This is a genomic window from Georgenia sp. EYE_87, from assembly GCF_023148685.1.
GTDB lineage: Bacteria > Actinomycetota > Actinomycetes > Actinomycetales > Actinomycetaceae > Georgenia.
In genome coordinates this window covers 330,977-388,647 of sequence record NZ_JAHXNL010000003.1, presented here as the reverse complement: position 1 = coordinate 388,647, position 57,671 = coordinate 330,977, and the positions used below count along the sequence as shown (strand labels likewise).

The window sequence follows — 57,671 nt, the reverse complement described above, 5'->3', positions numbered from 1 at the left end:
TGAGTGCTATCCGCGTCGCGATCGTCGGCGTCGGGAACTGCGCGTCCTCGCTGGTCCAGGGCGTGCACTTCTACGCCGACGCCGACCCCGAGAGCACCGTCCCCGGACTGATGCACGTCAAGTTCGGCGACTACCACGTGCGTGACCTCGAGTTCGTGGCCGCGTTCGACGTCGACGGCAAGAAGGTCGGCCAGGACCTGTCCGAGGCGATCAGCGCCTCCGAGAACAACACCATCAAGATCTGCGACGTCCCGCCGCTCGGCGTGCCGGTCCAGCGCGGCCACACCCTCGACGGCCTGGGCAAGTACTACCGGGAGACCATCGAGGAGTCGACGGCGGAGCCCGTGGACGTCGTCGCCGCCCTGCGCGAGGCGCGGGTCGATGTGATGGTCTGCTACCTGCCGGTGGGCTCGGAGGACGCCGCGAAGTTCTACGCCCAGTGCGCCATCGACGCGGGCGTGGCGTTCGTCAACGCCCTCCCGGTGTTCATCGCCGGCACCAAGGAGTGGGCCGACAAGTTCACCGAGGCCGGCGTGCCGATCATCGGTGACGACATCAAGTCCCAGGTGGGCGCGACGATCACGCACCGCGTGCTCGCCAAGCTCTTCGAGGACCGCGGTGTGGTGCTGGACCGGACGTACCAGCTCAACGTCGGCGGGAACATGGACTTCAAGAACATGCTGGAGCGCGACCGGCTGGAGTCGAAGAAGATCTCCAAGACGCAGGCCGTGACCTCCAACCTGCAGCACGACCTCGGCGCGAAGAACGTGCACATCGGGCCGTCGGACTACGTGCAGTGGCTCGACGACCGCAAGTGGGCGTACGTGCGCCTCGAGGGCCGCGCCTTCGGCGAGGTGCCGCTGAACCTCGAGTACAAGCTCGAGGTCTGGGACTCCCCGAACTCCGCGGGCATCATCATCGACGCCGTGCGCGCCGCGAAGATCGCGCTCGACCGTGGCATCGGCGGCCCGCTGCTATCCCCGGCGAGCTACTTCATGAAGTCCCCGCCGGAGCAGCGCCCGGACGACCTGGCCCGCGAGACCGTCGAGGCGTTCATCCGGGGTGACATGGAGCGCTGAGGCTGCTTGTCGGGCCGGGCGGCGGCTCCGGCCGGCTGAACGCCGACACTGGTTGCCGACCTTGGCGCCGGACTGGTCGCCCTCGCATCGGCCCCGTCACCTCCAGGCATCGGTCTCACCTCCGGGCCCCGTCACCTTCGGGTGGCGGGGCCCGCTGCGTTCCCGGCAGCTCCACCGCGCACGCTCCGGCGCGGCGCCCCGAGTCGCGGCGGCGGCGAGGCGGCCGGTTCGCGTTCCCCGCAACGATCACCGGGGAAGATCAGTGCCACGGAGCGACAGCAATCTTCCCCGTTGGGGCTCCGAGTCGCGGCGGCGGCGAGGCGGCCGGTTCGCGTTCCCCGCAACGATCACCGGGGAAGATCAGTGCCACGAAGCGACAGCAATCTTCCCTGTTGGGGCTGGTTGTCGGTCGATGTCGTGACGAGGTCACATGGCCGGGACGCCGTCGTGACCCTAGGGGGCGCGCGTCGGCGTCACGCCGTCTTCGCCCCAGAAGGTGCGCGCGTCGGCGTCGGCCGGCCCGACGCTGGCTCCCGCGGCGTCCGCCCGGGGTCGGCTGGGGCCTCACAGGGCCTCCGAGCTGCCTGCACCTCTCCACAGACTTTTCCACAGCATGTGATCGCCGCCGGTGGGCGCGAGGCTCGACGAGCACGCTACGAGGATGCAGCCCGTCCCTCCCGAACTCGCACGGCTGGCCGACCGGCAGTACGGCGTCGTAGCCCGAACCCAGGTGATGCGCCTCTGCGGCGACCCGGCCTTCCTGCGCAGTCAGCTTCGTGCGGGCCGCTGGGTCCGTCGTGTGCCGGGCGTGTACCTGACGTTCACAGGTACGCCGTCCTGGAACTCGCGCGCGATGGAGGCGCTGCTGTATGCCGGGCCCGGCGCGGCGCTCAGTCACCGCTCGGCCGCATACCGCCACGAGATGATCAGCCGTCCGCCGTCGCTGATCGAGGTGAGCGTCCCGCACACCCGTCGACGTGCGCGGCAGCAGGGCATCGAGGTGCTGCGCCGCCGTCACATGCCGATCTCGCAGGGCCGTCTTCGCACCGTCGTGGCACCTGCGACCTTCGTCGACCTGGCGTCCGGCACCAACGACATCGACACCATCGTCGGCCTGGCGTCGGCGGCGCTGCGCCGTACCCACCTGAGCCACCTCCGTGATGAGATCGACCGACGAAGCCGCATCCCGAACAGAGCACTGCTGCTCGAGATCCTCGGCGAGGTCGAGGACGGCGTCGAGTCGCCGCTCGAGTACCGCTACCACCGCGACGTCGAGCGCAGGCACGGGCTGCCGCGGTCCCAGCTCCAGGCGCGCCAGGTGCTCGACGGCCTGTGGGTCCGCGCGGACTGCCTCTACCTCTCGCTCGGCGTGCGCGTCGAGCTGGATGGCCAGCTGGCGCACCCGAACGGCCGCACCGACTCGGATGTCTGGCGCGACAACGCCGCGCTTGTGATCGCCAAGGACCTCACCCTCCGCTACCGCTGGGTCCACGTCGCCGTGACGCCCTGCGCGACCGCCCGGCAGGTCGCCCACGCGCTCCGGTCACGGGGCTGGCGTGGTCGGGCGGTGCCGTGCGGGCCGGGCTGCGCAGTCGCGCGCTGATCTCGGGACGCGTACCGACCGCAGAGACCGACCACCAAGGATCGGGGAAGGTCAGTGTCGCGCAGAGACACCAGAGTTCCCCAATGACGTCGGGCGACGGTCAGGACGGCGCGACGGTCAGGACGGCACGACGGGCACGACGGCGCGACGACACGACGGCGGGCCGCCGCCCTCAGGCCACCTCGCCGCGGTGCCGCGCGCGCCAGACCAGCTTGCGCAGCTCGTCGAACCACAGCACCACCGACGCCATCGCGAACGACACCGCCCAGTGCGCCAGGTCCATGGAGGCCGTGCCGAACGCGGTCTGCAGGAAGGGCACCTCGACGATGGCGATCTGCAGCACGAACGCCAGCGCCACCGCACCCCAGAGCCACTTGTTCACGAACAGCCGGTGGAAGGCGCTGGACGTCTCCGAGCGGGAGTTGAACGCGTTGAACAGCTGGGCGATCACGAGCGTCGTGAAGCCGGCGGTCCGGGCGACCTCGAGGGAGTCGTCGCCATCCACGAGCCCGCCGGGAAGGAAGATGTCGATCGTCAGCAGCGTGGCGGCGGCCATCACCAGCCCGATGGACAGGATCCCCGTCCACATGTGCCTGTCGATGATGCGGTCGGTCAGCTTCCGCGGCCGGCGCGCCATCACGTCGTCGATCTCGGGGTCGACGCCCATCGCGAGCGCCGGCCCGGAATCGGTGACGAGGTTGATCCACAGGATCTGGGTGGCGAGCAGCGGCACCACCACCGCCTCGCCGGACGCGCCCGCCAGCCCGATGACGCCGGCGAGCACCACCCCGAAGAACACCGTGAAGACCTCGCCCATGTTGGACGAGAGCAGGTAGCGCAGGAACTTCTTGATGTTGTCGAAGATGACGCGGCCCTGACGCACGGCCGCGACGATCGTGGCGAAGTTGTCGTCGCCGAGGATCATCTTCGAGGCTTCCTTGGTCACCTCGGTGCCGGTGATGCCCATCGCGACGCCGATGTCCGCCGACTTCAGCGCGGGGGCGTCGTTGACGCCGTCGCCGGTCATGGCGACGACGTGGCCGTCGGCCTGCAGGGCGTCGACGATGCGCAGCTTGTGCTCCGGCGCCACCCGCGCGTAGACCGACGACTCGCGCGTGACCTCGCGCAGCCCCGCCGCGTCGAGCCGGTCCAGGTCCGTGCCGCTGACCGCCCTCGCGCCGGGCTCGACGATCCCCAGATCGGCGGCGATGCGCGCGGCGGTGGTGGGGTGGTCGCCGGTGATCATCATGACGCGCACGCCGGCCCGGTGGGCCTCGGCGACGGCGGCCGCGGCCTCCGCGCGCGGCGGGTCGATGATGCCGACGACGCCGACGTAGACCAGGTCCCGCTCGGCGGACTCGTCCAGGAGGGGCGCACCCGAGCCGGCACCGCCCGCGGCGCCGTCGCCGCCCGCCGCGCCGTCGCCGTCCGAGCCGGGGCCCGTGCCCGCGCCCGAGCCCGTCAGCGCGGCCATCTCCTCCGAGGGCCGGTACGCCACGCCCAGCGTGCGGAACGCCTGCTCCGAGAGCTCCTCGACGTCCGCGAGCGCGCGGGTGCGCCGCTCCTCGTCCAGCGGGACGACGTCGTCCCCCACCTGCACCCGCGTGCAGCGGTCGAGCAGGACGTCGGGTGCACCCTTGACCATCAGGACGAGGTTGCCGTCGGACGTCTTCTCCTCCAGCGCCGACATCATCTTCCGCTCGGAGGTGAACGGGACCTCGGCGCGGCGCTCGAAGCGTTCGGTCTCGGCGTGGGCCGGCGGCAGCTTGCGCGCGGCGACCAGGAAGGCGGCCTCGGTGGGGTCGCCCTGGATCTCCCACTCGCCGTCGCGCTCGGTGAGCTGGGCGTTGTTGGCGAGCGCGCCCCCGGCCAGGGCGAGCCGGACCTCGGTGGCCAGCGGGCCGTCCGCGTGCCGGCTGCCGGCGAGCGGCTGCCCGTCCACGAGGGCCTCGCCGTCGGGCCGGTAGCCGACGCCGGTGAGGTCGACCTCGCCGGACGCTGTGAGCACCCGCTCGATGGTCATCTCGTTCCTGGTCAGCGTGCCGGTCTTGTCCGAGGCGATGACGGACGCCGACCCCAGGGTCTCGACCGAGTGGAGCTTCTTGACGACGGCGTTGCGCCTCGCCATCTTCTGCACGCCGATCGCCAGGACCACGGAGAGGATGGCGGGCAGGCCCTCCGGGACGGCGGCGACGGCGAGGGAGACCCCCAGCAGCAGCACCGTGACGAGGTCGCTGACCGAGCTCACCTGGTTCACGAGCGCCGTGACCACCATGACGACCACGGCGATCGCCACCACCGTGATGCCGAGCAGCTTGCTCACCCCGGCGATCTCGCGCTGGAGCGGGCTGGGGTCCTCCTCGGTGGCGTCGAGCATCTCGGCGATGGAGCCCATCTCGGTGTCCATGCCGGTGCTGGTGATCACGGCGCGGCCCACGCCCTGGGCGACGGCGGTCCCCTTGAACACCATGTTCCTCCGGTCGCCGAGGGGTGCCGGCCCGGGCAGCGGTGCGGGGTCCTTCGTCACGGCCTCGCTCTCGCCGGTCAGGGACGCCTCGGCGATCCGCAGCTGCGTGGCGCTGAGCAGCCGGGCGTCGGCACCGACGGCGTCGCCCTCGGAGAGGACCAGCACGTCGCCACGGACCAGCTGGCTCGAGGGCACGCTGCGCAGCTCGCCGTGCCGCAGCACGGTGGAGCTCGCGGCGGTCATGGACTGCAGCGCGGCGACGGCGTCCTCCGCCTTGTTCTCCTGGACGAACCCGAGCACCGCGTTGAGGAGGACGACGGCGGTGATGACGATCGCGTCGACCGGCGCCCCGGTGGCCCCCTCCGCGATCCACGCCCCGAGCGAGATGACGATCGCGACGAGGAGCAGGTAGATCAGCGGGTCCTGGAACTGCGAGACGATCTTGCGCCACAGCGGCACCGGCGGCTTGGAGCGCAGCTCGTTGGGGCCGTCCGCCGCGAGGCGGCGGGCGGCCTCGTCCGAGGTCAGGCCGGTGGCCGGGTCGGTGCCGACGGCGGCCGCGACCTCGTCCGCCCCCAGCAGGGACGGGTCCGGCTCTCCCCGGGACGCAGCCGGCTTCCCCGGGGACGGGTCCGCGGCTCCGCCGTCCTGCCCGACGGCGACCGTCGCGCCCGGTGTGGAACGTTCATCAGCAAAGTTTGATCTATCCACCTATCTATCGTCTCGCATCGGACCCCCACTTGCCAGAGGCCAAGGGGCCGGGTGCCGTGGTGAGATGCGGCACCCGCGGCGGCGGTCTTTTCGCCCGCGCGCCGGCGGCGGCTAGCCTTCGACGGTGCCGACACCTGCCGCCCGACCGTCCGGCGACCGATGAGCGTCCTGTCCGACCTGCGCACCGTCGCGGTCAACGACGGCTTCCGCAGACTCTTCGCAGTCCGCCTGGTCTCCCAGTGCGGCGACGGCGCGTTCCAGATCGGCCTGGCGACGCTGTTCTTCTTCAACCCGACGAACATGGCGACGGCCGGCTCGGTGGCGGCCGCCTTCGCCGTGCTGCTGCTGCCGTTCACCGTGGTCGGCCCCTTCGCCGGCCCGCTGCTGGACCGCTGGCGCCGCCGCCAGGTCCTCCTCCACGGCAACGCGATCCGGGTGGTCCTCGCGCTCGTCCTGGCCGTCCTCATGGCGACGGTCGGGGTGGGGCTGCCCGTCTACGTCCTCGCCCTGGTCACCCTGGGCATCAACCGGTTCCTGCTCGCCGCGCTGTCGGCGGGCCTGCCGCGCGTGGTCCCGCGCGAGCACCTGCTGATGGCCAACGCCATCACCCCGACCCTCGGGGCGGTCTCCGCCGTCGTCGGGGCCGGCATCGGGCTGCTCCTCGGACTGGCCGCACCCGCAGGGCCGGTCAAGAACGGCATCGCCCTCGCCATCGCGGCCCTGCTGTTCGCGGCCGCCTCGGCGCTCGCGCTGCGGCTGGGCCGCGACCAGCTCGGCCCCGTCGACCCGGCCCCGGCCGACCAGCTCTGGGACGACGTCCGCGCCACCGTGAGGGAGATGGCCGACGGCGCCCGCTACCTGGTCGCGCGCCGGACCCCGGGCATGGCGCTCGGCGTCATGGCGGCGCACCGGTTCCTCTACGGCCTGAACTTCATCGCCCTGCTCCTCATCTCCCGCAACCTGCTCTCGGACCCGGCCGACGCCGAGGCCGGCCTGAAGATGTTCGGCACCCTCTCGGGGATCTCGTTCGCGGGCAACGGCCTGGGGATCCTGCTGACCCCGATCGCACACGAGCGGGTGCGGCCCTCGGCCTGGATCGTCGTGTGCCTCGGCATCGCCGGGGTGAGCCAGGCGCTCCTGGCGACGACGCCAGGCTTCTGGGTGATTGCCGCCGCGGCCGTGCTCATGGGGCTGGGGGTCCAGGGGGCCAAGATCGCCGTCGACACGATCGTCCAGCGCGACACCGACGACACCTACCGCGGCCGCGCCTTCTCCCTGTACGACACCCTCTACAACGCCGCGTTCGTCGGCGCCGCGGCGCTGGCGGCGGTGGCGCTGCCGGACACGGGGTGGTCGCGCGGGGTGTTCCTGGCCCTCACGGCCGTCTACGTGCTGGTGGCCCTGGCGTACGGGGTGGGCGTGCGGCGCGTGGACGACACGCCCCTGCCGGTGCTGACCTCCGAGCGCAGCTGACCCGTCCGGCGTCGGCAGGAGGCCCCCGCGGGCCTCACCTCCGCGCGGCCCACCAGGCGAGCAGCGCCTCGCGCGCCGCGTCCTCGCCGATCGGCCCGCGCTCCATGCGCAGGTCGAGGAGGAACTTGTACGCCTGCCCGACCACCGGCCCGGCGGGGACGTCGAGGGCCTCCATGATCTGCTTGCCGTCGAGGTCGGGCCGGATGGCCTTGAGCTCCTCCTGCTCGCGCAGCTGCGCGATGCGCTCCTCGAGGTCGTCGTAGGCCGCGGAGAGCCGCATGGCCTTGCGCTGGTTCCGGGTGGTGCTGTCCGCCCGGGTGAGCCGGTGCAGCCGCTCGAGCAGCGGGCCGGCGTCCGTGACGTAGCGGCGCACCGCGGAGTCGGTCCACGCGCCGTCGCCGTAGCCGTGGAAGCGCAGGTGCAGCTCCACCAGGCGGCTGACGTCCTTGACCGTCTGCTTGTCGAACCGCAGCGCCTTGAGCCGCCTCGCGGTGAGCTTCGCGCCGACGAGCTCGTGGTGGTGGAAGCTCACCCCGCCGCCCGGCTCGAACCGGCGCGTGGCCGGCTTCCCGACGTCGTGCATCACCGCCGCCAGCCGCAGGACGAGGTCCGGCCCGGGGACCGGCCCGTCGGGCCCCGTCTCCAGGGCGATGGCCTGGTCGAGCACGGTGAGGGTGTGCTCGTAGACGTCCTTGTGCCGCTTGTGCTCGTCGACGGTCTGCTGGAGCTCGGCGAGCTCGGGCAGGACCACGTCGGCGACCCCGGTGTAGACCATGATCTCCAGCCCGCGGCGGGGGTACCGCGAGACCATCAGCCGCTCCAGCTCGGCGCGCACCCGCTCCGCGGAGACGATCGTGAGCCGGTCCGCCATGGCGGACATCGCGGACATGACGTCGGGGTCGACGTCGAAACCGAGCTGGGCGGTGAAGCGCGCGGCCCGCATGATGCGCAGCGGGTCGTCGTCGAAGGACTGGGTGGCGCTCACGGGGGTGCGCAGGACGTGCCGGGCGAGGTCGCCGAGGCCGTCGTGCGGGTCGACGAAGGTCAGCTCCGGGAGCCGGACGGCCATGGCGTTGACGGTGAAGTCGCGGCGGGAGAGGTCGCCCTCGAGGGTGTCGCCGTACTCGACGACGGGCTTGCGAGAGCCGACCTCGTAGGCCTCCGTGCGGTACGTCGTCACCTCGACGACGTCGTCGCCACGGCGGGCGCCGATCGTGCCGTACTCCTTGCCGATGTCCCAGGAGGCGTCGCCCCAGGCGGCCAGCAGGCGCTCGGTCTCCTCGGGGCGGGCGGAGGTGGCGAAGTCGAGGTCGTGGGAGACCTCCTCGAGGAACGCGTCACGCACGGGGCCCCCGACGAGCGCCAGCTCGTGCCCGGCGGCGGCGAACCGCTGTCCCAGCTCGAAGATCGAGGCGGGGAGGCCGGCCAGCGCGGACAGCGCCCGGCGCTGCAGCTCGAGACGACGGTCGGGGCGGGAGGTGGTCGGGCTGGGCACCGACCAAGGGTGCCACGCCGAGCCGGTGGCGCCCACAACGCCCCCGCGCCCAGATCATTACAGTGTCCACATGCCTGCCGCCTTCCCCGTGCCGCGCCCTCAGGTGCCGCGGCCGCCCCGGAGCCGGCTGGTGAACGCACGCACCTCTGCGCTCCCGGTGGTGGACGAGACCTCGGCCGGCGGCCTGGTTGTGGACGTGGTGGAGGGGCGTGCGTTCACCGCCGTCATCGCCCGCCGCAACCGCGCCGGGCGCCTGGAGTGGTGCCTGCCGAAGGGGCACCTCGAGGGCGAGGAGACCCCCGAGGAGGCCGCCGTGCGGGAGATCGCGGAGGAGACGGGGATCACCGGCCAGATCCTGCGGCACCTCGCCACCATCGACTACTGGTTCGCCGGCACCGACCGGCGGGTGCACAAGGTCGTCCACCACTTCCTGCTCGAGGCGACGGGCGGGGAGCTGACCATCGAGAACGACCCCGACCATGAGGCCGAGGACGTCGCCTGGGTCGAGCTGACCGAGGTGGCCACCCGGCTCGCCTACCCCAACGAGCGGCGCGTCGTGTCCACGGCGCGGGACGTGCTGGCCGGGCGCGCATGACACTGCGTCGGGCCGGGCGACGCCCGGTCGCGGCCCTGGCCGCCGCGCTCGGCGCTGCGCTGCTGGCCGTGCCGGCGGCGGCGGCACCACCCCAGGCCGCCGGTGCCGCGGCCGGTGCCGTGGCCGGGGCGGCCGCCGCCACGCCCGCGGTTGCCGGCGCCGTTCCCGCCACGACGGCGGAGCCGGAGCCCGAGCTGGAGGTCGAGATCACGGACCTCGGCCCGCCGGTGCTCCGCCCCGGCCAGACGCTCACCGTGCGCGGCACGGTGGAGAACGCGTCGGCGGAGGACGCCGCCGACCCGGTGCTGCGCCTGCGCCTGCAGCGCTACACCCCCGTCTCCCGCACGGCGCTGCAGCGCTGGATGGAGCCCGGCAGCTTCTCGACGACGGCCGTGCTCGCCCGCGAGGAGCTCGACGAGCTACCGGCCGGGGCGAGCGCGACCTTCTCGGTCGAGATCGCGCCGGAGGAGCTGGGCCTGTCCGAGTCGTCCGCCGCCTGGGGGCCGCACGGGGTGGAGGTCGCCGTCGACGACACCTCGGGCGCCGACCTGGCCGGCGCCGACCGCAGCGTCATGCTGTGGTACCCCGACGTCGAGGTCCAGCCCACTCCGGTCAGCGTGCTCGTCCCGCTGACCCCGACCGCGGCCGAGCGCACCGACGCCTCGCTGGCGGGCACCGCGGTGGGCGACGCCGCGGCGCCCCGGCTCCTGGAGCTCCTGCGCGCCGTCGACCGCCCCGGCGTGACCGCTGCGGTGGACGGTTCGCTGCTCGCCGTGCCGGCCGGCGAGGCGGGGACCGCCCTCGGGTCCGGGGCGGCCGCCGGCGGCGCCTTCGCCGAGGGACCCGACGACGCGGCGGACGCCGACCCGGGCACCGACCCGACGACGGAGGCCCCGTCGCCCGCACCGCCGTCGGAGGACCGGGCCGGTGCGACCGGCTGGTCCGCCCTCCTCGACGCCGTCGCGGCGATGGGGGCGGGCGAGGGCCGTGAGGTGGCGGTGCTGCCGTGGGCCGACGCCGACGTCGCCGCGCTCGCGCACACCGGCGCGCACGCCCAGCTGGAGGAGAGCACCGCCCGGGCCGCCGAGGCCGCCCGGGCGGCCGGGCTCCGCAACGCCCCGACCCTCACCTGGCCCGCCACGGTCTACCCCGACCTGGACACCGTGGCCGCCGGGGACGCCGCCGGAACCGACGCCGCCGTCCTGCCCGTGACCGCCGCGACGCCACTGGACGAGCTGACCTACACCCCGGAGGGCCGCGCCGACCTCGTCATCGCCGACGGCCCCGAGGAGAGTCACACCGTGCCCGCCGTGCTGGTGGACGACCGCGCCTCGGCGGTGCTGGAGGGGAGCCTGCTGCCCCGCGCCGGCGCCGTGGACGACACCGCGGTGGACCTCGACCCCCTCGACGCCCGCCAGCTGCTCCTCGCGGACACGGCGGTCATCTCCCGCGAACGCCCGTCCGACCCCCGCGCCGTCGTCCTCGCCCTGCCCCGCGACCACGCCGGCGACGTCGACGCCCTCGCCGACAACCTCGAGACGCTGCTCGGGGCGCCGTGGGTGGAGCCGACGGCGCTGTCCGAGGTCGTCGCGCGCGAGGCCCCCGAGCTCGAGCGCGGCACGCTGCCCGAGACCGAGGTCGACCCCGACGAGATCCGGTCGGGGCAGCTGGCGGCCATGGACGCCACGGTGGAGCGAGCCCGCTCGTTCGCGTCCGTCACCGCCTCTCCCGAGCAGGTGGTCCAGCCCGTCGTCAACGCGCTCGAGCCCGCGCTGTCGTCCGCGTGGCGCGAGGACCCCGCGGGGCGGGCCGCGCTGCTGGACCGCGTGGCCGCGGACGTGACGGCGCTCGACGCGCAGGTCAGGGCCCTGGAGTCCTCGACCCTGAACGTCATCAACTCCTCGGCGGAGCTGCCGGTGCACGTGCGCAACGACCTGACCACGGACGTGACGGTCCAGGTGGCGCTGGAGCCGAGCGACCAGCGCCTCGAGGTGCCCGGGCCGGTGACGCTCACGGTGCCGGCCACCTCGCAGGCCACGGCCACGGTGCCGGTGCGGGCGCTGGGCAGCGGCGACGTCAACGTCGCGGTCGAGCTGCTCACCGCGGAGGGCCGCCCGGTCGGCACCCCGGCGGACCTGCGGGTGCGGGCGCGACCCGACTGGGAGAACGTGGGCACCGCCGTGGTCGCCGGGGTGCTCGCCGTGATGCTCGTCATCGGGCTGGTGCGCACGGTGCGCCGCGGCCGCCGGATGGACCCGGACACCCCGCTGCCGGAGGAGGAGACCGCATGAGCGCCGCCCGTCGCGGGGTCGCCGGATCCTCGGCCGTGATGTTCGCCGGCACGCTCGTCTCGCGGGTGCTCGGGATGGTCAAGTCCCCGCTCCTGCTCGGCGCGGTGATCGGCATCAACACCGGCGCCGGCAACGCGTTCTCGGTGGCGAACAAGCTGCCGAACCTCATCTACATGCTCATCGCCGGTGGCGTGCTCAACGCGGTCCTCGTGCCCCAGATCGTGCGCGCGGTGCGCGGCCACGCCGACGGCGGCCAGGCGTACGTCAACCGGCTCCTCACGCTGGCGATGGTGGGTCTCGGCGGGATCACGCTGCTGCTCACCCTCGCGGCGCCGCTGCTCGTGTCGCTGTACGCCGTGAACCTGCCCTCCCAGTGGTACGACGTCGCCGTCACGTTCGGGTACTGGTGCATCCCGCAGCTGTTCTTCTACGGGATGTACACGCTGCTGGGGCAGGTGCTCAACGCCCGCTCGGTCTTCGGCCCGTACATGTGGGCGCCCGCGGCCAACAACGTCGTCGCGATCGGCGGGCTGCTGGCCTACCTGGCGATCTACGGCGGCACCACCGCCGCCGACGCCGACAACGCGGGGCTGTGGGGCACCGAGCGGGTGGCGCTGCTGGCGGGGACGGCCACGCTCGGCATCGTCGTCCAGGCCCTCGTGCTCCTCGTGCCGCTGTACCGCTCCGGGTTCCGCTACCGCCCCCAGTGGGGGCTGCGCGGGTCCGGCCTGGGGACCGCCAGCCGCATGGCGATGTGGGTCTTCGCCGCGCTCGCCGCGAACCAGGCCGCGTACGTCGTCGTCTCCAACGCCGCCGCGTACGCGTTCCGGGCCGGCGGCGGCGCCCGGGACGTCGCCGGCAACGGCGCGTACGACACCGCGTTCCTCATCTACACGCTGCCCACCTCCCTGGTGACGGTCTCGCTCGTGACCGCGCTGTTCACCCGGATGTCCGCCAACGCCGCGGCGGAGGACCTGTCGCGGGTGCGCGCCGACCTCTCCGTCGGGCTGCGGACCGTCTCCGTGTTCACCGTCTTCGCCACCGGTGCGGTCATGGTCCTCGCGCTCCCGGTGGTGCGGGTCATCGCGGCGACCGTGACGTACGCGGAGGTCCAGTCCATCGCGCGCGTGGTCGTGGCGATGGTGGCGGGCCTGGCCGCCGTCGGCGTGTTCACCATGTGCCAACGCGTCTACTACGCCTTCGAGGACGCGCGCGGGCTCTTCCGCCTGCAGGTGCCGATGATCCTCGTCCTCGCCGTCGGCGCCGCGGCGTCGATGCTGCTGCCGCCCCCGTGGATCGTGGTCGGCATCGGTGTGGCGATGACCCTGTCCAACTGGACCGGCGCGACCATCACCTACCTGGGTCTGCGCCGCCACCTGCGCACCCTCGACGGCTCGCGCGTCCTGCGCACGCACGTGCGTCTGGTCCTCGCCGCGGTCCCGGTCTCGCTGATCGGCTGGGGCCTGCTGCACCTCACCGGCACGGACTCGGACCTCAGCGTGCTGGGCGCGCTCTGGCGGATCGTCGTCGTCGGTCTCGTCATGGGCGTGCTGTACGTCGTGGCGCTGCGCCGCCTCGGGGTCGACGAGCTCGACGCCCTCGCCCGCCCGGTCGGCAAGGTCCTGGCCGCCGTCGGGCGCCGTGTGCCGGGCCGCGTGGGACGGGTGCTGGCGCGCACCGGGGCGGCCCTGGCGCCGCGGGCGGCGGGGAGCCGCGGACCGGGTGACGGTCCCGGCGACGGCGGACCCGACGGTCCCGGCGACGGCGGACCCGACGGTCCCGGGAGCGGACCGGACGACGACGGGCCCGACGGCCCCGGGAGCGGACCCAGGGGCGGACCCGGGAACGACGGACCGGACGACGACGGACCCGCGGGCCCGGGGAGCGGTCCCGGGAGCCGGAACGGCGCCGCCGACGGCGCACCGCCGCCCAGCGCTGCGCCGGGCACGCCGGTGCGTACACTCGGCCCCAACGCCCGATCCGGGGCAGGGGGTCACGCGGACAAGGGGAGCACGGCACTGGAAGCGCGCACGGACGAAGCCGGCCGGGGGACCCGCCACGTCCTCGACGAGCGCTACGAGCTCGGGGCCTCCCTCGCCACGACGGTGGGCGGGGTGGACCGTCGGCGGGCGCACGACACGATCCTCGACCGCCGCGTCGAGGCTCTCGTCCTGCCGCCGGCCGGCTCCGGCGTCGCCGAGGTGCTGGACGCCGCTCGCCGCGCCGCGCTGGTGGACGACCACCGCCTCGTGCAGGTGCTCGACGTCGGCACGGACGGCACGGCGTCCTACGTGGTCACGGACCCGGTCTCGGGCCCGGACCTCGCCGAGCTGACGGCGGACGGCCCGCTGCCTCCCGAGCAGGCCCGCGCCATCGTCGGCGAGGCGACCAGCGCCCTGGAGTCGGCCCGCCGCCACGGCGTCCGTCACCTGGCGCTGCGGCCCGGCTCGGTGCACGTCACCCCCGACGGCGAGGTCCTCGTGACCGGTCTGGGCACCGACGCCGTGCTGCTCGGCACCGCGGACCCCGACGGGTCGCCCCTCACCGCGACCCGCCGCGACGCCACGGACCTCGTGCGCCTCCTGTACCTGGCGCTCACCGGCGTGTGGCCGGCCACCGACGAGGCGCCCGCCGCCCCGCGCAGCCTCAACCCCGACGTGCCCGGCGACCTCGACGACCTCTGCACCCGCGCGCTGGTCGACGGGGACGGACCGCGCAGCACCGGCGAGCTCATCCGGCTTCTCGCCCCGTGGACGGACGTCGACGCCGCGGCCGTCCTCGGCGCGCCGCCGGCACCTCCGAGCGCACCTCTCTCGCCCGAGTCAGACGTTCCTGCCGCGCCTCCCGCGGCCCCGTCGGAGCGCTCCGCCGGCTCTCCGACCGTCGGTACCGCTGCCGTCACCCCCGCCGTGCCCGCTCCGGCGACGGGCGCGGCCGGCGCCCAGCGGCTCGTCCCCACCTGGGCGCGCCTCCACGCCGAGCCGGCCGTCACCGACCCAGCCGCCGCCGCGGCGCCCGCCCCGATGCCGGACCCGCTCGACACCGACGCCGCGCCGCCCGCCCCCGACGCCACAGACCCCGCGATCGCCGTCGGGCCCCCGCCACCGCCCGACACCGCCCCCGGACCGGCCCCCGCCTCGCCGCCCGCACCGAGCCTCACCCCGGCATCGCCCCCGACCGCCGAGCGTTCCCCGCTCGAGCCACGGCTCGCCCGCCAGGAGGCCGCCCCCGACCGGCCGGCGACGCCCCCGGCCCCGCGCACGCTGTCCTGGACCCCGCAGCGCCCCGCACGATCGGCGCAGCCGCCCGGGTTCCCGCAGATCCTGGACGCGGCGGAGGCGGGCCCGACCGCGCCGTCGAGCCGGCACACCAGGACCCCGGGCACGAGGGCCGCGCTGGCCGCCGTCGCCGGGTCGACCGCCGAGGCCGTCCGTTCCGGAGCCCGCAGAGCGGCCCAGGGCACGAAGACCGGTGCCCGCAAGGCGGCCGAGGGCACCCGCACGGCCGCCGCCGCGACCCGGGAGACCGTCGGCTCCGCCGTCGTCGCCGGCAGGGAGAAGGTGGCCGAGACCGCGGCCGCGCGACGGGACCGCGCCGTCGACCGGGCACCCGGCCCACGGCCCGACGAGCGGGACGCCCTCTCCGCCGTCGACGGCCCCGAGATCCCCTTCGCGGAGCGGCGCATCAACCCCACGCCGGTCGTGCTGGTGGCCGTCGCCGCGCTGGTGCTCGTCCTGTTCCTCATCTCCACCCGCACGCTGCTCGCGCCGCCGGAGCCGGTCTCCCTGCCCCGCAACAACCCCGCCCCGACGGCGACCGCCGAACCCACGCCGACGGCGGAGCCGACCCCCGAGGAGACGGCGCCGGCGGAGGAGCCCGCAGGTCCGCCCGTCATCGCCTCGCTCGCCCCGCTGGACCCCGAGGGGGACGGCGGCGAGAACCCGGACCTCACGCCTCGGGCGATGGACGGCGACCCCGCCACGATCTGGCGCTCCCGCTCCTACGTGAATCCCGAGTACGGCATGAAGACCGGCATCGGGCTCGCGGTCACGCTGCAGCAGCCCGCCACCGTCAGCAGCGTCGGGCTCGACCTGCGCGGGACCGGCGGCCTGGTCCAGGTCCGCGCGACGTCACCGGAGGCGCCCACCGAGGGCGAGATCCTCGCCGAGGGAGAGATGGGCCCGGACACGGTGCTGACCTTCGAGCCGGTGGAGACGGGCAGCATCGTGCTGTGGTTCCCGCGCCTGCCGGTCGCCGAGTCGGACGGCAAGAACCGCATCGAGCTGGCCGAGGTACGCGTCGGCTGACGGTGTGACGGATGTCGGTGGTCGCCGGGAACATTGCCCATCTACCATCGGTTGAAGGGCGTAGGAGTCCCAATCACGTGAGGAAGAGCATGCCTGCACAGGAGAACGCGTCCGAGGTTCGTGACGTCATCATCGTGGGGTCCGGCCCGGCCGGGTACACCGCGGCGATCTACGCGGCGCGGGCGAACCTGCGCCCGATCGTCTTCGCCGGCTCGGTCACCGCCGGCGGGGCGCTGATGAACACCACCGAGGTGGAGAACTTCCCCGGCTTCCCCGAGGGCATCCTCGGCCCGGAGCTGATGGAGAACATGCAGAAGCAGGCCGAGCGCTTCGGCGCCGAGATCCGCTACGAGGACGTCGTGGCCGTCGACCTGGCCGGGGACGTCAAGACCGTCACCACCGACGAGGACGAGACTTATCCCGCCCGCGCCGTCATCCTGGCCAACGGCTCGGCCTACCGCGAGCTCGGCCTGCCCGAGGAGAAGACCTTCTCCGGGCGCGGGGTCTCCTGGTGCGCCACCTGCGACGGCTTCTTCTTCCGCAACCAGCACGTCCTGGTCGTCGGCGGCGGGGACTCCGCGATGGAGGAGGCCACCTTCCTGACCCGGTTCGTGGACAAGGTCACCGTCGTCCACCGCCGCGACGAGCTGCGCGCCAGCAAGATCATGGCCGAGCGCGCCCTGGCCAACGAGAAGATCGAGTTCGCCTGGAACAGCGAGGTCGTCGCCATCCACGGCGAGGCGAAGGTCACCGGCGCGACCCTGCGCGACACCGTCACCGGCCAGGAGCGCGAGATCGACGCCACCGGCATCTTCGTGGCCATCGGGCACGACCCCCGCACCCAGATCCTCCAGGGCCAGGTCGACCTCGACGACGAGGGGTACATCACCGTCGCCGCGCCGACCACCGCCACCAGCGTGCCCGGGGTCTTCGCCTGCGGCGACGCCGTGGACCACACCTACCGCCAGGCCATCACCGCCGCCGGCACCGGCTGCTCCGCCGCCCTGGACGCCGAGCGCTTCCTCGCCGCCCTCGACGAGGCCGGCGAGCCCGGCACGGACACCTCCCAGACCCCCCAGGGCGCCGTCCTCGTCTGAGGGACGCCAGCGAAAGGAATCCATGAGCACCGTCAGCAACGTCACCGACGCGACCTTCGACGCGGAGGTCCTCAACTCCGACGTCCCCGTCCTCGTCGACTTCTGGGCGACCTGGTGCGCGCCGTGCCGCCAGATGGCACCGATCATCGACGAGATCGCGGCCGCCCACGGCGACAAGATGAAGTTCGTCAAGCTCGACACCGACGCCAACCCGGCCGTCGCCCAGCGCTACGGCATCGTGTCGATCCCGACGTTCAACGTCTACCAGAACGGTGAGCTCGTGAAGTCCATCGTCGGCGGCAAGCCGAAGAAGGCGTTCACCGAGCAGCTCTCGGAGTTCCTCTCCTAGGAGCGGCACACCCCTGCGCCCCCGTCTCCCGGTCTCGGGAGGCGGGGGCGCTCTCGCGACGCGCCCACCAGACGTCCCTCGTGACGGCCACCCCCGCCGCGGTGGCAGACTGCACGGGACGGGTGGCGCACCGGGCCGCCGTCGTACACGACCTCAGGGAGCCAGGGATGAACGCACAGGGTGCGCAGGCAGGGCAGGGCGAGCACAGCGGGCAGGACGCCGCCGCTGCCGCCGCCCCCGCCGGCACCCGGCTCGACCCCTGGTTCACCAGCTACGCCGACCGGGCCCACGGCATGCGCGCCTCCGAGGTGCGGTCGCTGTTCGCCGTCGCCAACCGGCCCGAGGTGGTCTCCCTCGCCGGTGGTATGCCGAACATCGACGGCCTGCCGCTCGACTTCCTCGCCGAGATGACCGCCAAGCTGCTCCGTGAGCGAGGGCCGCGCGCGTTGCAGTACGGCGGCGGCCAGGGCGAGGAGGAGCTGCGCGAGCAGATCGTGGAGGTCATGCGTTACGACCACATCCACGCCCACCCCGACGACATCGTCGTCACCACCGGGTCGCAGCAGGCGCTGGACCTGGTCACCGAGATCTTCATCAACCCCGGCGACGTCGTCGTGGCCGAGGCGCCCAGCTACGTCGGTGCCCTCGGTGTCTTCCGCGCCTACCAGGCCGACGTGGTCCACGTCCCGATGGACGACGACGGTCTCGTGCCCGCCGAGCTCGACCGTACGCTCACCGAGCTCAAGCGGGCCGGACGGACCGTCAAGTTCCTCTACACGGTGCCGAACTTCCACAACCCCGCGGGCGTCACCCTCACCCTCGAGCGGCGGCCGGAGATCGTGGAGATCTGCCGCCGCCACCACGTGCTCATCCTCGAGGACAACCCCTACGGCCTCCTCGGGTTCGACGCGGACCCGCTGCCGGCGCTGAAGAGCTTCGACGCCGACGGCGTGGTGTACCTCGGGTCCTTCTCGAAGACCTTCGCCCCCGGCTACCGGGTCGGCTGGGCCCTGGCTCCCCATGCGGTGCGCGAGAAGCTCGTGCTGGCCAGCGAGTCGGCGATCCTGTCGCCCACGATGATGGGACAGCTCTCCATCGCGACCTACCTGTCCACCTACGACTGGTACGGGCAGGTGAAGCAGTACCGCTCCATGTACCGCGAGCGGCGCGACGCCATGCTCGGCGCGCTCGCCGAGTTCCTCCCCGAGGCCTCCTGGACCGTGCCCGAGGGCGGCTTCTACACCTGGGTCACCCTGCCTGCGGGGCTCGACGCCCAGGCGATGCTGCCGCGCGCCGTGACCAACCTCGTCGCCTACGTCTCCGGCACCGCGTTCTACGCGGACGGGCAGGGCCGGGACCACGTGCGGCTCTCGTTCTGCTACCCGACGCCGGAGCGCATCCGGGAGGGGGTGCGTCGCCTCGCGACCGTGGTCCACGCGGAGAGCGAGCTGGTGTCGATGTTCGGCACGGCGACCCACCACGACCGGATCGGGGACTCCGTCGAGTTCCCGTCGCCCGACCAGGTCTGAGGAAGAGGTATCGATGTCCGACCAGCCCCGCACCGAGCTCACCGTCGCGATTCTCGCCGGTGGCCTATCCCACGAGCGCGACGTCTCCCTGCGCTCGGGCCGCCGGGTCGCCGGGGTGCTGCGCGACCAGGGCGTCACGGTGCGCGTGCTCGACGTGGACGCCTCCCTCGTGGCGCAGTTGCAGGAGATGGCGCCCGACGTGGTCTGGCCGCTGGTGCACGGCTCGAGCGGGGAGGACGGGTCCCTGCAGGACCTGCTCACGCTGCTGGGCCTGCCCTTCGTCGGCAGCGAGCCCTCCGCCTGCCGCCTGGCCTCCCACAAGCCGGTCGCCAAGGCGCTGCTGCGCCAGGCCGGCCTGCCGACGCCGGACCACGCCGCCCTGCCTCAGTCGCTCTTCCGGGAGGTCGGGGCGCGCACGCTCCTCGGCGCCGTGGAGCGCAAGATCGGGCTGCCCCTCGCGGTCAAGCCGGCCAGCGGCGGGTCCGCGCTGGGCGTCACGGTCGTCGAGCGGTCCGAGGACCTGCCCGAGGCCATGGTCGCCTGCTTCGCCTACGGTGACGAGGCCCTGCTCGAGCACGCCGTACGCGGGACCGAGGTGGCCGTCTCGGTCGTCGACCTGGGCGACGGACCGCGCGCCCTTCCGGCCGTCGAGATCGTCACCGAGGGTCCGTACGACTACGACGCCCGCTACAACCCCGGCCGCAGCGAGTACTTCGTGCCCGCCCGGCTGGACGAGGCCGGCACCCGCACAGTGGGCGAGCTCGCCGTCGCCGTGCATCGCACGCTCGGCCTGCGGCACCTCTCGCGGACCGACATGATCCTGGACGCGGACGGCGTGGCCTGGTTCCTCGACGTCAACGTGTCACCCGGCATGACCGAGACGTCCCTCTTCCCGCAGGCCGTCCAGGCGGACCACGCCAGTCTCGGCGATCTGTACCTCGACCTCGTGCGGGTCGCGCAGCAGGGCTGAGCCACCTTCCGGGCGCCAGCCCTACCGATCCGCCACGCGGCAGGACCGACCGCCGTCCGCGTACTGCTCAACGAGTTCTGCCCTTGCGCGGCGTGCCGTCGGGTCAGTTCGTCGGCGCGATGTGGTCCTCGCCCGGGGCGAGGACGTCCAGGATCCGGTTGAGATCCTCCACGCTGGCGAACTCGATGGCGATCCGGCCCTTGCGCTGACCGAGGTTGACCTTCACGCGGGTGTCGAGGCGGTCCGCCAGGCGCGTGGCGAGACGGTTGAGGTCCTCGGCGTGCGCACCCGCCCGCGGCCGGCGTCGCATCTCCGGCGCGACCGGCTCGTCCCCGAGCGCAACGATCTCCTCCGTCGCCCGCACACTGAGCCCCTCGGCGACGATCTTCTGTGCCAGGCGTTCCATCGCGGCGCCGTCGGACAGCCCGAGCAGCGCCCTCGCGTGCCCCGCCGACAGGACGCCGGCCGCCACGCGCCGCTGCACGAGGGGAGGGAGCTTGAGGAGTCGGAGGGTGTTGGAGATCTGGGGCCGAGAGCGCACGATCCGGCTCGCCAGCTCGTCGTGGGTGCAGCCGAAGTCGTCGAGGAGCTGCTGGTAGGCGGCCGCCTCCTCCAGCGGGTTGAGGTTCGCGCGGTGGAGGTTCTCGAGCAGAGCGTCGCGGAGAAGGTCTCCGTCACCCGTCTCGCGGATGACGGCCGGGATCGTGTCGTTGCCGGCCTGCTGGGAGGCGCGCCAGCGCCGCTCGCCCATGATGAGCTCGTACTGCGCACCGTCCGTGCCGGCTCCCGGCAGCGGGCGGACGACCACCGGCTGGAGCACGCCGACCTCGCGGATCGACGCGGCAAGCTCGTCGAGCTCCTCCTCGTCGAACACCTGCCGCGGCTGCCTGGTGTTGGGGACGATGTGGTCGACGGGGATCTCTGCGAAGGACGCGCCGGGGACCGGGACGAGCCCGCCGTCGTCGACCGCTGACGGGGCGGTCTCCGCATCGGTGGAGGCCGACGAGGGCTCCGACTCGGGGTCGGGCGTAACCGGTGCTTCCTCCTCAGCTTCGTCCGTCGCGGTCTTCGATGCGTCTACCCGGGCCTCGCTGTCCGCGGACGGGCGTGAGGGGGCGTCAGCTGCCCCTGAAGCGCCGGTCTCAACCGGGAGCTCCTGCTCAGGCTCAGGCTCCGCGACCTCGTCCTGGGCTGGCGCCGTGTCCGGAGCAGCCGCCTTGTCAAGGGCAGGGGCGCCGTCCGGGGCAGGGGCGCCGTCCGGGGCAGGGGCGCCGTCCGGGGCAGGGGCGCCGTCCGGGGCAGGGGCGCCGTCCGGGGCCGGGGCGCCGTCCGGGGCCGGGGCCGCTGCGGGACTGTTGATGTCCGAGCCCGACGGCGCCGCCGGCGGAAGATCCGAAGGAGCCTCTCGAGTCGATGGATGAGCCGCCTCTTCCCCCCGCAGCTGTTCCGGTGTGCGCGCGTCTGCGCGGGTCTCATCGTCCTCGACCCCCGTGCCCGGGGAGGTGACGGTGCGGTTGCCCGCGCGCTTCCGGGTCCCGCTGGCCTTGCTCCGCGACCGCGACTTGTCCGGCTCCATGAGTGAGCGTGCGGCTGCCGTGCGCGACGCGCGTTGGCGGGAGCCCGCCGTCGATGCCTCGTCCTGGCCGGCTGCCGGCGCGTCCTCGGCCGAGGATGCCGAGGTCGTCGAGGAGGGGAAGAAGACATCCATCGGGCGCGGAGCGGTCGCCGTCGCGGTGGCCGGTCCGGCGGACGGCTGAGCCGGCGCGCTCGGGATCAGGGCCCCGATGCCGCGTCCGAGACCCCGTCGCTTCTCGCTCATGACTTCTCCTTCTGGGACTGGGCCGCGACCTGCGACACGCGCCCGTCGTTTTCTGTGTTGGCTTCGGCGCCGCGCTTCGCGATCTCGTGCGCCGCCTCGCGGTATGCGAGGGCACCTGTCGAGCTGGGGTCGTAGGTCAGGACGGTCTGTCCGTAGCTCGGAGCCTCGGAGATCCGGACCGACCGGGGAATAGTTGCCTCGAGCGTCTCGCCGGGGAAGTGCTCACGGACCTCTTCGGCGACCTCTCGAGCGAGGTTCGTGCGTCCGTCGAACATCGTCAGAAGGATCGTCGACACGTGTAGATCAGTGTTGAGGTGCCCGCGGATCAGTTCGATGTTCTTCAACAGCTGGGTCAATCCCTCCAGCGCGTAGTACTCGCACTGGATGGGGATCAGAACCTCGCGTGCGGCCACGAATGCGTTGATCGTCAGAAGGCCGAGGCTCGGCGGGCAGTCGATGAGGATGTAGTCGTACGGTTCGAGCCCTTCGGCCTTCCGGGATTCCACGTGATCCCGGATGGCGTTACGAAGTCGGTTCTCCCGAGCGACCATCGACACGAGTTCGATCTCGGCACCCGACAGGTCGATGGTGGCGGGCGCAGCCACCAGCCCCGGAACGCTCTCACAAGGCTGCAGTACCTCGCCCAGCGGCACGTCGTCGATGATGACGTCGTATATGGAGGGGACGCCCGACTGGTGCTCGATCCCAAGCGCCGTCGAGGCATTTCCCTGGGGGTCGTTGTCAATAACAAGAACGTTCAGCCCGCCAGTCGCCAGGGCGGCAGCAACGTTTACCGTGGTAGTGGTCTTGCCGACACCGCCCTTCTGGTTGGCGATGGTGAAGATCCGGGTTTCACGTGGCTTGGGGAAGTGGGTTCCCTGCAGTTTGATCCGCCGGCGCGCGTCCTCGGCAAGCTGTGCTGCGAGAGGAGTCGTCTCGTCTGTCTCCGGAACGCTTCTCAGCAGGGCCGCGCGCCTCCGTTCATGGGGGTCAGCAACGCCCTGACCTGCAGTGATACCGTTCGACGCGCGTGTTTCGTCCTGCGGAGGCACAGCGTCCCCTTCACTCGATGCGATCGCTCCTTGGCATCGTAATGGCGTGCGGAACCTCGGCTCTGCATTGTCCACAGCGAGTCGTCGTTCCACGTGAAACGGTGGCATTTGCCTCACAGTTGAACGACAACCCAGCGACGGTGATGCGCGGAGGAGGAACGCACGACCACGCCCCCGGCTGCGCACACCTCGAGAATCGGTGGCAAAGAGCAGTCCGTCTGTGCCACACACCATCGCGTCGGCGTTTCACGTGAAACCGTGCCGGTACAGCTGGCCGATGGATTCGCCTCCTCACCTGCTCGTCGGCCACCTCGGCCACCCCGGCCACCTCGGCCACCTCGGCCACCTCGGCCACCTCGGCCAGAGCGTGCGGCACGTGGAGGCGCAACGCGTCGAGCCAGGTCGGGCCGCGCGCCGAGCATGGACGCCTTGGCGCGCTGCCTGCATGTTTGAGTCGTCCAGGTCAGGGCGACACACGCTCCAACTGGCCCGTCGTGCGACGACCGCCAGGGCCTGGTCATCGGCGTCCAGGTCGCTGCCTCCGTCGCGGTTGTCCGCATCCCGGGTTGCTGCCCGTTTCACGTGAAACCGCGCGACAGCCGCTCGCACTGCAGCGGGGGGTATGCCGGTGCGACCGAGGATCGGTTGTCGCGAGCTGCCAACGCCGCGGCCGGGCACGGGGAAATCCCGTGGCTGCCCGCAGGGATCCTCTAGATCGGTATAAGGGTCGACGACGCGGTGCAGCGGAGAAGCGGCACGAGCCCAGCGTTCCCGGGTTGGACCGGGAAGGGGCGAGGCTGGGCGGCTGTGTTTCACGTGAAACCGACAGCCGAGCCGCAACCGGTGCAGTTGACGGAGAAGCGGTGCGACCCTGGCAGATGCGAATCCGGCATTGGTGCCGGACGAAAAGGCAGTTTGCGACAGTCGACCCAACAAACTGCGTAGCCAGAATTCACAGTGTTTAGCGTCCTGTCCGCGCCTCGGGTCTCCGACCCAGCTGCGGGCGCGAGTCAAGAGCTCAATGCGCCGGTGTCGTGCGCGTCCTTACGTAGCGGCCCCAGGGGACCTGCGGCGTTGCGCCCATTGCAGCAAGCGCCGCTCCAGGTGCCGGACCATTGCGTTTCACGTGAAACCGCCTGATGGCGCGCCCGGACCGTAGGGCGCCTGCGGAAGGAGCCGTGGCGGCACTGCGGCAAAGTTCTTCTCAATCAGTTGGGCCGGAGCAAACGTGCTCCAGAAGTGACCCTCAGGCCGCCGCGGGCGCGCCTGCATCCAGATCGACAAGACCGTCTGGTGGGGTGTTTCTGGTTCCGAGCGATTGGTCGTTTCACGTGAAACACCTTGTCGCCACAACCGCGGACGCAGAAGAAGCCGGTTCGGCATTTGGATCAACCTCTTTGCCCTGCGCGGGGCCAATCGAGCAGTTAGCAGCGGCGAACGGGCCCCTTCGCGGCTTGCACCTAGGAGGTGGGCCCCGGTGTGGAACCGAACGGGCGCGCTACTTGCGTGCTGCGAGATAGCCGTTCGTAGCGCGGTCCGATGAGCACGATGGCTCCTCGGGGAAGCGCCGGCCTCACTGATCCGTTTCACGTGAAGCATTCAAGCCTGGTTCGTGGGAAGGAGTGCCGAAGATCGGTCTGGACCGCGCGCGCCTTCTTCGTCCTCTACTGTCCGCCCACGCCGGGAGCGGGTCGAGGGTGTATCGCTACCGTTCTAGAGGCCACTGGCGAGGCGTTCGCGCGCGTCGGGGTCAGCTGCTTTCCCGCTCCGGCAGGCCACGAGGGGCCGGCTGACATCGGGCAGCGTAACGATCGGAAGCGACAGCCATCCCACCTGCTCACGGAATACAGCGAGCAATTCGATGTTTCACGTGGAACGAAACGGCTTTCCTCGCTGAGCCCTTCACCTGCCAGATCTCTGGCATGTCTTCTGTGGCACGCAGCCCTCCTTAGATCGGCCTAGCCTGTCCCAGGCCGCGGTGAAGAGTTCCGGATGCTCGACACATACCTGGCTCGACAAGTACGTTATCCCGCGCGCACTCGGGGCCTGTTCTCACCAGGACACGCTGGGATCGCTCAGCTCCGACCACAGAACAGGCCCGAGATGCGTTGCGAGACTCGGGAAGCAGGGCTTACGTGAAATCAAGGTTTCACGTGAAACACGGAAGGCACGCTGAAGCGGGTCAGTCGTCACAAACCGAAGGACACCTTTCGAAACGGCCAGCGAATAACCACGAGAAGCATGGCGCTCGGCCCGCGGCCCTCGCACCCGGAGCTCGATGACGGATCTTTCATGCAGATACATTCCGCTGGACCCAAGCGCGCGGGGTGTGAGCCACTGCCAACTGCGCCGCCCAGATGTTTCACGTGAAACCGCCTCCTCAATGCACGCTAGGCCGCTCGCGGGCCACGGCCGGACCGCTCTCGTGTCCGGCCTGCCTCCATCGGGAACGAGAACCCGCGCACAGGAACTCTTACGGTCGCGGATCTGCCGAACCCAGCACGCATGCCCAAGGCACACGCCGGATGCACGATCTCGCGCGCTCCCGAACGACGCATACCCGCGCGCGCCTCCAGACGCATGTCTTGGCGCGCATCAATGTCCACGCGAAACGGCGTAGGGCGTTTGCCGTCTGGCCAGTAGCGGAAGCGCTGGATGCACGCGTCGCTCCCAGCCGTGACCGCGACGCAGAGGCCGGGTTAGGGACCGGCAGATGACAGAGTCACCGGACCCCAGTCGCCGATCGGTGTAGAGACTCAAGTAGGCGAGTCCTCACTTCCGGCTTTTCCGGAGGACCGCTCGCGATCAGCGACGGACACATGCGGATCGACCAGTTCCCTGAGAACTCGTGCGCGGGCACTCTTGCCAACGATCCGGCTCGTTGGCAAGAGTGCCCGAGGAGTTCCAATTGCCGGAGGACCTCCAGGGTCCCTGCAAAGCCCGGGTTACTATCGACGCTTGTCGATTACTACGACCGTAGTGATCTCACCGTCCGCGACGGGTCGGACACGCTCCACCCGCACGTTCGATGCCCCCAACTTGCGCAGCACGTGCTTGGCGCTGTCGACCTCGTCCTCCGCCCGCTGCCCCTTGAGCGCGACCAGGCGCCCTCCGGACTTCACGAGGGGCAGTGTCCACCGGGCGAGCTTGTCCATCGCGGCCACGGCGCGTGCGGTGACGACATCGAAGGACGCCTTGCCGTGCAGCTCCTCGGCGCGCGCCTGGACCACGGTGACGTTGTCCAGGCCGAGCTCCTCGACCACGTCGGACAGCCAGGCGACCCTGCGCTCCATCGTCTCGATGAGGTGGACGTCGAGGTCGGGGCGCAACAGTGCGACCACCACGCCGGGGAACCCCGCACCAGATCCGACGTCGGCGACCGCCGCACCTTCGGGGATGAAGGGCACGACGGCGGCCGAGTTGACCAGGTGCCGGGTCCAGAGCCGCGGCAGCTCGCGCGGCCCGATCAAGCCGCGCAGCTCGCCCTCCTCCACGAGCATGCTCGCGAAGTGCTCCGCCGGCGCCCAGGCCAGCCCGAACAGCTCGCGAACCGCCTCCGACGGCTTCTCGACGCCCTCATCCTCGGGTCCGGTCATCGGTTCAGGCGGGGTGGATGACCACGCGGCGCTCAGGCTCGACACCCTCCGAGTCACTGACCAGCCCGGCGGCAGCAACGACGTCGTGCACGACCTTCCGCTCGAACGGGTTCATGGGTGGCAGCGCCTGCTTCTCGCCGGAGGCCCGCACCTCGCGGATCGCCTGCTCGGCGATCTGGGTGAGCTCGGTGCGCCTGCCCTTGCGGTACCCGGCGATGTCGAGCATCAGCCGGCTCCGCTCGCCAGTCTTCGCCTGGACGGCCAGCCGGGTGAGCTCCTGCACGGCGTCGAGCACCTCGCCGTCCTTGCCGACGAGGCGCTTGAGCCAACGGGAGCCGTCCTCCTCGGACACGATCTCCACGGCAGCCCGACCGTGGTCGACGTCGATGTCGATGTCCCCGTCGAGGTCGGCGATGTCGAGCAGCTCCTCGAGGTAGTCGGCGGCGATCTCGCCCTCCTCCTCCAGCCGCTTGATCGCCTCGGAGCTCGTCGACCTGGGGGTGTCGACGCCGGCCTTCTCGTCCTCGCTCACGCGGTGTCCTCTTCTCTAGCCCTGGGCCGCCTCGACGGCAGCCTGCTGGATCGTGCGCGCCCTCGGGGGCACGGATGCTACTTCTTCTTGCCCTGGTTCTTGGCCTGCGCCTTGCGCCTGGCTGCGGCGGCACGTCGCTGTGCCGCACGCTCGTCGTAACGCTTCTGGGCGCGCTCCTCGGGGGTGAGGCCGTCCTTGCCGACCGGGGCGGACGTCGCCTCGTCCGGCTCGGCATCGTCCCCGGGGTCCGCCTGGTCGGCCGACGAGGTAGCGCTCGGGGCGGGCGTCAGGGGCGGCGGGACCTTCTTGGCACGGTCCTTGCGCTTGGGCTGCACACGCTGCCCCTTCGGCTCCTCGACCTCGGTGACCGGCTTGTCCTCCTCGACCTCGGGCGGGAGACCCTTGCGAGCCCGCTTCTTCGCCAGACGCTCCTGACGCGCCTTGTAGGCCTCCGAGCCCGGGGCGGGCTGCTTGCGGATCGTGTAGAACTGCTGGCCCATCGACCACATGTTCGACACCGACCAGTAGATGAGCACACCGATCGGGAAGTTCACCCCGGAGAACGCGAAGACCAGCGGCAGGATGTACATCAGCATCTTCTGCTGACGGGCCATCGGGTTGTCGAGCGCCGACGCCGGCATGTTCTTCATCGTCAGCTGGCGCTGGGTGAGGAACGTCGTCACCGACATCAGGATGATCAGCAGGACCGTGACGATCTTGACCGTGGTCAGATCCGAGGACAGGAACGTCTCGGAGATCGGGGCGCCGAGCAGGGTCGAGCGCTCCGCCTGCTGCGCCAGCTCCTGGGTGAGGGGCCCGATGGAGTCCCGGTCCCCGTCCGCATAGGTTCCCTGGGACAACGGACCCAGGCTGTTCAGCACCCGGAAGAGCGCGAAGAAGATCGGCATCTGCAGCAGGATCGGCAGGCACGACGCGAACGGGTTGGTCCCGTGCTCGCGGTACAGCGCCATCATCTCTTCCTGCATCTTCTGGCGCGATGCAGGGTCGGTCTTGCCCTTGTACTTCTTCTGGAGCTTCTGCATCTCGGGCTGCACGAGCTGCATGCCGCGTGCTGCTTTGATCTGCTTGAAGAACAGCGGGATGATCAGGATCCGGATCACGATCGTCAGTCCGACGATCGAGAGCACCCACGCCCAGCCGGAGCCGGCGGACATGCCGAGCCACACGAGCAGGTCGTGCACCCTGACCATGATCCAGGCGACGGCGACCATGATCGGGTACAGGATTGTGTCGAACCAGTCCATGCTGTGCGCTCCTAGCGATCCTGCGGCGCGATCGTCCGCGCCCCCCGAGTGTCTGCACCGAGGGTACGGGTTTCCACACCCTCGTCCGAACTCTGCTGGCCCACATCCGCGTCCGTTACCTCGGCCGGGGTGTTCGACCACCGTCCCCGCGGAGGAACGTGATCCACGCCGCCGCGGCTCCACGGGTTGCACCGCAGCAGACGCCAGCCGGCCAGCGCGGTCCCCTTGAGGGCGCCGTGCCGCCGAAGTGCCGTCACCGCGTACGCCGAGCAGGACGGGTAGTACTTGCAGCTGGGCGGCAACCACGGCGAGACGACCGCCTGGTAGACCCGCACGAGCCCGAGGAGCAACCAGGTCAACGGATTACGTGGACGAACGTCCTCACCGGTCGACGGCGACGAGGCCCGCCGCTCGGACCCCTCGTCAGTCATGACGTGCCCCGGGCGGCGCCGGTCCGGCTGTCCTCGCGTCGTCGTGCTCCGGCCAGCGCCCGGTCGAGGTCGTGCGCCAGCTCGGCGCTGCTCGCCCCGGCGGCCGGGGGGAGCGCTCGGACGACGATCCGCGTGCCCGCCTCGAGAAGCTGGAGCCGCTGGGCCATCAGCGCTCGGAGCCGGCGCTTCACCTCGTTACGGCGCACCGCGTTCCCGACCGCCTTGGGCACGACGAAGCCGACGAGGACCGCGCGATCGTCGCGGCCGCTCGTCGGCCAGTGGTCTGTCTGGGCCCCTGCCCGCAGGTGGACGACCAGGCGTCGAGCACCGCTGCGGGCACCCCGGCGAACTGCGTCGGAGAAGTCCTCAGACCGGCGCATGCGGTGCCGGGCCGGCAGCACCGTCGGCTCAGGCGGAGAGCTCGGAACGCCCCTTGCGACGGCGCGCGGCGAGAATGGCGCGACCGGCGCGGGTACGCATCCGCAGGCGGAACCCGTGCACCTTGGCCCGGCGCCGGTTGTTCGGCTGGAAAGTGCGCTTGCTCACGGCATTACTCCAAAACGCTCGGTAACTCGTCAGGCCCCGCCACGGTCGGGCAGTGCTGGTCGGACCCGTCTACGCCCCCCGGGCCGCCACGCACTTCGCGGGCACACCAGAAGATCCGTCGAGACGGCCTCCCCACGGTACGTGAGCCCACTTCGCCGGTCAATCCGGACCGGGCCGCCCCGGGCTGTGGATCGAGACACACAGGCCTGTGGACCGGCCTCGTCCGATGAGCGGCAGTACTAGCCTCATCCCGTCCGCAAGCAAGCGCCGCATGACTCAGAGATGAACAACTGTCGCTCTACCCACACTTGTGGACAAACGTGTGGACGACGCACGGTCCGTGCGACACTCACACATCACACCCACGTCGTCCCAGGGGGAGCGCAGTGCCCGAGAGCCAACCGATCGCGGAGAGCTGGGCTCGCGCGGTCGATCTTCTCACCACCCGGGGCGAGATCGGGCGGGGGCAGCTCGCGTTCGTCAGCCTGACCCGTCCGCTCGGCGTCATCGACGGGACCATCCTCCTCGCGGTGCCCAGCGACTTCGCCAAGGACTTCCTCGAGACCCGGGCACGCATCCCCATCACCGAGGCGCTCGCCGAGGTCGTGGGCGCGCCCGTCCGCTTCGCGGTGACGGTCGACCCGACCCTCGAGGCTGCGGCTCCGGCGTCGGCGCCGGAGAGCCCGGCCACCCCGGCCGCCGGCTCGGACTTTCTCACCCCGGCGACCGGGAACGACTACCGGAGCGCGCCCTCGGCGCGCACGCCCGGCCGGGCCGTCGACGAGCGCCCGGTGCCCCAGCGAAACAGCGCGGACCGGGGCTCCTCCACCGCCGACCACTCGGTCGACTCCTCGCGCCTGAACCCGAAGTACACCTTCGAGACGTTCGTGACCGGCGCGTCGAACCGGTTCGCGCACGCCGCTGCGACCGCCGTCGCCGAGGCGCCCGCCAAGGCCTACAACCCGCTCTTCATCTACGGCGGCTCAGGTCTGGGCAAGACGCACCTGCTCCACGCCATCGGCCACTACGCCCGGAACCTCTACCCCGGTATCCGCGTGCGATACGTGAACTCTGAGGAGTTCACCAACGACTTCATCAACTCCATCCGGGACGACAAGGCCGAGAACTTCCAGCGCCGGTACCGCAACGTCGACGTCCTGCTCATCGACGACATCCAGTTCCTGGGCGGCAAGGAACAGACGGTCGAGGAGTTCTTCCACACCTTCAACTCGCTCCACAACGACAACAAGCAGGTCGTGATCACCTCCGACCTGCCGCCCAAGCAGCTCAACGGTTTCGAGGACCGCCTCCGCTCGCGGTTCGAGTGGGGTCTGCTGACCGACGTCCAGCCGCCGGACCTGGAGACCCGCATCGCGATCCTGCGGAAGAAGGCCGTCAACGAGAACCTCCAGGCCTCCGACGAGGTGCTCTCGTACATCGCCTCGCGAATCTCCACGAACATCCGAGAGCTCGAGGGTGCCCTCATCCGTGTGACGGCGTTCGCGAACCTCAATCGCCAGCCGGTCGAGCTGTCGCTGGCGGAGATGGTCCTCAAGGACCTCATCACCGACCCCGAGGGCGAGGACATCACGCCGGCGCTCATCATGAGCCAGACCGCAAACTATTTCTCGGTCTCCATCGAGGCGCTCTGCTCGGCGGACCGCTCCCGGGTGCTCGTCAACGCCCGTCAGATCGCCATGTACCTGTGCCGCGAGCTCACGGATCTCTCGCTGCCGAAGATCGGCCAGCTGTTCGGCGGCCGCGACCACACCACCGTGATGCACGCCAACCGCAAGATCCGCGAGCAGATGGCCGAGAAGCGCTCGACCTTCAACCAGGTGACGGAGCTGACGAACCGCATCAAGCAGAAGGCCCGCGGCGCCTGACCCCCGGCCTCGAGTGCAGGCGCTACGCCCCGGGCCGGGCCGAGGCCGCGGCCGCCTGATCTGGAGCACCGGGACGCCGCGGCGCCCTGACCCGCGGCACCCGCACGGTCACGACACTTCACCTCACGCCGCCGAGACGCCGTGCGCCTCGCCCCTCACCCGGGCACGCCCGCGGTGCGGCGCCGACCGTGCCGCGCCTCTCCGCCGGTTCCCGGCCGGCCGCGCGCCGGCAACGCGGGTCTGCACGGTCGCCCCCCTCTCTCGCGGGGCAGGTTCTTTCCGTGACGTCAGTCCCCTGCCCGAGGGGGTTGTCACCGACCCGGATGACCATGTAGTGAAGATTCACAGCTGTGCACAAACCTGTGGACAGCGGTGGACAACCGGAAACGTTGCCGTGGACGAACGACAGCAGTTCGGTGGACGGCGCGTGGGGACGAATGACAGATCCACCGCCGCAGGGCTTCGTGCACAGCACGGACCACCGCGCCGCCCACATCGCCGGGGACGCCGTGACCTGCGACGACGACGGTTCTCCACAGTTTCCACACGGGCTACGACGATGAAGACACCTATATGAGGGGAATGATGTGGACGACCGACGAGGCTCCGGACCGACCTGTTCCCAATCTCGTGTCACAGGTTTGTCATTCGGCTACCGAGGCCTTGAACTCCTCGCGTAAGGTTGGCCTGCGCCGCGTGCACCCTCCGGCGATTCATCGAGAGAAGGTCATCCATCGTGAAGTTCCGGGTCGAGCGTGACGTCCTGACCGAGGCTGTCACCTGGACGGCACGTTCCCTCCCAGCACGACCCCCTGTCCCCGTCCTCGCCGGAGTGCGGCTCGAGGCGGACGCCGACGGGACGCTGACCCTCTCGAGCTTCGACTACGAGGTCTCCGCCCGCTCCGAGGTTGCCGCGGACGTCGAGTCCGCCGGTGTCGTCCTGGTCTCCGGCCGGCTCCTCGCAGACATCTGCAAAGCCCTGCCCGCCAAGCCGGTCGACGTCGCGCTGGACGGCTCCAAGGTCGTCCTGACCTGCGGCGCCTCCCGTTTCACGCTGCTGACGATGCCGGTGGACGACTACCCGGCGCTGCCGGCGATGCCCGACGTCAGCGGCAGCGTCGAGGCCGGCGTCCTCACCGAGGCGGTCGCGCAGGTGACCATTGCGGCCAGCCGCGACGAGACGCTGCCGCTGCTGACCGGCGTCCGCATGGAGATCGAGGGCGAGAAGATCACCCTCCTCGCCACCGACCGGTACCGCCTCGCCATGCGCGAGCTCACCTGGCACCCGGCCTCGCCGTCCATCAGCTCCTTCGCCCTGGTCCGGGCCCGCACGCTCTCCGACGTCGCCAAGTCGCTGACGAGCGCCGGCTCGGTCGACGTCGCGCTGTCGACCGAGGGGCCGGCCGCGCTGGTCGGCTTCGAGGCGGGCGGCCGCCGCACCACGTCGCTCCTGGTCGAGGGGGACTACCCGCCCGTGCGGCGGCTGTTCCCCGAGACCACCACCACCCACGCCGTCGTCAACACGCACGTCCTCGTCGAGGCGGCCCGCCGCGTCAGCCTCGTCGCCGAGCGCAACACCCCGATCCGCCTGACCTTCAGCGAGGGCCAGGTGGTGCTCGAGGCCGGCCAGGGCGACGACGCCCAGGCCTCCGAGGCGCTCGAGGCGACGCTCACGGGCGAGCCGATCACCACGGCGTTCAACCCGCACTACCTCCTCGACGGCCTCGGCGCCCTCACCACCCCGTTCGTGCGGATGTCGTTCACCCACCCGTCCAAGCCGGCCGTCATGACCGGTCAGGGCTCGCTGGAGGGCGACGACGACCCGGGGTTCCGCTACCTGCTGATGCCGATCCGGTTCGCCGGCTGAGCCCTCCCGGGCCACACTGGCCGGGGACGGCGCACGGCCCGCACCGCGGGCATGCGCACGAGCGAGACGGCAAACCGGAGGGAACCAAGATGCACATCGGGATGGTCGGGCTCGGACGCATGGGCGGCAACATGGCCGAGCGGCTGCGCGCCGCGGGCGTGGAGGTCACCGGCTACGACGCCAACCCGCAGAACACCGAGGTCGCCACGCTCGCCGAGCTCGCGGCCGCCCTGCCCCGGCCCCGCCGGGTGATCTGGGTGATGGTCCCGGCGGGCCCGCCGACGGCGGCCGTGCTCGAGGAGCTCGCGGAGGTCCTGGACGAGGGTGACCTCGTCGTCGAGGGCGGCAACTCTCACTTCGAGGAGGACCGCGTCAACGCGGAGACCCTCGCCGAGCGCGGGATCTCCTACGTCGACGTCGGCGTCTCCGGCGGCATCTGGGGCCGCGAGAACGGGTACGGGCTCATGGCCGGCGGGGCCGCCGAGGACATCGAGCACCTCATGCCCGTTTTCGACGCGCTGCGCCCCGAGGGCCCCCGCGAGGAGGGCTTCGTCCACGCCGGGCCGGTCGGCGCCGGGCACTACGCCAAGATGGTCCACAACGGCATCGAGTACGGCCTCATGCAGGCCTACGCCGAGGGCTACCAGCTCCTCGAGGCGCGCGACGACCTCATCCCCGACGTCGGAGCGGTCTTCGGCGCCTGGCGCCGCGGCACCGTGGTGCGCTCCTGGCTGCTGGACCTGATGGTCAAGGCCGTCGAGGAGGACCCGGGCCTGGACGACATCTCGGGCTGGGTGGACGACTCGGGCGAGGGTCGCTGGACCATCATCGAGGCGATCGACGCCGCCGTGCCGGTCCCGGTCATCTCCTCCGCGCTGTTCGCGCGGTTCTCCTCCCGCCAGCCGAACTCGCCCGCGATGCGGGCCGTGGCCGCGCTGCGCAAGCAGTTCGGCGGGCACGCCGTGCACGCCTCCGACGGGGGCGCGAAGGTCGGGGCCCCGCCCGGGGCGACGGCGGAGCGGGGTTCCGTGGCGGCACCCGGCGCGAGCGAGTAGACACCACCAGGAATGGAAGGAGCAGGGCGGGGATGTACGTCTCGGACCTCGCCCTGAACGACTTCCGGTCCTACCGCGAGGTGGTCCTGGCGTTCGAGCCCGGGGTGACGGCCTTCGTCGGCCAGAACGGCCAGGGCAAGACGAACCTCGTGGAGTCGGTGGCCTACCTGTCCACCTTCTCCAGCCACCGCGTGGCCGCCGACGCCGCCCTCGTCCGCCAGGGCACCGGCGGGGCGGTGGTGCGCGCCAAGATCGTCCACGGCGACCGGCCCACCCTGGTCGAGCTCGAGATCGTGGCCGGCAAGGCGAACCGGGCGCGGCTCAACCGAGCCCCCGCCCGCACCCGCGACGTGCTCGGCGTGGTCCGCACCGTGGTGTTCGCCCCCGAGGACCTCGAGCTCGTGAAGGGCGACCCCGGCCACCGCCGGCGGTTCCTCGACGAGCTCACGGTGCTGATCACCCCCCGGCTGTCCGGCGTGCGGTCGGAGTACGACAAGGTGCTGCGCCAGCGCGGGGCCCTGCTGAAGTCGGCCGGGGCCGCGCGCCGCCGTGGCGGCCGCGTCGACCTGAGCACCCTGGACGTGTGGGACGGCCAGCTCGCGCGGGCGGGCGCCCAGCTCGTCACGGCCCGCGCCCAGCTCATCAGGAAGCTGCGCCCGCACGTGGCCACGGCCTACGAGCAGGTCAGCGCCGGCCAGGGGACCGCGCGCATCGACTACCGGGCCAGCATCGACGTCGTCGACGAGGTTCCCGAGCTCGACGCCGCCGAGCTCGCCGACGGCGGACCCGCCGGTGACGCCGCCCGCGGCGCCGTGGAGACCCGCGAGGAGGCGCTGCTCGACACCGAGGCCGTCTCGCAGCGGATGATCGACGCGATGGGCCGCCTCCGCGAGCGCGAGATCGAGCGCGGGGTCTGCCTGGTGGGGCCGCACCGCGACGACCTCGTCCTCTCGCTCGGCACCCTGCCCGCCAAGGGGTACGCCAGCCACGGCGAGTCCTGGTCGTTCGCCCTGGCGCTCCGGCTCGCCTCCTACGAGGTGCTCCGGGAGGACGAGGCGTCGCCGTGGGGCCGCGACGGCGAGCCCGTCCTGATCCTCGACGACGTCTTCGCCGAGCTCGACTCCCGCCGGCGGGAGCGGCTCGCCGGCATGGTCGCGCACGCGCAGCAGGTGCTCATCACGGCCGCCGTGCCGGAGGACGTCCCGGCCGCGCTCGACGGGGCCCGGTTCGACGTCCACGGCGGGGAGGTCACCCGTGCCTGAGCCCACCCGACCCACCGGACCCACGGAGCCGGCGGAGACCGGCGACCAGGACGCCGTCGCCCGCCTGGCCCTCGACCGCGCCCGCGAGGCCGCCCGCGCCAAGGGGCACTACCGCGCCCCCGCCCCCCGCCGTCGCCGCGGGACGACGGCGGAGCCCACCGTCGAGGACGTCGACGGCGCCCCGGCCCCCGGCGCGTGGCGCCCCGGCCCGGGCCTCGGCTACGGCATCAGCGGCCCCGGGCCCTCGCGGCGCGACCCCCAGCCGCTGGCGGGGATCGCCGCCCGGATGCTCGCGCAGCGCGGGTGGAGCACCCCGTTGAGCGTGGGCGGCGTGGTCGGCCGGTGGCGCGAGGTGGTCGGGGACCAGCTGGCGGACCACTGCCAGGTGGAGACCTTCGAGGAGGGCGCACTGGTCCTCCGCACCACCTCGACCGCCTGGGCCACACAGGTGCGGCTGCTGCTCCCGCAGCTGGAACGGCGCCTCGCGGAGGAGGTCGGTGAGGGCACGGTCACGTCCATCACGGTGCTCGGCCCGGGCGGTCCCAGCTGGAAGCGCGGCCGCCGTTCGGTGCCTGGGCGCGGCCCGCGCGACACCTACGGCTGACGACCCCGCCCGTCCGCCTTTCCACCTGTGGACAGACCCTGTGGATATTCGCGGTTTTCGGCCCGCTCGCTGTAGAATCGACCGACCCACCCGTGCGGCGCGGAACCACGCCCAGGGGATCAAGCGGTGGCCCCGCGCCCGGCCTCACGGCCAGGTGGCGACGGTGCGCTGCCCGCGAGACGAGGAGAGCCTACGACCGTGGCTGACCACCGTGCTGACGCTGCCGAGAACGACGTGACCGAGAGCGTGCCCGAGGCACCGGCGGCACCCGAGGCATCGGCACTGCACAACGCCGGCACCGTGCCGGTGACCCAGGAGTACGGCGCCAGCAACATCACCGTCCTCGAGGGGCTCGAGGCGGTGCGCAAGCGGCCCGGCATGTACATCGGCTCCACCGGCGAGCGCGGCCTGCACCACCTCGTCTACGAGGTCGTGGACAACTCGGTAGACGAGGCGCTGGCCGGCTACTGCGACCACATCGAGGTCACCCTCCTCGCCGACGGCGGGGTGAAGGTGGTCGACAACGGCCGCGGCATCCCGGTCGACATCGTCGAGTCCGAGGGCAAGCCGGCGGTCGAGGTGGTCCTCACCATCCTGCACGCCGGCGGCAAGTTCGGCGGCGGCGGGTACGCCGTCTCCGGCGGTCTGCACGGCGTGGGCGTCTCCGTGGTCAACGCCCTGTCCCACCGGCTCCAGGTCGAGGTCCGGCGGCAGGGCTTCACCTGGCGGATGGGCTTCGTCGACGGCGTCCCCACCGGCCCGCTCGCCAAGGGCGACCCCACCGAGGAGACCGGCACGGCCGTCACCTTCTGGGCCAACGGTGACATCTTCGAGACCACCGACTACAGCTTCGAGACGCTCCGCGCCCGCTTCCAGCAGATGGCCTTCCTGAACAAGGGCCTGCGCATCACGCTGACCGACGAGCGCTCCGGCGTCACCGACGAGGGCGACGAGATCACGGGCGACGCCGCCGGCCCCGGCGACGACGCCCGCACCGGGCACCGCGAGGTCTCGTACATGTACGAGGGCGGGCTGCGCGACTACGTCAAGCACCTCAACTCGACGAAGAAGGTCGAGCTGGTCCACCCCGACGTCATCTCCCTGGAGGCGGAGGACCGCGAGCGGCGCATCTCCGTGGAGATCGCGATGCAGTGGACCTCCGGGTACTCCGAGGCCGTGCACACCTACGCCAACACCATCAACACCACCGAGGGCGGCACCCACGAGGAGGGCTTCCGCGCGGCGCTGACCTCGCTGATGAACAAGTACGCCCGCGACAAGGGGATGCTCAAGGAGAAGGACGAGAACCTCACGGGCGACGACATCCGCGAGGGCCTGACCGCCGTCGTCTCCGTCAAGCTCGGCGAGCCGCAGTTCGAGGGCCAGACGAAGACCAAGCTCGGCAACACCGAGGCCCGCACCTTCGTCCAGACCCAGCTCTACTCCCACCTCGGCGACTGGCTCGACAGCCACCCGAACGAGGCGAAGGACATCTTCCGCAAGTCCCAGCAGGCGGCGGCCGCCCGCCTGGCGGCCCGCAAGGCCCGCGAGGCGACCCGCCGCAAGGGCCTGCTCGAGTCCAACTCGATGCCCGGCAAGCTCAAGGACTGCTCCAGCCGGGACCCGAGGGTCTCGGAGATCTTCATCGTCGAGGGAGACTCGGCCGGCGGCTCCGCCGTGCAGGGCCGCGACCCCGAGACGCAGGCGATCCTCCCGCTGCGCGGGAAGATCCTCAACGTGGAGAAGGCCCGCCTCGACCGGGCCCTGGGCAACCAGGAGATCCAGGCCCTGATCACCGCCTTCGGCACCGGCATCGGCGAGGACTTCGACGTCGACAAGCTGCGCTACTGGAAGATCGTGCTCATGGCCGACGCCGACGTCGACGGCCAGCACATCACCACGCTGCTGCTGACGCTGCTGTTCCGGTACATGCGCCCGCTGGTGGAGAACGGCCACGTCTACCTGGCGCAGCCGCCGCTGTACCGGCTGAAGTGGTCCAACGCGCCGCACCAGTACGTGTACACCGACAAGGAGAAGGACGCGTTCCTGGCGGAGGGTGCGCGCGCCGGCAAGCGCCTGCCCAAGGAGAGCGGCATCCAGCGCTACAAGGGCCTGGGCGAGATGAACGACCAGGAGCTGTGGGAGACCACGATGAACCCGGACACACGGACGCTGCGCCAGGTCACCATCGACGACGCGGCCGCCGCCGACGAGATGTTCTCCATCCTCATGGGTGAGGACGTCGAGTCGCGCCGCGGCTTCATCCAGCGCAACGCGCACGACGTGCGCTTCCTGGACATCTAGCCACCACAGCCTGACCCGGGCGCCCCGCCGCCCGGACGTGACCGACGAGGACGAGAAGGACACCAGTGACCCAGCCACCCGAGGACCAGGGCCCCACCGAGCAGCCGGAGGGCACCGAGGACCAGGTCGCCGTGCGCGACCGCGTCGAGCAGGTGGACCTGCAGCTGGAGATGCAGCGCTCCTACCTGGACTACGCGATGTCCGTCATCGTCTCCCGCGCCCTGCCGGACGTGCGCGACGGCCTCAAGCCGGTCCACCGGCGCGTGCTGTACGCGATGTACGACGGCGGCTACCGCCCCGACTCCAGCTTCTCCAAGTGCTCGCGCGTGGTCGGCGAGGTCATGGGGCAGTACCACCCCCACGGCGACACCTCGATCTACGACGCCCTGGTGCGGCTGGTCCAGCCCTGGTCGATGCGCTACCCGCTCGTCGCGGGCCAGGGCAACTTCGGCTCACCCGGAGACCTGGGCGCCGCGGCCCCGCGGTACACCGAGTGCAAGATGGCGCCGCTCGCCCTGGAGATGGTGCGCGACATCGACTCCGACACCGTCGACTTCCAGGACAACTACGACGGCCGCAACCAGGAGCCGGTCGTCCTGCCGGCCCGGTTCCCCAACCTCCTGGTCAACGGTTCCGAGGGCATCGCCGTCGGCATGGCCACCCGCATCCCGCCGCACAACCTGCGCGAGGTCGCCGACGGCGTGAAGTGGTTCCTCGAGCACCCCGAGGCCACCAAGGAGGAGCTCCTCGGCGAGCTCATGCTCCGGATCAAGGGCCCGGACTTCCCGACCGGCGCGACCATCCTGGGCCGGCGTGGCATCGAGGAGATGTACCGCACCGGTCGCGGGTCGATCACCCAGCGCGCCGTGGTCACCGTCGAGGAGATCCAGGGCCGTCAGTGCCTCGTGGTCTCTGAGCTGCCGTACCAGGTCAACCCCGACCGGCTCTCGCAGAAGATCGTCGACGGCGTCAAGGACGGGCGGATCACCGGCGTCGCCGACATCCGTGACGAGTCCTCGGGTCGTAACGGCCAGAAGCTGGTCATCGTCCTCAAGCGCGACGCCGTCGCCAAGGTCGTGCTGAACAACCTGTACAAGCACACCCAGCTGCAGGACAACTTCCCGGCGAACATGCTCGCCCTGGTCGACGGCGTGCCCCGCACCCTGAGCCTGGACGGCTTCGTCCGGCACTGGGTCAACCACCAGATCGAGGTCATCGTCCGGCGCACGCGGTTCCTGCTGCGCAAGGCCGAGGAGCGCATCCACATCCTGCGCGCGCTCCTCAAGGCGCTGGACGCCCTCGACGAGGTCATCGCGCTCATCCGGCGCTCCCCGACCGTGGACGAGGCCCGCACCGGCCTGATGGAGCTCCTCGAGATCGACGAGGTCCAGGCCGAGGCCATCCTGACGATGCAGCTGCGCCGCCTGGCCGCCCTCGAGCGCCAGAAGATCATGGAGCAGTACGAGGAGGAGGAGGCGAAGATCCGCAGCTTCAAGGCCATCCTCGCCTCACCCGCGCGCCAGCGCGAGATCGTCGGCGAGGAGCTGGCCGCGACGGTCGAGAAGTACGGCGACGAGCGCCGCACCACGATCGTGCCCTTCGACGGGGAGATGTCCATCGAGGACCTCATCCCCGAGGAAGAGATCGTCGTGACGATCACCCGCGGCGGGTACGCCAAGCGCACGCGGACGGACAGCTACCGCTCCCAGCGCCGCGGCGGCAAGGGCGTGAAGGGCGCGCAGCTGCGCGAGGACGACCTCGTCGAGCACTTCGGCGTCACCACCACGCACCACTGGCTGCTCTTCTTCACCAACCTCGGCCGCGTCTACCGGGCCAAGGGGTACGAGCTGCCCGAGGGCGGCCGCGACTCCAAGGGCCAGCACGTGGCCAACCTGCTCGCCTTCCAGCCCGGCGAGAGCATCGCCCAGGTGGTGGCGCTGCGCGACTACGACCAGGCCGAGTACCTCGTCCTGGCCACCCAGCGCGGCCTGGTGAAGAAGACCCGGCTGCAGGAGTACAACACCAACCGCACCGGCGGTGTCATCGGCATCAACCTGCGCGAGGACGAGGACGGCAACCCCGACCGTGTGATCGCCGCGCGGCTCGTCGACCCCGACGACGACCTCCTCCTGGTCTCCCGCAAGGGCCAGTCGCTGCGGTTCACCGCGACCGACGAGGCGCTGCGCCCGATGGGGCGCGCGACCTCCGGCGTGACCGGCATGAAGTTCCGCGACGGCGACGAGCTTCTCGCCATGGACGTCCTGCGCGACTGGTACGAGAACTCCGCGCTCTTCGTGGTCACCGAGGGCGGCTTTGCCAAGCGCACCTCGGTGTCCGAGTACCGCGTCCAGGGCCGCGGCGGCCTGGGCATCAAGGTCGCCAACCTCGTGGAGGCCCGCGGGGACCTCGTGGGGGCGCTCCTCACCGCCCCCGACGACGAGGTGATGGTCATCATGGAGAGTGGCAAGATCGTCCGCTCCGCCGTCGGCGAGGTCAACCTCACCGGCCGGAACACCCAGGGCGTCACCTTCGCCCGACCCGACAAGGGTGACCGCATCATCGCCGTCGCCCGGAACGTCCAGCGCGACGTCGACGCCGAGGTCGGCGTCGAGGGCACGCCCGCCACCGGGGCGACCGCGGCCTCCGGCGACACCGCCGTGACGGGGTCGACGCCGGAGGACGCCGACGGGGTAGCGTCGTCCCCTGAGGAAGCCGCCGGCGCCACTGACGGAGGAGACGCATGAGCACCACCACCCCGGGGCGGGACGGCGTGACCCCGCCGCCCCCGCCGTCGCCGGACGAGGACCTCTCGCGCACGCAGACGCTCCGGCGCAGCGTGGCCGACCGGTTCGCCGGCCCGGCCGACCGGGAGGGGCCGGCCGACCGCTCCGCGGGCTCGCCCACGTCGGCGCCGTCGCCGGGCGAGGTCCCGCGCACGGCCTCCGGCGGCGCGGCCGCCCGGCCGGTGGCCGGCGGGCCCCGCCGGGTGCGGCTGTCGATCTCGCGCATCGACCCCTGGTCCGCGATGAAGCTCTCGTTCCTGCTGTCGGTGGCGCTGGGCATCATGATCGTCGTCGCCGCCGCGCTGGTGTGGTTCGTGCTGGACTCGATGCACGTCTTCGCCGACATCGAGGACCTGCTGGTGTCGATCGGCTCCGAGAGCTTCCTGCAGCTCATGGACTACGTGAAGTTCGACCGGGTGATGTCCTTCGCCACGATCGTCGGCGTGGTGGACATCCTGCTGCTGACCGCGCTCGGCACGATCGGTGCGTTCCTGTACAACATCGTGGCCGCGCTGGTCGGCGGGCTACACATGACCCTGACGGACGACTGACCGGCGCCCGTGAGTCTCATCACCCGGCCGCCCACCGGTTTGGGACGAGGGCGGGCCCTGGGATAGTCTTGCACGCGCGCACAGCGCACGCCCCCGAGGACCTCACCGGTCCTGACGGGTAGGCGGGGGCCTATAGCTCAGTCGGTTAGAGCGCTTCCCTGATAAGGAAGAGGTCGCTGGTTCGAGTCCAGCTAGGCCCACCCCGCACCGCCCCTGCGGGCCCCGAGGGGCATCACAGGAGGTTCGACGTGAAGAAGGCACTGCTGCTGACCACCGCCGCGATCGCGGGGTACGTCGCCTGGATCAAGGTCCGTCAGGACCGCGAGGAGCGGGACCTGTGGGCGGAGGTCACCGACAGCTTCGGCGAGCAGCCCCCCAGGTGACCGGGTAGTTCCCACCGCGCCCCACGGGGCACGCGGGGCCATGGCGCAATTGGTAGCGCACCTGCTTTGCAAGCAGGGGGTTACGGGTTCGAGTCCCGTTGGCTCCACCGCAGTCGAGAGGCCCCTCCCGCCCGAGGGAGGGGCCTCGGTCGTGTCGCGGGCAGGTGGCGGGCGCGCGTGACGAAGCTGAGGATCGACAGCGCGCCGGTGGTTCCCGGATCCCTGACGGGACGACGAACGCGGCCCCCGAAGGGGCCGCGTCCAGGTGATCGGTGGTCCGTGCAGGACCCGGCAGGCTCGGCCGTCAGGGGGCCGGCGTGGTCCCGCTCGGACCCTGGTCCTCGACCTTGTGCTCCTGGCCGGGGCGGGGCGTGTCCGCCTCCCAGGTCTGGCCGGGCTTCGCGCCGGAGGAGTCCGCCGCGCCGGCGACCTTCTCCTTCGCCTCGCCGACCTTCTCCTTCACCGTCGAGGCGGTACCGCCGGCGGTCCCGGACTCCGTCGAGGCGGCCGGCGAGGTCACCGTGGTGTCCTCCCAGTACTCCTCGGCCCACGGGTCGTCGACCGGCTGGCTACGCCGCCACAGCAGGTAGCCCGTGCCCGCCGCCGCGGTGCCCACCAGCACCCAGCCGAGGGTCTTGCCGAGGCCGTGGCTCTTCTGCGGCGGCTCGGAGAGGGCCTTGCGCGCCGCGCGGCCGGCCTTGCTCGCCTTGCCCGAGAGGCCCTCGCCCCCAGCGGCGGCGTCGGCGGCGTCGTGCATCGCCTTCTGCACGCGGGGCAGGTAGTCGTCCACGATCCGCTCGTACGCGTTGTCGACGGCGGGGCGGACCCGCTCGGTCGCGTGCTCCACCTTGGGCGCGGTGGCCTTGACGGTCTCCCTCCACGCCTTGTCGACCTTCGGCCCCGCCCAGGCGGCCGCGGCCTCCACGCGCGGGGTCGCCCAGTCCTTGCTGAGCTCGGCGAGGTGGGCCGCCTGCTCGCGGGCGACGGCTGCCTGCTTGGCCGCCTGCGCGGCCTGCACCTGGGCCACCGCGCCGAGCGCCGCGGCCTGCTTGCGCAACCGTTCGGCGTCGAACTTGTGCTCCGGCTCTACCACCACGATGGCCTTGCGCTTGCGCAACATGTGCTCTCCCTGGTCGTCTCGAGGACAAATCCGTGCGGCGGCGCGCACCAGTCTGGTGACGCGCTCCACTGCGATCCATCTTGCACTCTCTTGGTCGAACGCGCCCAGGCTCGCACGGTTCCATCCTGTCTGGCGACGAGGAGGGCGCGCGAGCGCGGCGGCTCCTGGGCCGGAGGTCCCGACCCGACGGCGGCCGGAGGTCCCGACCCGACGGCGGCGGACGGACCCGCCGTGCCGCGAGGGGGCGGGCCGTGCAAGGATCGGGGCATGGAAGCCACTCTGCACACCTCGGCGGGCGACATCACCGTCGAGCTCTACCCGAACCACGCGCCGAAGACGGTCAAGAACTTCACCGAGCTGGCCACGGGCGCTCGGACGTGGACCGACCCGGCCACCGGCGAGGAGACCACGCGTCCGCTCTACGACGGCTCGATCTTCCACCGCGTGATCCCCAACTTCATGATCCAGGGCGGCGACCCCCTCGGTAACGGGACCGGCGGCCCCGGCTACCAGTTCGACGACGAGATCCACCCGGAGCTGAACTTCACCGAGCCCTACGTGCTCGCGATGGCGAACGCCGGCAAGCGCATGGGCCGCGGCACCAACGGCTCCCAGTTCTTCATCACGACGGCCCCGACCACCTGGCTGCAGGGCAAGCACACGATCTTCGGCAAGGTCGTGGACCAGGCCTCCCGCGCCGTCGTCGACAAGATCGGCAGCACCGACACGGGGGCGATGGACCGTCCGGTGGAGGACATCACCATCAACTCGGTGACCGTCACCGAGTAGTCGCATGACCGAGCACGCACACGGGCAGATCGGCACCCCGCAGGTGCCGGTCTGCCCCCGTCACCCCGACCGCGTCTCGTACGTGCGCTGCCAGCGCTGCGCGCGCCCGGCGTGCCCGGAGTGTCAGCGCCCCGCGCCCGTCGGGATCCAGTGCGTCGACTGCGTCAACGAGGCCCGGGCGAGGATGCCCGTGACGCGCACCGTGCTCGGTGGACGCGCACGGGGTGGACGGCCGGTCGTCACGATCACTCTGATCGCGCTGTGCGTGGTGCTCTACCTCGCCCAGCGGGTGCCGGGTCTCACGGTCACCGGCAGCTTCATCTTCATGCCGGCCCTGGGCGTGCAGGAGCCCTACCGGTTCCTCTCCTCCGCATTCCTCCACGGCGGCACCCTGCACCTCGCACTCAACATGTATGCCCTGTGGATCGTGGGCTCGGTCCTCGAGCCGGCGCTGGGGCGATGGCGTTTCACGGCGCTGTACCTCCTCTCCGCCTTCGGCGGGTCAGTGGCAGTGCTGCTGCTGGCCAGCCCGGCAGACCCGTCCTGGAGCACCTCCGTCGTCGGTGCGTCGGGTGCTGTGTTCGGGCTCTTCTCGGCCATCTTCATCGTCATGCGGAAGTTCGGCCGCGACGCGACCCAGATCCTCATCCTCATCGCCCTGAACTTCTTCCTCGGCTTCGTCTTCGCCGGCATCTCCTGGCAGTCGCACCTCGGCGGGGCAATCACCGGCGCCGTGCTCGCCCTCGCGTACGCGCACGCGCCGCGGGACCGGCGCACGCTCGTCGGCGTCGCCGCCACGGTGGGGGTCGCCGTCATCCTCGTGGCGCTTGTGGTCGCGCGCTACGCCCCCCTGCTGGGCTGAGGGCGCCGCCCGGGCCGCGGAGTCCCTTCCCCCGGCACCGCCCGCTCGAGGTTCGCCCCCGCGCACCGAGGACCGCCGTGTCGCTGTGCACCCTCTCGGGCGCTCGCTCGCGCCGTGGTGCGCGCGGCTGAGCGAGCCATCTCTGAGCATCCGGCGTGGCGTGACCGCGACGGCGGGTTCGGGCCGTGCGCGAGGTTCTCCCCCGACGAGGTGATTGCCTGTCCACAATCCCGGCTCCGTGTCGGCCGCGGTTTCCACACGAGGGGCTGTGGACATGTGCGCAGCGGACCCACACGGTGCAGCGAGGTCGCCCAGCGCCTCGCGCGAACCGCCGGAGACGTCCAGCTACCGGGCCGGGCGGCACCAGCGTGCGGCTCACGCCCGCCAAGGCCACGTGGGCCGGAGGAACTTACATCCGTGTAGTTCTCCACATCGTTCTGCACACCTGTGGACCGACCGGGCCCGGTTATCCACAGCTGTACACACAGCGGTGGAAACTTACACACGTGTGATTATCCCCAGGTGGGGATAAGTCTGTGGGTACGCGCGTTCGACGCGAGTCAGTGCACGTGACACGGTTGCCCGGCGGAGCGCCCGCGAGTGTGCTCCGCCCGCCCCGACGGCGGACTCAGAAGGACGGGACGGCGGACTCAGAGGAGTTGAGAGGGAGGTGCTGGGCGAAGTGCCTGGACGTCTTTGTCGTGAGCGAGGGCCGGGTTGCGCCGGTGCAGGCGACGCGCCGGCGATGCCTGGTCATGCATGTCACCGAGCGTCAGGTTTGTCGGTGCCACGCCCGGAGGCGTCAGCATCGCCACGCCACGCCACCGAGGTTGCGCCTCGCTAGCGGCGGCCCACGTGCACCGGCCCCGGCGCGCGACGGCCCGGGTGGCGCAACGGTGCGCGCCCCGCGGTCGGCCGAGCTGTCACCGGACCGGCAGCGCGCTGTGCCCGGGCCGAGCCGCGGCAGCGTCGTGCCCGGGGCGAGCCGTGGCAGCGTCGTGCCCGGGGCGAGCCGCGGCCGAGCAGCGGTGAGACCTGCGTCAGCGCCAGCGCAGGGTCATGAAGAAGCCCACGATCATGATCGAGAAGCCGATGGCCAGGTTCCAGTTCCCCAGACCGGGGACGGGCAGGTTGCCCTTGGTCAGGTAGGTCAGCACGACGCAGACGAGACCGATCACCATGAGCGTGACCATCGTCGGTGCCCACCAACGGGGGCTGACGGCGGGAACCGCCGCGGGGCGCGGCTCGTGCCCCTTCTCGTCGGGCTTCTTGCGCTTCTTGGACTCGGGCATCCTGCTACTCCTCACGAGCGCTCCCCGGCGGGAGGCCCACGTGCATGTGCCCGCGGCCGGGCACGAAGTCGGGGCGCGACCCCGCGGGCCGTGCCGATCACCTACCGTAGTCTCGCACGCGAAAGACGCGGCTCACCGACGCCTGCGCGTCGGCCGGGGAGGAGGAGCTGGTGAACGGTCCCCCCGCGGCCACTGCGCCGGACCCCGACGGTGCGGGAGAGGCGGACGACCGCCCCGGTCGCGTCTCGCGACTCTCCGTCGGCGCCGGCGTCGTCGGTCTCCTGGCCGGGCTGCTCTTTGCGGCGAACGCGTCGGTCTTCGCCGGCGAGGAGACGCGTCAGCCCCAGGATCTGCAGGGCCTGGCGCGGGCGGAGGCCGAGCGCCTGGAGCGTCTGGAGAAGGAGAACGCCGATCTGCGGGCGGACATCGCCCCCTTCCTCGGGGACGGTGGCGACGACGCCCCCGCGGACGGGGCGGGAGCGGACGGCGAGGCGGACCCGTCCACGCTCGCCCTCCAGGCGGTGCGCGGGCCCGGGGTCGAGGTACGGCTCTGGGACGCGCCCCAGGGCGCCGCGCAGGAGGGCTTCGCCCCGGACGACCTGGTGGTCCACCAGCAGGACCTCGAGGCCGTGATGAACGCCCTGTGGGCCGGCGGCGCGGAGGCGATGAGCGTCCAGGGCCATCGTGTCGTCTCCACCACCGGGGTCCGGTGCGTGGGGAACGTGCTCCACATCGCCGGACGCACGTACTCCCCGCCCTACGTCATCGAAGCCGTCGGTGACCCTGACGAGCTGAGCTCCTCGCTCGGGTCCTCGCCCGGGGTCTCCGTCTACCTGCAGTACGTCGACGCCGTCGGCCTCGGCTGGTCGATGACCACCCAGGCCGAGCTGGAGCTGCCGGCGTACTCCGGCACGATGACCCTCCAGCACGCCGACGTGCTCGAGGACGTATGAGCCCGCGAGGACGTGTCAGCGGCGGACCGGGCGTGACCCGGCCAGCCGGTCGTGGTAGGCCTGTGGTGCGGCCCTCCCGGGGCCGCCACTCAGCATCAAGCACCGTGGGAGCGCAGTGATGTCCCGGATCCTCGTCGTCGACAACTACGACAGCTTCGTCTACACGATCGTCGGCTACCTGCAGCAGCTGGGCGCGGAGACGACCGTGCTGCGCAACGACGCCCTCCCCGGCAGCCTCGACGGCTACGACGGCGTGCTGGTCTCGCCCGGGCCGGGGACGCCCAAGGAGGCGGGCGCGTCGATGGAGGTTATCGAGGCCTGCGCCGCGCGGGCGCTGCCGATGCTCGGGGTGTGCCTGGGGCACCAGGCACTCGGCGAGGTCTTCGGCGGCGTCGTCAGCCACGCACCGGAGCTCATGCACGGCAAGACCTCCGAGGTCACCCACACCGGGGCCGGCGTCTTCGCCGGCCTCGCCACCCCGTTCACGGCCACCCGGTACCACTCGCTGGCCGTCGTGCGCGACACCGTGCCCGAGGAGCTCGAGATCACCGCCGAGACGGCGAACGGCATCGTCATGGGGCTGCAGCACCGGACCCTGCCGCTGCACGGGGTCCAGTTCCATCCCGAGGCCGTCCTCACCGAGGGCGGGCACCGGCTGCTCGCCAACTGGCTGGCCGTCACCGGCGACGACGGCGCGGTCGCCAGGGCAGAGGGACTCGCCCCGCTCGTCGGGCGCTAGGCCCCTCACCGGGGCGGCGCTACCCACCGGGGCGGCGCTACCCACCGGGGCGGCGCTACCCACCCGGGCGGGGCTACCCACCGGTGCGGTGCCGCTCAGCCGTTGCCGCCGCCGTCGGTCGGCTGCTCGTCGGTCGGCGGCTCCTCCGTCGGCTGCTCGTCCGTCGGCTCCTGGGTGGGCTCCGCCGTCGTCGGCTCCGGGGTGGGCTCCGGCGCGACGGCGATCGTGAGCGTGACGGTCGTGCCGCGCTCCACGACGCCGGCGGGGTGGGACTGCCGGATCACCGTGCCCGGGGCCGCGTCGGCCGACTCCTCCTGGGTGATGCGCGCGTTCAGGTCCAGCCCCGCCAGCGCGGCCGAGGCTTCCTCCTCCGTCTGCCCGGTCAGGTCGGGCAGGTCGGCGAGGTTGCTGGCCACCGTGAGGTTGACCCGGGAGCCGGGCGCGGCCGACGCCCCCGCGGCGGGATCGGTCGCGACGACGTCGCCGGGCCCGGCGGACGGGTCGTTCACCTCGTCCACGGAGCCCGACGCCAGGCCTACGTCCTCCAGGGCGCTCGCCGCCTGCTCCTGCGTCATGCCGACGACGTTCGGCACCTCGACGGCCTCCGGGCCGGAGGAGAACGCGATCTCGACGGTCTCACCCACCTCGACCTCGGTGCCGACGGGCGGGTTCGACTCGACGAACACGCCGGCCTCGACGGTGTCGGACGGGACGTCGTCGACGATGCTGGGAACGAGCCCCACGTCCTCGAGCTCCTCGCGGGCACCGACCTGGTCCAGGCCCGTCAGGTCGGGGACCGCGACCATCTCGGGCGGCGGCGGCTCGTCGTTCTGGTCGAGCACGAGAGCGACGATGCCGACGGCGGCGGCAACGCCCAGGAGCGCGAGGAGCCACACCCACCAGCGGGACCGGCGCGGCCCGTCGTCGTCGTCGTCCCCGACCGGTGCGCCCGTGCGCGTCGCCGTCGTCGCGGGGCTCATCGTCCGGGTCGCCTCGGCGGCGGCGAGCGGGGCCGTGACGGCGGTGGCGCCCGCGGCGGCCCCGGCGACGCCCCAGACCGCGGTGGCCGGCGCCTCGACGCGCCCCCCGCGCACGGCGGCGAGCAGGTCGGCGCGCATGTGCGCGGCGTCGGAGTAGCGGTCGTTGCGGTCCTTCGCGAGCGCCTTGAGCACCACGCGGTCGAGGACCTCGGGGATGTCCGGGGCGACGCTGGACGGGGTCTTCGGGGTCTCCCCCACGTGCTGGTAGGCGACGGCGAGGGCCGAGTCACCGGTGAACGGCGGCTGGCCGGTGAGGAGCTCGTACAGGAGGCAGCCGGTGGAGTACAGGTCCGAGCGCGCGTCGACGACCTCGCCGCGGGCCTGCTCCGGGGAGAGGTACTGGGCGGTGCCGACGACGGCGTGGGTCTGCGTCATCGTGGCCGCGGAGTCGGTCATGGCGCGGGCGATGCCGAAGTCCATGACCTTCACCTGGCCGGTGGGGGTCAGCATGATGTTCCCGGGCTTGATGTCCCGGTGGACGATCCCCTCGCGGTGGGAGTACTCCAGCGCCGAGAGCACGCCGACGACGATCTCGACGGCCTCCTCGATCGGCACCGGGTCACCGCCGGAGATGAGGCTGCGGACGGTATGGCCCTCGACGTACTCCATCACGATGAACGGCACGGTGATGTGCTGGCCGCTCGGGGTGGCCACCTGCTCCTCGCCGGTGTCGTAGACGGCCACGATCGAGGGGTGGTTCAGCGCCGCGGAGGACTGTGCCTCTCGGCGGAACCGGGCCTGGAACGTGGCGTCCCGGGCGAGGTCCGAGCGCAGCACCTTGATCGCGACGGTGCGCGAGAGGCGGTTGTCATAACCGATGTGCACCTCGGCCATGCCGCCGCGCCCGATCAGCTCGCCGACCTCGTAACGCCCCGCAAGCACGCGCGGGATCTCGTCCACCACTAGTCGTCCTTCACTGAGATCGGGGGAAAGGGAACCGCCGGTCCTCCGGCGGCGGAGCTGTCGGCGCCGCCCAGACTACCGAGGGCGGCCGCGAGCAGGATCGTGAGCACGAGCAGGACGACGGCCATCGCCCCGAGCCACAGCCGGTCGGACGCCAGCTCGGACCAGGTGGGGAGCCGCCACCGGGAGCCGCGCCGCGGCACGACTTCCACCGGCAGCGGGGCGGAGGCGGCGCCGCCGGATGTGCGCAGCTCCCGCCGGGACCGCACGGCCGGGCCGGCGGGGGGGACGACGGCGGGCGGCCCGGCGACCGGCGCGGCGGGGGTGGCCACCGCGGTGCCGCCGCTCTGCGCGGCGGGGGTGGGGACCGCGGTGCCGCCGCTCTGCGCGTGAGGTCGCGGCCCGTCCGGGCGGTCGGCGCGCTGCTCGGCGCGGAGCGCCCGCCGGGTGCCCGCGGCCGCCGGGGCCCGCCGTGAGCGCCGCGGCGTCGTCCGGTGCAGGGCGGCCTCGAGCTCGCAGGCGCACGCCAGGGCGCTGGCGGGCCGCCTGGCCGGGTCCTTGGCGAGCATCCGCTCCACGACGGCGGCCACCGGCGCGGGGACGCTGGCCGGCAGCGGCGGCACCGGCTGGTTGACGTGGGCGAACGCGATGTCCACCTGGGTGGAGCCGGTGAACGGGCGGTGGCCGGCGAGGCACTCGTAGGCCATCACGCCGAGGGCGTAGACGTCGCCGGCGGGCGTGGCCGCCCGGCCCATCGCCTGCTCGGGCGGCAGGTACTGGGCGGTGCCCATCACCATGCCGGCGGACGTCATGGGCGCCTGGTTCGCGCCGAGGGAGATGCCGAAGTCGGTGAGCTTGACGGTGCCCTCGGGCGTGATGATGACGTTCGCCGGCTTGACGTCCCGGTGCACGACGCCGGCCGAGTGGGCGGCGTGCAGCCCCCGGCAGGCCTGCACGAGCAGCGGCACGAGGTCGTCCGCGGCGAGCGTGCCCTCGCGGTCGAGCCGGTCGGCGAGCGTCTCCCCGAGGACCAGCTCCATCACCAGGTAGCCCGAGCCCTCCTGCTCGCCGTGGTCGAGGAGCATGGCCACGTTCTGGTGCTGCAGGCCGGCGGTGTTGCGGGCCTCGGTGCGCAGCCGGGCCAGGAAGAGCTCGTCCCCCACCAGCTCGGGGCGCAGCACCTTCGCGGCCACCGTGCGCCCGAGCCGCCGGTCGAGGGCCTCCCAGACCTCCCCCATGCCGCCGACGGCGATGCGGGTGGTCAGCTCGTAGCGGCCGCCGAGCACGAGGCCGGTCCGCGGTGCCATGGGGGTCGAGAGCGTCACCGAAGCACCGCCTCCATGACCTCGCGCGCCACCGGCCCGGCCGTGGTCCCGCCGTCGCCGCCGTTCTCGACGAGCACGGCGACGGCGACCTGCGGAGCCTCGGCCCCGGCGAAGCCGATGAACCACGAGTGGGGGGCGACGTCGGAGGAGATCTCGGCGGTGCCGGTCTTCCCGGCCACCTGCACGCCCGGGATCTGGGCCGGGGTGCCGGTGCCGTTCGCGACCACCTCGACCATCATCTGCGTCAGCTCCGCCGCCGTCTCCGGCGAGACGGACTCGCGCAGCTCGCTCGGCTCGGTGGTGCCGACGACCTCCAGGTCCGGGGAGAGCTCGCGCGCCACCAGGTAGGGCTGCATCTGCACGCCGTCGTTCGCGACCGCGGCGGCGACCATGGCCATCTGCAGAGGGGTCACGCGCACGTCGGACTGCCCGATGCCGCTCATCGCCAGCTCCGGGGGCGCCGGGTCCGCCGGGAAGCGCGACGGCGTGACCTGCAGGGGGACCTCCAGCGGCTGGCCGAAGCCGAACGCCTCCGACTGCGCCCGCAGCGCGTCCTCGCCCATGTCCATGGCGAGCTGGGCGAACGTGGTGTTGCACGACTGGCGGAACGCCTCGATGAGCAGGACCTCGCCCGAGCCGTCGCCGCACGCCCGCTGCAGCGGGTTCTGGATGACGTGGCTGGTCTGCGGCAGCGTGAGCTCGGTGGGACCCGGCACGACGGACTCCGCGGTGAGGCCGTCGGCCTCGATGGCGGCCGCGGCGGTGACCACCTTGAAGACCGAGCCGGGCGCGTACTGGTCGCCGGCGATCGCCCGGTTCACCAGGGGCTCGGCGGGGTCCTCGTTCAGCGTGGTCCAGGCGGCCTCGGCGTCCTCGCGGTCGTGGGTGGCCAGGGAGTTGGGGTCGTAGCTCGGGCTGGAGACCATGGCCAGGATCGCCCCGGTGGCCGGGTCGAGCGCGACGACCGCGCCCTCCCGGTCCCCGAGCGCGGCCGCGGCCGTCTCCTGGGCCTGGGGGTCGAGGGTCAGCTCGACGGCGCCGCCCTGCGGCTGCTGGCCGGTGACGAGGGTCTGGATGCGCTGGAGCAGCAGGGAGCTGGAGGTGCCGTTGAGCACGTCGTTCTCGGTCTGCTCCAGGCCGGTGAGGCGGTTGAACGCCGTCGAGAAGTACCCGGTGGCGTGCGCGTAGAGGGGTCCCTGGGAGTACGAGCGCTGGTAGCCGTAGACGTCCTCGACCGGGCTCGAGGACGCCACGGACTCCCCGGCCACGACGATCGGGCCCCGGTCGCGGCCGTACTCGCGGTAGACGGTGCGCACGTTGCGTCCGTCGGTGTTCAGCGCCCCGGCCTGGAAGAACTGCACGGACGTGGCGGAGACCATGAGCGCGAGGAACATCAGGGCGACGACGGTGGCGAGGCGGCGGATCGGCTGGTTCACAGCTGCACCACCTCCGTCGCCTGACCGTCAGCGGGACCGGGCCGGCGGCGGGCGGCGTCGTCGCCGACCTCGACCGGGGCGGCCGGCGCGGCGTCCTCGGGGGCGGGCTCCGGCGCGGGCGGGGCGGGGCGGCGTGCGGCGTCGGAGATGCGCAGCAGGAGGGCGAGGATGATCCAGTTCGAGACCAGGGAGGACCCGCCGAGGGCGAGGAACGGCGTGGTCAGGCCGGTGAGCGGGATCAGGCGGGTCACCCCGCCGACGACCACGAAGACCTGGAACGCCAGCACGAACGCCAGGCCGGAGGCGAGCAGCTTGCCGAACCCGTCCCGCACGCCGATGGCGGCGCGCATCCCGCGCTGGGCGAGGGTCAGGTAGAGCAGCAGGATCGCGAGCAGGCCGGTCAGGCCGAGCTCCTCGCCGAGCGAGGCGACGATGAAGTCGGAGTTCGCGTACGGGACGAGCTGCGGGTAGCCGTAGCCCCACCCGGTGCCCGTCAGGCCGCCGGAGGCCATCCCGAACAGGCCCTGGACCACCTGGCCGGAACCACCGGGGCTGCGGTTGTAGACCTCCGGGTCCAGGGCGTTGAGCCAGACGTCGAAGCGGGCGCCCACGTGGGGGAACAGCGCGGCGGCCGTCAGCGCACCGCCGGCGAAGAGCGCGAGGCCGATCAGGACCCAGCTCAGGCGCTCCGTGGCCACGTAGAGCATGGCGACGAACAGGCCGAAGAACAGCAGCGAGGTGCCCAGGTCGCGCTCGAGGACCAGGACGGCGAGCGACACGCCCCAGGCGAGCAGGATGGGGCCGAGGTCGCGGGCGCGGGGCAGCTGCAGACCCAGCACCTTGGGCCCGGCGAGGGCCAGGGTGTCCCGGTTGGTCACGAGGTACCCGGCGAAGAAGATGGCCAGCACGATCTTGGCGAGCTCGCCAGGCTGGAAGGACAGCGCCGAGCCGAGGTGGATCCAGATGCGGGCGCCGTTGATGCTCACCCCGAGGCCGGGCACCAGGGGCAGCACGAGCAGGACGAGGCCGGCGACCATGGCGGTGTAGGTGTACCGGCGCAGCATCCGGTGGTCGCGCAGGAACCACAGGACCGCGACGGCGGCCACCACCCCCACGAGCGTCCACATCAGCTGGCGGTCGGCGTCCCCGCCGTCGCCGCCGCGGGCCGTGGTGGCGAGGTCGATGCGGTAGATCATCGTCAGCCCGATGCCGTTGAGCGCCACCACTATGGGCAGCAGCACCGGGTCCGCGTACGGCGCCTTCCACCGCACGAGCATGTGCGCGCCCAGCGCCAGGACCGCGAGCCCGCCGGCGCGGGTGGCGAGGTTGGCCGGCAGCTCGCCGGTGACGGCGAGGGAGACCTGCGCGTACGCGCCCACCACGAGCACGAGCGCGAGCGCGAGCAGGCCCAGCTCGGCGCCGCGGCCGGTCCGCGCGCGCTGCTGGGAGACGATCGCCATCAGCCCGGCTCCGTGGTCGCCGGGGACGGGCTGGGCGAGGTCGGCGCGGTCGGCCCGGGCTCCGCCGTCGTCGCCTCGGGCTCCGGGGTCGGCTCGGGCTCGGCGACGGACTCGCGCAGGTTGGCGACGACGTCCTCCGCCTCCTCCAGCGAGGCGCGGGTGATGGGGCTCTCGAGACGGTCCTGCGCCACGGGCGTGAGCTGGTCGACGCGCAGGTCGGTGCGCTCGTGCAGGCTGGCGAGCCGGATCGGGCCGACCTCCTGCGGGATGCCGCGGTAGATGGCGACGTAGTCGCCGGAGGGCGAGACGAAGTACTGGGTCTGCGTCCACAAGTAGCCCGCGTAACCGAGCCCCACCAGGGTCGCGAGGACGAGCGCCGTCGCCACCACGCGCCCCACCCACCGCCGGGCGCGGGACGGCTCGGGCTCGGCGTCGTCCTCCGGGCTGGCCGGGGACGGTGAGCGGGCGCTGGTCAGGGCCGCGGCGCGGGCGGCCGCGCCGCCCCCGCCGCGGGTGGCGCGCAGCCGGTCGCGGGCCGCCGCGCCGACCACCTGGGGGTCGTCGTCCGTGGAGCCGTCCGCGACGACGTCGGCCACGACGCAGGTGACGTTGTCCGGCCCGCCGGCGCGCAGGGCCAGGGTGATGAGCTCCTCGGCGCACGCGCCCGGGTCCTCGACCTTCGCGAGCGTCTCGGCGATGGTCTCGTGGGAGACGACGCCGAACAGGCCGTCCGAGGCCAGCAGCCAGCGGTCCCCGGGGAGGGCCTCGCGGAGGGACTCGTCGAGCTGGACCTCGCCGTCGTTGTCGCCCAGGGCCCGCAGGATCACGTTGCGCTGGGGGTGGCGCTCGGCCTGCTCGGGCGTGAGCCGGCCGGTGGAGACGAGGTACTGGACGAAGGTGTGGTCGGTGGTGACCTGGGTGAGCTCGCCGTCGCGCAGCAGGTAGGCGCGGGAGTCGCCGATGTGCACCATGGCGAGTTTGTTGCCGGCCCGCAGGACCGCGATGCAGGTGGTGCCGAGGCCGGCGAGGTCCGGGTCGGCCTCGGAGCGCTCCATGAGCTCGGCGTGCGCCGCGCCGACGGCGGAGCGCAGGAGGTCCAGGAGGTCGTCGGCGCTGTGGGCGTCGTCGAGCTCCGCCAGGTGGGCGACCGCCACGGAGGAGGCGATGTCCCCGCCGGCGGGGCCGCCCATGCCGTCCGCGAGGACGAGCAGGTGCGGGCCGGCGTAGCCCGAGTCCTGGTTGGTGGCGCGGACGAGCCCCACGTCGGAGCGGGCGGCGAAGCGGAGCTGGACGGACATCGGGCTCACCGGCGCAGCTCGATCAGGGTCTGGCCGATCCGCACGGGGGTCCCGGGCGAGACCTGCACGGGCTGGGTGACGCGGTCACCCGCGACGACCGTGCCGTTGGTCGAGCCGAGGTCCTCCACCCACCAGGTGCCGTCCTTGGGGAAGAACCGGGCGTGCCGGTTGGAGGAGTAGTCGTCGTCGAGCACGAGGGTGCAGCCGGGCGAGCGGCCCACCAGCACGGCGGAGGGGCCGAGCGGGATGGTGGTGCCCGCGAGCGGGCCCTGCGTCACGACGAGGCGGGTGGGGGCGTTGCGGGCGGCCCCGGCCGGGCGGGGCTCCGCCGTCGTCCGCCGGGCGGGACGCCGCAGGCCGGGGCCGCGCGCGGTGACGCGCGTCCCGAAGACGTCCTTGCGCAGGACGTTCAGCGCCGCGAGGACGAACAGCCACAGGAGGATCAGGAAGCCGACGCGCAGCAGGGTGACGACGAGCTCGCTCAAGCGTTCACCGTCCGCCGTCGTCGTCGGGCTCGTCCGCGCCGGTCCAGAACATGATGCGGGTGCGTCCCAGCGTGATGGTGTTGCCGTCGACCAGCGTGGCGGCGTCGATGCGGTGCCCCTCGACGAACGTGCCGTTGGTGGAGCCCAGGTCGGTGGCGATGACGCCCGCCGGGGTCACGCGGATCTCGAGGTGGCGGCGGGAGACGCCGGAGTCGTCGACCACGATGTCCGCCTCGCTGCCGCGGCCGATGACCGTGACCGGACCGGTGAGCAGGTAGCGCTGGCCGTCGATGTCGATGATCGGGTGGCGCGACGAGGCGACGGCGGAGGTGGCGGGGGCGACGGCGCCGCGCCGGGTGGCCGAGCGGACGGTGAAGCGGCCCGTGGTCAGCGCGTCGTCCTGGGCGAAGGAGACCTCGACGGGGCCGACGAAGGAGTAGCGCTGCGAGGACGCGTGCTCGGTGGCGGCGCCGACCATCTCGTCGGCCAGGGCCTCCGAGCCCCACTGCTCCACCTGCTCGAGGTCGGTGGGCGAGAGCTCCACCACGAACTCGTTCGGCACGACGGTGCGCCCGCGGGAGACGGCCGCGGCGCGGTCGTCCATCTCCCGGCGCACGGCGGAGGCGATCTCCACGGGCTTGACCTCGCTGCGGAACGCCTTGGCGAATGCGGCGGAGACGACGTGCTCCACGCCCTTCTCGAAGCGGTCGAGGACGCCCATCGCGCACCTCCTTCCCCGGGGCGGGTCGCGGCCCGGATCGTGCCCGGCTCGCGCCGGCTCCTGTGCCGGGCCGTGAGGCTCGGCGGTCCGTCCCGGACTGGTGCCCGGGTTCGCTCGCCGGGTCCGTCCCGGCACCGGCGCACACGTCCGGCACGAAGATCGTAACGACGAAGCCTGGGAACAACCGTATTGGCCCCCGGCGGTGCGCCGGGGCCCGCCACGAAGGTGGCCAGGATCACGGCGTCCGGCCGCCCGTCCGGTTCGGAGGCGGACCGGCCCGCGTGCTAACGTTTCCTTCGCTGTTCAAGCGCGCGCGAGTGGCGGAATAGGCAGACGCGCACGGTTCAGGTCCGTGTGCCCGAAAGGGCGTGGGGGTTCAACTCCCCCCTCGCGCACAGCAGAGAGTGGCGGGACCCCAACGATTGAGTGGGGTTCCGTCACTCCTTTTCGTTCTGTTGTGCCTTCTGTTGTGCCAATCTGAGCGCCGGGCGGACCGCGTGTGCTGACACCGCGGCCGGCGGCATAGAGGCGTCATGGACCACATCGACACGAAGCCGAATGCCAGCCGCCCACACCAGTAGCGTGAACCACTCCGGTGAACCGCCCCCCGGTGCCCGACATCACCGACCTCAGACCCGCACGCCTGACCCGAGGTCTGTCACTGCAGACCGTTGCCGACCACTTCGGCGTCTGGCCCATGCACATCTCCACCATCGAACGCGGCAAACGCCGCGACGATGACGACCTCGCTCACCGCTACCGCCAATGGCTCAACGCCGCTTGACAACCCATAGGAGCATCACGCCCCCATCTGACAAGCCCACCGCCTGCCGAAGAACTCTGACCGGATCGTGTGCGCCGCTCCGACGCGAAGATGGTCGCTTCACGGACGCTCCTGCAACGATGCGTCCTCACCACCGTCGACCTGGCGACATCCGCTCGTCCTCCGCCTGCAGCCGGGCCAGTCCTCTGCGCGCAGCCCGACCCGCCATCCTGATCGGACGAAACAGGAACCGGTCCCGCCACCCCAGCGGCAGCAGCGTCACCAACGCCACCAGGCCTGCGAGAGCGACCAGGACGCAGCGAAGCAGCCCGAGCGCCGGGGAGGTGTCGTGCGACCCCCACAGGAACATGCTCAAGAAGTACTCCGGGAACGGCTGCGCCAGGGTCAATGCCGCCCAGAACGCCGCGACGACCTTGCCGTCCCGGCCACCCCGGTGCCAGGACAGGACCGCCATCCCGGCCGTCGCGAAGATCGTGAGCACCGTGAAGAAGCTTGCTGTCATGTAGTCGTCGAACCCGACCCGCTCCCCACCGGCCAGGGCGGTGCGCCACACCGGGGACGC

The 57,671-nt window shown here is 72.1% G+C and carries 46 protein-coding genes and 3 tRNA genes (2 of these 49 running past the window's edge); 29 read left to right on the top strand and 20 right to left on the bottom strand.

Annotated elements, in window-relative coordinates; translation table 11 throughout:
• On the top strand, window positions 1-3 hold the final stretch of the coding sequence (locus tag KZX45_RS20220; protein ID WP_308221716.1) for a PadR family transcriptional regulator. 879 nt of this gene lie to the left of the window's left edge; only the last 3 of its 882 coding nucleotides appear in the window; its start codon lies beyond the left edge, outside the window; it ends in the stop codon at window positions 1-3.
• On the top strand, window positions 1-1,079 hold the 3' portion of the coding sequence (locus KZX45_RS07540; protein ID WP_248257097.1) for an inositol-3-phosphate synthase. The gene continues 1 nt to the left of window position 1, outside the view; the window shows 1,079 of its 1,080 coding nt (coding positions 2-1,080); its start codon straddles the left edge of the window (only 2 of its three bases are visible, at window positions 1-2); the stop codon is at window positions 1,077-1,079. The genes KZX45_RS20220 and KZX45_RS07540 overlap by 4 nt, the downstream gene beginning before the upstream one ends.
• Before the next feature lie 661 nt (window positions 1,080-1,740).
• Complete coding sequence (locus KZX45_RS07535) at window positions 1,741-2,682, top strand: hypothetical protein (protein ID WP_248257096.1); 942 nt, start codon at window positions 1,741-1,743, stop codon at window positions 2,680-2,682.
• A 172-nt stretch (window positions 2,683-2,854) separates the two neighbouring features.
• Here KZX45_RS07535 and KZX45_RS07530 read toward each other — a convergent pair whose 3' ends face one another.
• Window positions 2,855-5,731, bottom strand: coding sequence for a cation-translocating P-type ATPase (locus tag KZX45_RS07530; protein ID WP_248257198.1), 2,877 nt, complete (start codon window positions 5,729-5,731; stop codon window positions 2,855-2,857).
• Window positions 5,732-6,019: 288 nt separating this feature from the next.
• On the opposite strand from KZX45_RS07530, the gene KZX45_RS07525 reads away from it, so the two are divergent.
• The gene (locus KZX45_RS07525; RefSeq protein ID WP_248257095.1) at window positions 6,020-7,333 is read left to right on the top strand and encodes an MFS transporter; all 1,314 of its coding nucleotides are present in this window, start codon (window positions 6,020-6,022) and stop codon (window positions 7,331-7,333) included.
• A gap of 34 nt (window positions 7,334-7,367) precedes the next feature.
• Here KZX45_RS07525 and KZX45_RS07520 read toward each other — a convergent pair whose 3' ends face one another.
• The gene (locus tag KZX45_RS07520) at window positions 7,368-8,828 is read right to left on the bottom strand and encodes a CCA tRNA nucleotidyltransferase (protein WP_248257094.1); all 1,461 of its coding nucleotides are present in this window, start codon (window positions 8,826-8,828) and stop codon (window positions 7,368-7,370) included.
• A 70-nt stretch (window positions 8,829-8,898) separates the two neighbouring features.
• Between KZX45_RS07520 and KZX45_RS07515 the strand changes: the two genes are divergently transcribed.
• The 7 genes from KZX45_RS07515 to KZX45_RS07485 all read left to right on the top strand — a co-directional run bounded on the left by KZX45_RS07515 (window position 8,899) and on the right by KZX45_RS07485 (window position 19,966).
• Window positions 8,899-9,423: an NUDIX hydrolase gene (locus KZX45_RS07515; protein ID WP_345041749.1), complete on the top strand. Its 525-nt coding sequence runs from the start codon at window positions 8,899-8,901 to the stop codon at window positions 9,421-9,423.
• Window positions 9,420-11,714 (top strand): DUF6049 family protein, encoded by a 2,295-nt coding sequence (locus KZX45_RS07510; RefSeq protein ID WP_248257093.1) that lies wholly within the window; start codon window positions 9,420-9,422, stop codon window positions 11,712-11,714. Before KZX45_RS07515 ends, KZX45_RS07510 begins: the two co-directional genes overlap by 4 nt.
• Complete coding sequence (murJ, locus tag KZX45_RS07505) at window positions 11,711-16,021, top strand: murein biosynthesis integral membrane protein MurJ (RefSeq protein WP_248257092.1); 4,311 nt, start codon at window positions 11,711-11,713, stop codon at window positions 16,019-16,021. Before KZX45_RS07510 ends, murJ begins: the two co-directional genes overlap by 4 nt.
• Before the next feature lie 89 nt (window positions 16,022-16,110).
• Complete coding sequence (trxB, locus tag KZX45_RS07500; RefSeq protein WP_248257091.1) at window positions 16,111-17,118, top strand: thioredoxin-disulfide reductase; 1,008 nt, start codon at window positions 16,111-16,113, stop codon at window positions 17,116-17,118.
• A gap of 22 nt (window positions 17,119-17,140) precedes the next feature.
• A complete protein-coding gene (gene trxA / locus KZX45_RS07495; protein WP_248257090.1) occupies window positions 17,141-17,467 on the top strand; it encodes a thioredoxin in 327 nt (108 codons plus the stop codon).
• 167 nt (window positions 17,468-17,634) lie between these two features.
• Window positions 17,635-18,996 (top strand): PLP-dependent aminotransferase family protein, encoded by a 1,362-nt coding sequence (locus KZX45_RS07490; RefSeq protein ID WP_248257089.1) that lies wholly within the window; start codon window positions 17,635-17,637, stop codon window positions 18,994-18,996.
• Window positions 18,997-19,009: 13 nt separating this feature from the next.
• Complete coding sequence (locus tag KZX45_RS07485; RefSeq protein WP_248257088.1) at window positions 19,010-19,966, top strand: D-alanine--D-alanine ligase; 957 nt, start codon at window positions 19,010-19,012, stop codon at window positions 19,964-19,966.
• A 103-nt stretch (window positions 19,967-20,069) separates the two neighbouring features.
• Here KZX45_RS07485 and KZX45_RS20445 read toward each other — a convergent pair whose 3' ends face one another.
• The gene (locus KZX45_RS20445) at window positions 20,070-21,542 is read right to left on the bottom strand and encodes a ParB/RepB/Spo0J family partition protein (protein ID WP_374112571.1); all 1,473 of its coding nucleotides are present in this window, start codon (window positions 21,540-21,542) and stop codon (window positions 20,070-20,072) included.
• Here KZX45_RS20445 and KZX45_RS07475 point away from each other — a divergent pair.
• The gene (locus KZX45_RS07475; protein ID WP_248257200.1) at window positions 21,475-21,723 is read left to right on the top strand and encodes a hypothetical protein; all 249 of its coding nucleotides are present in this window, start codon (window positions 21,475-21,477) and stop codon (window positions 21,721-21,723) included. The two genes, KZX45_RS20445 and KZX45_RS07475, sit on opposite strands and share 68 nt — an antisense overlap.
• Before the next feature lie 58 nt (window positions 21,724-21,781).
• Here KZX45_RS07475 and KZX45_RS07470 read toward each other — a convergent pair whose 3' ends face one another.
• From KZX45_RS07470 to rpmH, 7 genes are all read right to left on the bottom strand, one after another.
• The gene (locus tag KZX45_RS07470) at window positions 21,782-22,837 is read right to left on the bottom strand and encodes a ParA family protein (protein WP_308221715.1); all 1,056 of its coding nucleotides are present in this window, start codon (window positions 22,835-22,837) and stop codon (window positions 21,782-21,784) included.
• 2,948 nt (window positions 22,838-25,785) lie between these two features.
• On the bottom strand, window positions 25,786-26,433 hold the full coding sequence (gene rsmG, locus KZX45_RS07465; protein WP_248257087.1) for a 16S rRNA (guanine(527)-N(7))-methyltransferase RsmG: 648 nt from the start codon (window positions 26,431-26,433) through the stop codon (window positions 25,786-25,788).
• 4 nt (window positions 26,434-26,437) lie between these two features.
• Window positions 26,438-26,965 (bottom strand): protein jag, encoded by a 528-nt coding sequence (locus tag KZX45_RS07460; RefSeq protein ID WP_374112567.1) that lies wholly within the window; start codon window positions 26,963-26,965, stop codon window positions 26,438-26,440.
• Window positions 26,966-27,042: 77 nt separating this feature from the next.
• A complete protein-coding gene (yidC, locus tag KZX45_RS07455; RefSeq protein ID WP_248257086.1) occupies window positions 27,043-28,230 on the bottom strand; it encodes a membrane protein insertase YidC in 1,188 nt (395 codons plus the stop codon).
• Between the two features lie 11 nt (window positions 28,231-28,241).
• Window positions 28,242-28,661, bottom strand: a complete 420-nt coding sequence (yidD, locus tag KZX45_RS07450) for a membrane protein insertion efficiency factor YidD (protein ID WP_248257085.1) — start codon at window positions 28,659-28,661, stop codon at window positions 28,242-28,244.
• Window positions 28,658-29,062 carry a ribonuclease P protein component gene (gene rnpA / locus KZX45_RS07445; RefSeq protein WP_248257084.1) on the bottom strand — a complete coding sequence of 135 codons (405 nt, stop codon included), beginning with the start codon at window positions 29,060-29,062 and terminating at the stop codon, window positions 28,658-28,660. The genes yidD and rnpA overlap by 4 nt, the downstream gene beginning before the upstream one ends.
• Before the next feature lie 7 nt (window positions 29,063-29,069).
• Entirely contained in the window at window positions 29,070-29,207 is a 138-nt protein-coding gene (gene rpmH / locus KZX45_RS07440) for a 50S ribosomal protein L34 (protein ID WP_096382907.1), read from the bottom strand.
• A gap of 386 nt (window positions 29,208-29,593) precedes the next feature.
• On the opposite strand from rpmH, the gene dnaA reads away from it, so the two are divergent.
• From dnaA to KZX45_RS07385, 11 genes are all read left to right on the top strand, one after another.
• A complete protein-coding gene (dnaA, locus tag KZX45_RS07435; RefSeq protein ID WP_248257083.1) occupies window positions 29,594-31,093 on the top strand; it encodes a chromosomal replication initiator protein DnaA in 1,500 nt (499 codons plus the stop codon).
• Between the two features lie 736 nt (window positions 31,094-31,829).
• Window positions 31,830-32,960, top strand: coding sequence for a DNA polymerase III subunit beta (gene dnaN / locus KZX45_RS07430; RefSeq protein WP_248257082.1), 1,131 nt, complete (start codon window positions 31,830-31,832; stop codon window positions 32,958-32,960).
• An 89-nt stretch (window positions 32,961-33,049) separates the two neighbouring features.
• A complete protein-coding gene (gene gnd / locus KZX45_RS07425; RefSeq protein ID WP_248257081.1) occupies window positions 33,050-34,015 on the top strand; it encodes a phosphogluconate dehydrogenase (NAD(+)-dependent, decarboxylating) in 966 nt (321 codons plus the stop codon).
• 32 nt (window positions 34,016-34,047) lie between these two features.
• Window positions 34,048-35,277, top strand: a complete 1,230-nt coding sequence (gene recF, locus KZX45_RS07420) for a DNA replication/repair protein RecF (RefSeq protein WP_248257080.1) — start codon at window positions 34,048-34,050, stop codon at window positions 35,275-35,277.
• Window positions 35,270-35,881: a DUF721 domain-containing protein gene (locus KZX45_RS07415; RefSeq protein WP_248257079.1), complete on the top strand. Its 612-nt coding sequence runs from the start codon at window positions 35,270-35,272 to the stop codon at window positions 35,879-35,881. Before recF ends, KZX45_RS07415 begins: the two co-directional genes overlap by 8 nt.
• A gap of 282 nt (window positions 35,882-36,163) precedes the next feature.
• The gene (gyrB, locus tag KZX45_RS07410; RefSeq protein ID WP_248257194.1) at window positions 36,164-38,185 is read left to right on the top strand and encodes a DNA topoisomerase (ATP-hydrolyzing) subunit B; all 2,022 of its coding nucleotides are present in this window, start codon (window positions 36,164-36,166) and stop codon (window positions 38,183-38,185) included.
• 65 nt (window positions 38,186-38,250) lie between these two features.
• The gene (gene gyrA / locus KZX45_RS07405; protein WP_374112566.1) at window positions 38,251-40,929 is read left to right on the top strand and encodes a DNA gyrase subunit A; all 2,679 of its coding nucleotides are present in this window, start codon (window positions 38,251-38,253) and stop codon (window positions 40,927-40,929) included.
• A complete protein-coding gene (locus KZX45_RS07400; protein WP_248257078.1) occupies window positions 40,926-41,519 on the top strand; it encodes a DUF3566 domain-containing protein in 594 nt (197 codons plus the stop codon). The genes gyrA and KZX45_RS07400 overlap by 4 nt, the downstream gene beginning before the upstream one ends.
• 126 nt (window positions 41,520-41,645) lie before the next feature.
• Window positions 41,646-41,719, top strand: a tRNA-Ile gene (locus KZX45_RS07395).
• 48 nt (window positions 41,720-41,767) lie between these two features.
• Complete coding sequence (locus KZX45_RS07390) at window positions 41,768-41,902, top strand: DLW-39 family protein (RefSeq protein WP_248257077.1); 135 nt, start codon at window positions 41,768-41,770, stop codon at window positions 41,900-41,902.
• 34 nt (window positions 41,903-41,936) lie between these two features.
• Window positions 41,937-42,009: transfer RNA gene (locus KZX45_RS07385), tRNA-Ala, on the top strand.
• Between the two features lie 197 nt (window positions 42,010-42,206).
• Here the strand turns inward: KZX45_RS07385 and KZX45_RS07380 are convergent.
• Complete coding sequence (locus KZX45_RS07380; RefSeq protein ID WP_248257076.1) at window positions 42,207-43,022, bottom strand: hypothetical protein; 816 nt, start codon at window positions 43,020-43,022, stop codon at window positions 42,207-42,209.
• 267 nt (window positions 43,023-43,289) lie between these two features.
• Between KZX45_RS07380 and KZX45_RS07375 the strand changes: the two genes are divergently transcribed.
• Window positions 43,290-43,811, top strand: a complete 522-nt coding sequence (locus KZX45_RS07375) for a peptidylprolyl isomerase (protein ID WP_248257075.1) — start codon at window positions 43,290-43,292, stop codon at window positions 43,809-43,811.
• 4 nt (window positions 43,812-43,815) lie between these two features.
• Window positions 43,816-44,673 carry a rhomboid family intramembrane serine protease gene (locus KZX45_RS07370; protein ID WP_248257074.1) on the top strand — a complete coding sequence of 286 codons (858 nt, stop codon included), beginning with the start codon at window positions 43,816-43,818 and terminating at the stop codon, window positions 44,671-44,673.
• 1,040 nt (window positions 44,674-45,713) lie between these two features.
• On the opposite strand, the gene KZX45_RS07365 is transcribed toward KZX45_RS07370, so the two are convergent.
• Window positions 45,714-45,965 (bottom strand): cell division protein CrgA, encoded by a 252-nt coding sequence (locus KZX45_RS07365; protein WP_248257073.1) that lies wholly within the window; start codon window positions 45,963-45,965, stop codon window positions 45,714-45,716.
• A 170-nt stretch (window positions 45,966-46,135) separates the two neighbouring features.
• Between KZX45_RS07365 and KZX45_RS07360 the strand changes: the two genes are divergently transcribed.
• Entirely contained in the window at window positions 46,136-46,918 is a 783-nt protein-coding gene (locus KZX45_RS07360) for a DUF881 domain-containing protein (RefSeq protein ID WP_248257072.1), read from the top strand.
• A 118-nt stretch (window positions 46,919-47,036) separates the two neighbouring features.
• Complete coding sequence (locus KZX45_RS07355; protein WP_248257071.1) at window positions 47,037-47,657, top strand: aminodeoxychorismate/anthranilate synthase component II; 621 nt, start codon at window positions 47,037-47,039, stop codon at window positions 47,655-47,657.
• A 95-nt stretch (window positions 47,658-47,752) separates the two neighbouring features.
• On the opposite strand, the gene pknB is transcribed toward KZX45_RS07355, so the two are convergent.
• The 7 genes from pknB to KZX45_RS07320 are packed head-to-tail and all read right to left on the bottom strand — an operon-like array spanning window position 47,753 to window position 56,325.
• A complete protein-coding gene (pknB, locus tag KZX45_RS07350) occupies window positions 47,753-49,597 on the bottom strand; it encodes a Stk1 family PASTA domain-containing Ser/Thr kinase (protein ID WP_248257070.1) in 1,845 nt (614 codons plus the stop codon).
• A 2-nt stretch (window positions 49,598-49,599) separates the two neighbouring features.
• On the bottom strand, window positions 49,600-50,907 hold the full coding sequence (locus KZX45_RS19895) for a serine/threonine-protein kinase (RefSeq protein ID WP_282453374.1): 1,308 nt from the start codon (window positions 50,905-50,907) through the stop codon (window positions 49,600-49,602).
• Between the two features lie 14 nt (window positions 50,908-50,921).
• Complete coding sequence (locus KZX45_RS07340; RefSeq protein WP_248257069.1) at window positions 50,922-52,361, bottom strand: penicillin-binding protein 2; 1,440 nt, start codon at window positions 52,359-52,361, stop codon at window positions 50,922-50,924.
• A complete protein-coding gene (locus KZX45_RS07335) occupies window positions 52,358-53,821 on the bottom strand; it encodes an FtsW/RodA/SpoVE family cell cycle protein (RefSeq protein ID WP_248257068.1) in 1,464 nt (487 codons plus the stop codon). Before KZX45_RS07335 ends, KZX45_RS07340 begins: the two co-directional genes overlap by 4 nt.
• Window positions 53,821-55,119 (bottom strand): PP2C family serine/threonine-protein phosphatase, encoded by a 1,299-nt coding sequence (locus KZX45_RS07330; RefSeq protein WP_248257192.1) that lies wholly within the window; start codon window positions 55,117-55,119, stop codon window positions 53,821-53,823. The genes KZX45_RS07335 and KZX45_RS07330 overlap by 1 nt, the downstream gene beginning before the upstream one ends.
• Window positions 55,120-55,124: 5 nt before the next feature.
• Complete coding sequence (locus KZX45_RS07325; protein ID WP_248257067.1) at window positions 55,125-55,604, bottom strand: FHA domain-containing protein; 480 nt, start codon at window positions 55,602-55,604, stop codon at window positions 55,125-55,127.
• A 4-nt stretch (window positions 55,605-55,608) separates the two neighbouring features.
• The gene (locus tag KZX45_RS07320; RefSeq protein WP_248257066.1) at window positions 55,609-56,325 is read right to left on the bottom strand and encodes a DUF3662 and FHA domain-containing protein; all 717 of its coding nucleotides are present in this window, start codon (window positions 56,323-56,325) and stop codon (window positions 55,609-55,611) included.
• 311 nt (window positions 56,326-56,636) lie between these two features.
• Here KZX45_RS07320 and KZX45_RS07315 point away from each other — a divergent pair.
• Both KZX45_RS07315 and KZX45_RS07310 read left to right on the top strand, forming a co-directional pair.
• Window positions 56,637-56,720, top strand: a tRNA-Leu gene (locus KZX45_RS07315).
• Window positions 56,721-56,935: 215 nt separating this feature from the next.
• Window positions 56,936-57,109, top strand: a complete 174-nt coding sequence (locus KZX45_RS07310; RefSeq protein WP_248257065.1) for a helix-turn-helix domain-containing protein — start codon at window positions 56,936-56,938, stop codon at window positions 57,107-57,109.
• Window positions 57,110-57,236: 127 nt separating this feature from the next.
• Here the strand turns inward: KZX45_RS07310 and KZX45_RS07305 are convergent, their stop codons facing one another.
• The gene (locus KZX45_RS07305) at window positions 57,237-57,662 is read right to left on the bottom strand and encodes a hypothetical protein (protein ID WP_248257064.1); all 426 of its coding nucleotides are present in this window, start codon (window positions 57,660-57,662) and stop codon (window positions 57,237-57,239) included.
• Window positions 57,663-57,671 lie beyond the last annotated feature (9 nt).

Excerpts from the sequence above, each read along its gene's own strand:
- KZX45_RS07365 (WP_248257073.1), bottom strand. The coding sequence starts at position 45,965 with ATGCCCGAGTCCAAGAAGCGCAAGAAGCCCGACGAGAAGGGGCACGAG.
- KZX45_RS07510 (WP_248257093.1), top strand. The coding sequence starts at position 9,420 with ATGACACTGCGTCGGGCCGGGCGACGCCCGGTCGCGGCCCTGGCCGCC.
- trxA (WP_248257090.1), top strand. The coding sequence starts at position 17,141 with ATGAGCACCGTCAGCAACGTCACCGACGCGACCTTCGACGCGGAGGTC.
- KZX45_RS07335 (WP_248257068.1), bottom strand. The coding sequence starts at position 53,821 with ATGGCGATCGTCTCCCAGCAGCGCGCGCGGACCGGCCGCGGCGCCGAG.
- KZX45_RS07370 (WP_248257074.1), top strand. The coding sequence starts at position 43,816 with ATGACCGAGCACGCACACGGGCAGATCGGCACCCCGCAGGTGCCGGTC.
- KZX45_RS07535 (WP_248257096.1), top strand. The coding sequence starts at position 1,741 with ATGCAGCCCGTCCCTCCCGAACTCGCACGGCTGGCCGACCGGCAGTAC.
- KZX45_RS07490 (WP_248257089.1), top strand. The coding sequence starts at position 17,635 with ATGAACGCACAGGGTGCGCAGGCAGGGCAGGGCGAGCACAGCGGGCAG.
- yidC (WP_248257086.1), bottom strand. The coding sequence starts at position 28,230 with ATGGACTGGTTCGACACAATCCTGTACCCGATCATGGTCGCCGTCGCC.
- KZX45_RS07330 (WP_248257192.1), bottom strand. The coding sequence starts at position 55,119 with ATGTCCGTCCAGCTCCGCTTCGCCGCCCGCTCCGACGTGGGGCTCGTC.
- KZX45_RS07380 (WP_248257076.1), bottom strand. The coding sequence starts at position 43,022 with ATGTTGCGCAAGCGCAAGGCCATCGTGGTGGTAGAGCCGGAGCACAAG.
- KZX45_RS07355 (WP_248257071.1), top strand. The coding sequence starts at position 47,037 with ATGTCCCGGATCCTCGTCGTCGACAACTACGACAGCTTCGTCTACACG.
- murJ (WP_248257092.1), top strand. The coding sequence starts at position 11,711 with ATGAGCGCCGCCCGTCGCGGGGTCGCCGGATCCTCGGCCGTGATGTTC.
- KZX45_RS07515 (WP_345041749.1), top strand. The coding sequence starts at position 8,899 with ATGCCTGCCGCCTTCCCCGTGCCGCGCCCTCAGGTGCCGCGGCCGCCC.
- trxB (WP_248257091.1), top strand. The coding sequence starts at position 16,111 with ATGCCTGCACAGGAGAACGCGTCCGAGGTTCGTGACGTCATCATCGTG.
- KZX45_RS20445 (WP_374112571.1), bottom strand. The coding sequence starts at position 21,542 with ATGGAGCCGGACAAGTCGCGGTCGCGGAGCAAGGCCAGCGGGACCCGG.
- KZX45_RS07320 (WP_248257066.1), bottom strand. The coding sequence starts at position 56,325 with ATGGGCGTCCTCGACCGCTTCGAGAAGGGCGTGGAGCACGTCGTCTCC.
- recF (WP_248257080.1), top strand. The coding sequence starts at position 34,048 with ATGTACGTCTCGGACCTCGCCCTGAACGACTTCCGGTCCTACCGCGAG.
- gnd (WP_248257081.1), top strand. The coding sequence starts at position 33,050 with ATGCACATCGGGATGGTCGGGCTCGGACGCATGGGCGGCAACATGGCC.
- KZX45_RS07485 (WP_248257088.1), top strand. The coding sequence starts at position 19,010 with ATGTCCGACCAGCCCCGCACCGAGCTCACCGTCGCGATTCTCGCCGGT.
- KZX45_RS07375 (WP_248257075.1), top strand. The coding sequence starts at position 43,290 with ATGGAAGCCACTCTGCACACCTCGGCGGGCGACATCACCGTCGAGCTC.
- KZX45_RS19895 (WP_282453374.1), bottom strand. The coding sequence starts at position 50,907 with ATGGCACCGCGGACCGGCCTCGTGCTCGGCGGCCGCTACGAGCTGACC.
- yidD (WP_248257085.1), bottom strand. The coding sequence starts at position 28,661 with ATGACTGACGAGGGGTCCGAGCGGCGGGCCTCGTCGCCGTCGACCGGT.
- KZX45_RS07525 (WP_248257095.1), top strand. The coding sequence starts at position 6,020 with ATGAGCGTCCTGTCCGACCTGCGCACCGTCGCGGTCAACGACGGCTTC.
- KZX45_RS07400 (WP_248257078.1), top strand. The coding sequence starts at position 40,926 with ATGAGCACCACCACCCCGGGGCGGGACGGCGTGACCCCGCCGCCCCCG.
- rsmG (WP_248257087.1), bottom strand. The coding sequence starts at position 26,433 with ATGACCGGACCCGAGGATGAGGGCGTCGAGAAGCCGTCGGAGGCGGTT.